Consider the following 57,544-nt stretch of genomic DNA (forward strand, 5'->3'; position numbering starts at 1 on the left):
CACCGCGGGCCAGAACAGCGCGTGGAAGTAGACGATGTCCTTGCCGATGAAGTGGACGATGCGCGCGCCGCTGTCCTTCTCCCAGTAGTCCAGCGCGCTCTTCGCCTTGCCCGTCTCCTTCGCCCACTTCTCCGTCGTGGCGATGTAGCCGATGGGCGCGTCCAGCCAGACGTAGAAGTACTTGTCCGTCTCACCGGGAATGGCGAACCCGAAGTAGGGCCCGTCACGGCTGATGTCCCAGTCCGCGAGCCCCTTCTCGAAGAAGCCCTGCAGCTGCGTCGCGAGCCCCGGGTGGAGGAAGCCCGGCTTGCGCAGCAGCGCCTGGAGGAAGTCCGCGTGCTTCGAGAGCTTGAAGAACAGGTGCGCCGACGACTTGCGCACCGGAGGCGTCCCACAGAGCGCACAGCGCGGCTCGATGAGGTCCGTGGGGCTGTACGCCTTGCCACACTTCTCACAGACGTCACCGTACTGGTCGGGCGACTTGCAGTTGGGACAGGTGCCCTTGATGAAGCGGTCCGGCAGGAAGCGGCGGTCCTTCTCGCAGTACGCCTGTTCGACGTCCTTGCGCTCGATGTCGCCCTTCTCCTTCAGCCGCCCGTAGATGAGCTCCGCGTAGTGGCGGTTCTCCGGCGAGTTGGTGGAGTGGAAGGAGTCGAAGCGCACGTCCAGGTCGTGGAAGTCCTTCTGGTGCTCGTCCTGGAAGCGGGCGATGAACTCCTCGGGCTTGAGCCCGTGCTTCGCCGCGTTGAGCTCGATGGGCGTGCCGTGCGTGTCGTCCGCGCAGAAGTAGACGACGTCCTTGCCGCATGAGCGGAGGAAGCGCACGTAGATATCGGTCTGGATGTACTCGACGGCGTGCCCGAGATGGATGGGGCCGTTCGCGTACGGAAGCGCACTGGTGACGAGGATTCTCTCCGCCATGGACTCTCCTGGGGGCGGCGGACATTAGCCGCTCGGGGGGCCGAGGTCATCGACGGCGTGGGGCCGCGCGCACGAATGCACGACGGAGCCGGGGATGTTATCGACCGGATACGAATGTGCACCATCGTCATCCTTCGTCAGGTCCACCCCGAGTGGCCGCTGGTGCTCGCGGCCAACCGGGACGAGTTCTACGCACGTCCCACAACGGGCCCCCAGGTCCTGCTCGAGTCCCCTCGCGCCGTCGGCGGACGGGACGTGGAGCGCGGCGGGACGTGGATGGGAGTGACTAACGAGGGCCTCTTCGTGGGCCTGACGAACCAGCGCGGAGGACAGGGGAAGGGCCCGGCCCCCCGCTCGAGGGGAGAGGTGGTCCTCCAGGCCCTGCGGGCCGCCAGCGTGGAGGGCATCGAGCGCTACCTGGACACGCTGTCCGGCGAGGACTTCCTCCCCTTCAACCTCCTCTACGGCGATGCCCGGACGCTGCGGGTCGCCTACGCCAGGACGGGCCAGGCCGAGCTGCGGCGCGAGGACGTCCCCCCAGGCATCCACGTGCTCCCCAATGACGTGCTCGACAGTCCGGAGCTCCCCAAGGTGGCGCGAGCCCGGATGCTCGCCGCCGAGCTGCCGCACGAGCCCTGGCCCCGGTTCGAATCCGGGCTCAAGGCCCTGCTCGGGGACGACCTGCTGCCCCCGGAGAGCGGGACGCCGCGCCCCGCGCCCGGGGAGTCGCTGCCCCCCGACTTCCTGCGTCGCCTGCAGGCGCTCTGCATCCATACGCCCGCCTATGGCACGCGCTGGTCCTCCATCGTCGCCCTGGCTCCGGGACGCGTGGGGCATTACCTGGTGTCGCAGTCCGCGCCGTGCGAGGGCTCCTGGGAGGACATCACGGGGATGCTCGATGTCCCCCCTCCCACGACGCGCTGAGCCCGCGGCGCCCCTCGCCCAGGCGCGCCAGCAACCGTGAGAGCAGGGGCCACGGGTGCGCGCCCTGCTCGGCGCCGAGCCCGCGCAGCGCGCGATGCAGCGCCACGAAGTCCCGCGCCACGTCCGGGTCGTCGAGCACGGCGCCCCCTCCGGGAAAGAGGTCGTCGACGAGCGCCACGTCCTCGTCTTCCCATCCACGGCGCGACGGCGGCCTGAGCAGGGCCACCGGCACGAGCATCCCGCACAGCACCCCGGGGCGACCGCTCTCGGCGTGCAGCGCGTGGACTTCACCTGGAGGAATCACGACGAGGCTTCCGGGCGGCGCCATCAGCCGGACACCTCCGCAGCACACCTGCTGGACATGCCCCGCGTCCAGCGTGAGTTGGAGCTCGTCATGGACATGCAGGGCCTGCGTGGTGGCGCGGCCACTCACCCGATACAGCACCAGTCCCGGGTATGTGCCGGGTCGCCAGACCTGCGCCGTCGCATGCCCGTCCCACTCCGTCACCATCTCCCGCTCCCCGCGTCGATGTACGGGAAGCTAGACGCCGATGTGGGTTCGGCGCAGCCAGCCCCCGGGACACAGGCCGTGTCGTCGGGCCGGCACTCGCCTCAGGCCGGACCGGCGGGCGCGGGCTCGCCCACGAGGACGCGTGCCCGGCCGTCCATGGAGAGCTTCACCTCCTCGACAGTGCCGAAGCCGGACTCACGCGCCAGCTCCGCCAGGTGACGCATCCACGGGTTGTAGGGCATCCCGTTGTCCGAGCAGCACGGCACCACGGCGAACGGCAGCCGATGTCTCGCCGCGTATTCGATGATGACGCGCGTGGCGCCGTCCGGGTGCATTCCCACCACCAGCTCCGCCTCGCACGGCTCGTCCAGCGTGAAGATGCGCTGGGCATACGTCACCGGCAGGTGCTTGTGCCGCAGGTCGAAGGTGGTGACGGCGCGGCCCCGCCGCGTCAAGGCCTCGTTGAGGCGCCCCTGCCCTCCCGCCACGTCGAAGACGCGAGGGGCCATGAAGCGCGACACGATGAAGTCCGCGAAGAGGTCGAAGCGACGCTTGTCCGCCATACGCGGCCTCCTCTACCCGAGCCGGACTCCGAGTGCACGTCCCAGTGTGCCCGCCCGCTCCCTCAGGCGCCGAGGCACACCGTGGCCAGGAGCCGCTCGATGACCAGCCGCCCGTTGCCCGAGGACTTCAAGGACAGGTCCGCCTCCGCGCACGCCACCAGCGCGCCCAGCAGCTCCTTGCGCTCGTAGCCCGCGGCCGCCTTCATGCTGAAGGTGAGCGCCCACGCGTTGGGCATCTTGCGCCGGGTGCCCTTCAGCTCCGCCTCCAGCTTGGGGAACACCCGGGCCTCCACGTCCTTCGCGGTGCGCGGCGGCGTGCCTCCCGCGTAGCGCGTCAGCCACTCGTGGCTCTCCAGCAGCGTACGGACGATGGAGGCCACCGCGCCCAACAGCTGCAGCGCGTGCGTGCCCTGCCCCATCGCGTCCTCCGCGTAGGACAGCGCGCCGCGGAAGTCGCGCTTCTGGAGCGCCTCCGACAGCTCGAAGAACTCCTCCTCGCGCGCGTGGTGCACCAGCATCACCACGTCGGAGCGTTCGATTGCGGGGCCCTCCGAGTACGTGGCCAGCTTCTCCAGCTCCGACTGCAACAGGCGGATGTTGCCGCCCACGCGCTCCTTGAGCTCCTCCAGCGCGCCGGGCCCCAGCTTCTTCTTGAAGGGCGCCAGGAACTCCTTGGCGATGTCGGAGAGGTCCAGGTCCTTGTGGCGCGCGGCCACCTTGCGCTCGACGACGTGGCCCTTGTCCTGCGCCAGCTTCACCAGCGGGTTCTTCGCGTCCACCTCCGTGGCCGCCATCACCAGCGCGTGTCCCGCAGGCGCGCCCTTCTGGATGAGCTCGATGAGCGCGGTGGCGTCACCCTCCGGGGCGCTGATGCGCTCCTCCTTGCAGAAGGCCGCGGCCTCCTTCAGGAACGCCACGTCCGCCTCGGCGAGGTCGACGTTCAGCTCCTCCTTCCACTGCTCCACCGACGGCGCCCTGGACGCGGATGGGTCCAGCTGGTCCACGCCCCAGCCCGCGCGCGCCGCCAGCGCCAGCAGCCGCCGCGCGCCCTCCTTGCGCTTGCCCGCCTTCCACGCCTCGCGCGCCTTGGCGAGCGGGTCTCCCCGCCCCTTCTTCGGCGCGAGGAACTCCGGGTCCCTCACCACCACGACCTTGCGGCCGGGGAACAGCGGCATCGTGGCCAGCTCCTGCGCCACCTCGCGCGGGCTGCCCGCGTCCAGCGTGACCAGGTTGAGCCCCACCGCCGCGTCGGGCACCAGCACCTTGACCAGCTCGTCGGCGCCCTTTCGGACCAGGAACTCCTCGCCCCACAGCAGGTACAGGGGCGAAAGCTTCCCGGCCTTCACGCCCGCCAGCACGTCATCCAGCTCCGAGCTCATCGGGACGTCTCCGTGAACAGGTCGATGAGCATCCGCTCCAGCTGCAGCCGGGGCGCGCCGTTGCGGGCCACCGCCGCGCGCGCGCCGTCGAGCAGCGCGTGGCGACGGTGCAGCCACGCATCGGACAGGCGCGCGCCCACCTCCACCGCCAGCTGGCGCAGGTCGCGGTTCGCCAGCGCGTCCTCGCGTCCCACCTTGGCAAGGGCCACGTCGCGCGTCCAGAGCGTCAACAGCTCCAGCGTCGCCTCCGCGTCCTCGCGCGAGCCGCCGTGCTCGTCCGCGAAGCGCAACAGCCCCACCGCGTTGTCGCCGCGCAGGTTCTCGAAGGCCGTCACCACGTCCTTGCGGCGGGCCAGCGCCTCCACGTCCAGAGACAGCGCGCGGCCCAGGCTGCCTCCGGCCATGATGGCCGCCAGCTGCGCGGTGTCCGCGTCCAGCTTGCGCTCGGTGCGCACGCGCTCGGCGACCAGCTCCACCGGCAGCGGGCCGAAGTGCACCTTGCTGCACCGGCTGCGGATGGTGGGCAAGAGCTTGTCCATGGCGCTGGCCACCAGCACCAGCGTGGTGTCCGCGGGCGGCTCCTCCAGCGTCTTGAGGAACGCGTTCTGCGCCTGCACGTTCATCGCCTGCGCGGAGACGAGGATGGCCACCTTGCGGCGCGACTCCAGGCCGCGCAGGGCCAGCCGCTCCTGCAGCTGGCGGATCTGCTCCACGCGCAGGTCCCGGCTCGGCGTGCCCGTGAAGTCCGAGCGCCCCGCGAGGCCCCGCGACACGCGCTCGTCGTCCGGCATCACCCAGGTGACGTCCGGGTGGAGGCCGCGCGAGACGCGCGTGCAGCTGGCGCAGGTGCCGCAGCCCACGTCCGGCTGCTCGGGGCAGGTGAGCGCCTGGGCCAGGCCCACGGCCGCTCGCTCCTTGCCCACGCCCTCCGGCCCCGCGAAGAGATACGCGTGGTGCACCGCGCCGGAGCGAAGTGCCGCCTGAAGTGAATCAATCGCGCGGGGCTGTCCCAGCACCGATGCGAGGGTCATGGCGCGTGTATCCCCGCTTGCGCGCCACGCGTCAACCGCTGCCTTGACCCCCCATGTACGCGCGGGAGAGAGTCAGGGGGCCTTGCTGCCTTTCCTCCAGAGCAATCTGTCCCTGGCCGTCGGCGCGATACTGGCGCTGGTGCTGCTGGGAACCCGGGCCTCCAGCCAGGACGCGGACCTGAAGCGGGACCTCACCGGGGCCCTGCGGCTGATGGTGATGTTCCTCATCCTGCGCGTGGGCGCCTGGGCGCTGCCCGCCACCACGCCGCCCGGGCCGATGAAGGCGCTGCAGGTCGCCTGGATGCTGACGTTCGCCTTCGGCGTCATCCGCGCGGGCGTGGGCTTCGGCCTGAAGCTGGCCCGGCTGCGCTCGACGTCGGTGGGGACGCCGAAGATCCTCCGCAACGTCATCGACTTCCTGCTCTACACGCTCGCCGCGGTGCCCATCGTCCAGACGCAGCTGGACCTGGACCTGACGGGCCTGGTCGCCACGTCCGCGGTGCTGTCGGTGGTCATCGGTCTGGCGCTCCAGGAGACGCTGGGCAACCTCTTCGCGGGCCTGTCCCTGCAGTTGGACAAACCCTTCGAGGTCGGCGACTTCGTGCGCATCGGCGAGCACGTGGGGCGCGTGGCGCAGGTCAACTGGCGCTCCATCCGCATCATGACGTTCCGCCGTGAGCTGGTGACGCTGCCCAACTCCATGGTGGCCAAGGAGCAGCTCAAGACGTTCAACCAGGACCGCGAGCCGGTGGGCGTGGACATGCAGGTGCGCGCCACGTACGAAACGCCGCCCAACGTGATGAAGGCGGCCCTGCTGGACGTGGCGCGGGAGATTCCGCAGGTGCTGGTGGACCCGCCGCCCATCGCCCGCACGCTCGCGTTCGACGAGCAGTCGGTGCGCTACATGCTGCGCTTCTTCGTGAACGACTTCTCGCTCGCGGACGCGACCATCGCGGAGGTGCACACGCGCCTGTGGTACCGGATGCGGCGCGACGGAATCGAGCCGCCCGTGCCCCACCGCGTGGTGCGCATGCGCGAGGACGCGGCCCGGCCGGAGCTGCCCGCGCACACCGTGCTGCGCCTGTTGCGCGCGGTGGACCTGTTCGAGCCGCTGAAGGACGCGGACCTGGAGCGGCTGGGCCAGGAGGTCCACGTGCGCCGCTTCGGCCGCGACGAGCACATCATCCAGGAGGGCGATGACGGCCGGACGTTCTACGTGCTCGCCTCCGGCGAGGTCAGCGTGCGCGCCGGCAAGTCCCAGTCCGAGGTGACGCGGCTGGGCCAGGGCGGCTACTTCGGCGAGATGTCGCTGCTCACCGGCGAGAAGCGCGCCGCCACCGTGGTGGCCCTGGAGGACTCGCTGCTGCTCGAGGTGGACCGGCCCACCTTCGCGCGGCTGTTCGGCGAGCACCCCAACCTGGCCCGGCAGCTGTCCTCCATCCTCGCGCAGCGGCGCACCCAGCTGCGCGCCGTGGCCCAGGCCAGCGGCGCCACCGGGGACCCCATCCCCGCCGAGGTGGGCCGCATCCTCGGCCGCCTGCGCCAGATCTTCGGCCTGCACGGCTCCCACCACGAGTAGCCCGCACCGGGCCTCCCGAAGCCCCTTCCCCGCCCTGGTCGTGCCCGCCCACCCTACCTGCCAGGGGGTGCGTTTCTGGGGGCCTCCAGGCCGCCCCGTCTCCGAGGGAATGTCAGACCCTTCCGGTAGTCTCTCTTCATTCCCGCTACCGGAAAGGAAGTCGTCGACATGACCACCCCTCGTGAGAACCCGTGTGTCTCGGTCAACCAGCTCGGCCAGTACCTCACCGGAACGCCGTCGCTGCGAAAGCGCATCATCCAGGGACAGAAGAACCCGGTGGATCCGCAGTACCTGCGCTACCCCGCGGCGGCCCAGGCCATCACCGAGTTCCTCTGCGAAGGCCGGGACGAGGTCATCCTGCGCTACCACCAGCGGCGGCTGCTCAACGCCCAGGCGGACTCCGACTTCGACGCGCACCGGCTCGCCCTGTGCGCGGAGGCGCTCCAGCGCTGCCTCGTCGCCACGGAGGACCTGGCCACCCGCGCCGTGGCCAGCCCCGCGGACCCGGAGCTCGCGCCCCTGGAGCTCGCCGGCGTCGCCGTGAAGGTGCGCCCCGAGGTCCTCCTCCGAGGCGTGGACGCGCGCGGGCAGATGCGCTCGGGCGTGCTGAAGCTCTACTTCTCCAAGCACACGCCGCTCGACGAGCGCGCCGGCCAGTACATCGCCACCGTGCTCCAGCTCTTCGCCGAGGAGCGGCTGGAGCAGCAGGGGCCCGTGGACCCGCGCCTGGTGGGCGTCTTCGACGTGTTCGCCGGCCGCCTGTTCGTCGCGCCGAAGGCCCGCCAGCGCCGGCTCCAGGACGTCGTGCTCGCCTGCGAGGAGATCGCCGGCCGCTGGAACTTCCACTGACGGCCCGCGGGGTCCGTGTCCGCTTCCGGGACACGGGCTTCCCGCATCCGCGAACGGCGCGGGGCCCGGGGCGGGCCTCCCTCCAGGGAACCTGGGGGGTTGCCTCGCTCCAGGCGGGCTGGCATGGCCTTCGCTTCGGGGCCCGCCATGGACTCGCTTCGTCAGGACTTCCGCTACGCGCTGCGCACGTTGAGGCACACGCCGGGCTTCACCCTGGCCGCCGTGGTGACGCTCGCGCTGGCCATCGGCGCGAACACCGTCCTCTTCAGCGCCATCCACGCGATGCTGCTCAAGCCCCTGCCCTTCCAGGCGCCGGAGGCGCTCGTGCGGCTGTGGTGCCAGCAGCTGGACTTCCCTCAGGCGTCCGTGTCCCCGCCGGAGCTGCTCGGCTGGCGGGAGCATGGCCAGTCGTTCGCGCAGCTGGCCGGCTTCGCCCGTCGGGACATGAGCCGCACGGGCGCGGACTCCGCCGAGCGCGTCCGCGCGGCCCGCGTCACCCCCAACTTCTTCCAGACGCTCGGCGTGACACCCACGCAGGGGCGCGACTTCCGGGACGAGGACGCGCAGCCGGGCAATCCCCCGGGCAGCGTGGTGGTGAGCCATGCCTTCTGGAAGAAGGCGCTGGGCGGAGCCTCGGACGCGGTGGGCGGGACGGTGCGGTTGGACGGGCGCACGTACACCGTCGCGGGCGTGCTGCCGGAGGGCTTCACCTTCCCGGAGTTCTCCGAGGACGTCGACGTGTGGCTGCCCAACTGGCTGGACCCGGAGTCGCACGGCAACCACTACATGAGCGTCATCGGGCGGATGGCCCCGGGCGTCACGCTGGAGGCGGCGACGGCGGACCTGGCGCGGGTGGCCCAGCTCATCGCCCGGCCGGGCGCGCCGGGCGAGAAGGCCCACGGCGTGACGACGGACCTGTGGCAGCGCTACCTCACGTCCACCTCGCGGCCGGTGCTGTGGGCGCTCTGGGCCGCGGTGGGCTTCGTGCTGCTCATCGCCTGCGCCAACGTGGCCAACCTCCTGTTGGTGCGAGCGCTGGCGCGGCAGCGGGACGGCGCCATCCGCGCGGCGCTCGGGGCCAGCCGGGGTCGGCGCATCCAGCAGGCGCTGGCGGAGAGCGTGCTCCTGGGCCTCGTCGGCGGGCTGGTGGGCCTCCTGCTCGTCATGTGGGGCATGGAGCTGGTGCGCGCGCTCCTGCCAGCCTCGATGCTGCGCATGACGCCGGTGGAGCTGAGCGTGCCCGCGCTGCTGTTCAGCGTGGCGCTGTCGCTCGGCGCCGGGTTGCTCTTCGGCCTGGCGCCCGCGCTGCACACCTCCGGTGCGGACGTCCTGCCGCTGCTCAAGCAGTCCGGGAGCGCGGCGGGCGCGCGCGCCAATCACCCGCTGCGCAACGGGCTGGTGGCCGTGCAGCTGGCGCTGGCGCTGGTGCTGCTGGTGGGCACGGTGCTGATGGTGCGGACGCTGCGCAACCTGCAGGCGGTGGACCCCGGCTTCGACGCGGAGCGGGTGCTGCATGCGCGGCTGGCGCTGCCGGACCTCAAGTATGGCGGCCCCGACCAGCAGCGCGGCTTCTTCGCCGACTACCTCGAGCGCCTGCGCGCGCTGCCGGACGTGGAGAGCGTGGGCATGGTCAACGACGCGCCGCTGGGGGGCACCAACTCCAACGGTGACTTCACGCTGGAGGGGGCGCCGCGGGACTCGGGGCTGCGCTACGTCACCGAGTACCGGGTGGCCTCGCCGGGCTACTTCCGGGCCCTGCGCGTCGCGCTGCGCGAGGGACGCGACTTCGACGGCCGCGACTCGGAGAAGGGCGCCCCCAGCGTCATCGTCAACGAGGCCTTCGTGCGCAAGTTCCTCGGCGGCGGCGAGGCGCTGGGCCGCAGGGTTCGCCTGGGCTGGAGCGACAACGAGCCCTTCCGCGACATCGTCGGCGTGGTGGCGGACGTGCGTCACAACCGCCTGACGGAGCCCGCCCAGCCGGAGACCTACCTGCCGTACGAGCAGTACCCGGTGCACACCATGTCCATCCTGCTGCGCACCTCGCGCGAGCCCTCCGCCCTGGTGGCCGCCGTGCGCCAGGAGCTCAAGGCCGTGGACGCGGAGCAGCCCGCGTACGACGTGGCCCCCTTCGTCGACCGGATGGACCGGCAGGTATCCCGGCCCCTGGCGACGGCGCGGCTGCTCGCGGCCTTCGCGGCGCTCGCCGTGGTGCTCGCGGGCGTGGGCGTCTATGGCGTCATGGCCTACGCGGTGGGCCAGCGCACCCGGGAGCTGGGAATCCGCCTGGCATTGGGCGCCCACCCCAGACAGGTGCTCGGGCTGGTGATGCGTCAGGGCCTCATGCTCACGCTCCTGGGCGTGGGGGTGGGCCTGCTGGCGGCCTTCGGCTGCATGCGCCTGCTCGCGGCGCTCCTCTATGGTGTGAAGGCCCACGAGCCGGGCGTGTTCCTGGGAGTCGCGGCGGCGCTGGGGTTGGTGTCGCTCCTGGCCACGTGGATTCCCGCGCTGCGCGCCAGTCGGGTGTCACCGTCCGTGTCACTGCGCGCGGAGTAGCTTCCGCCGCTGGCGGAACGCCGCGCCCAGGCAGCTTCAAGGCCCCGCCACGGGCCCGCGCCAGCTCGGCGGGCAGGCATGGGGTGACTTCGCCCCAGCCCCTGCGTTCCACGCGTTTACGGGCACCAGCGGACGTCCTGCTCGGCTGCCCTTTGACGCTTGCCGACGGAAGGGTTTAAGAGTCCGCATGCACTTCGACTGGACGTTTCTGGTTCGCGTGAGCGTGCTGGCTTTGCCCGCCATGCTGCTGATGGCGTTGCACGGCACGGTGGCGCAGGCCTCCGCGCCGAGCGCTCCGCTGGAGAAGCTGTCGGGTCGTCGCATCTTCTTCGGCCACCAATCGGTGGGCGGCAACATCCTGGACGGCGTCAAGGCGCTGCCCAACTCGGCCCAGGGCGTGGTGCCGCGCGTGGTGGAGGTGCAGAGCCCCACGGAGTCGCTGGCCCCCGGCACCCTGGCGCACGCCATGGTGGGACAGAACGAGAAGCCCGAGTCGAAGATCGCCGACTTCGAGCGGCTGATGGACGCGGGGCTCGCGAAGTCGACGGACGTGGCCTTCTTCAAGTTCTGCTACATCGACATCAACGGGGCCACGGACACGCGCGCGCTGTTCGAGAAGTACCGCGTGGCCATGGAGGGCCTGAAGGCGCGCCACCCCGGCACCACCTTCGTGCACGTGACGGCGCCGCTCACCACGGTGCAGCGCGGCGCGAAGGCGTGGCTGAAGGAGCTGCTCGGCCGGCCCGTCTGGGGCGTGGCGGAGAACGTGCAGCGCGAGACGTTCAACGAGCTGATGCGCAAGACGTACGCGGACAAGGAGCCCCTGTTCGACCTGGCGCGCCTGGAGTCCACCGCGCCCGACGGCTCGCGGGAGACGTACGAGCTCAATGGCCAGACGTGGCCGGCCATGGTGCCGGGCTACTCGGATGACGGCGGCCACCTGAACGCGGCGGCCCAGAAGCGCCTGGCCACCGAGCTGCTCAACTTCCTGGCCGGCCTGCCCGCGCCCGTGGTGCAGCCTCCCATCCCCGCGGTCCAGGCCACGCCGTGACATGAGGCCGTTACATCAATCACTGTCGCGCGAGTGGGGGAAGCTCATGGCGCGCCTGAAGTTGAGGCGCTGTCAGGAGATAGGGGACTCGCCCACGGTGCTGGGCCGCGTGTGGATCCACGGCGCGGGCCGGGTGCTCGTGGGACACCGCGTGGTGCTGGATGGCCGGCTGGCGCCCATCGAGCTGCATGCCATGTCGCCCCAGAGCGTCATCATCCTGGGGGACGAGGCCCACATCGAGGGAGGCGCGTCGCTGGAGGCGCTCAGCTCGATTTCGGTGGGCCGGGGCGCCCGGCTGGGGCCGTTCAGCAAGGTGATGGACAACCAACACCACCCGCTGAGGGGAAACCGCCATGAGCGGCCTCCGTCGGTGCCCCTGGTCATCGAAGAGGGCGTGACGGTGGGCAGTCGTGCCATCCTGTTGCCGGGCGCGCAGCTGCAGAAGGGCTGCACCGTGGCGCCCGGCACCGTCATCTCGCGTCGGATTCCGGCGGGGGTGACGGTGGGGGGAGCGCCCGCGAGGGTGCTGCGCAGGGAGGTGATGGGATGACGTCGCGTAGCCCATTCGTCCGGATTCCCGAAGTGGTCGCCCAGCTGGAGGAGATGGGCCGGGCGGCCCGGCCTCGCGCGGAGCGCGCGGTGGCGATGGTGCGCGCGCGCTGGCAGTTCCGCGCCGTCCAGTCGCTGGGGCGCAACGTGGCGGCCTATGGGCCGGTGAGCGTGCACAACGAAGGGGAGATGGTCCTCGGGGATCGGCTGACGTTCTCCGGCGGGATGCTGCCCAGCTCGCTCGTGTGCCACCCGGGTGGCCAGCTCACCATCGGGAACGAGACGCAGTTCAACTACGGGGTGTGCCTGGAGGCCTGGCGCTCGGTGAGCGTGGGGGCCCGGTGCATGTTCGCGTCGTTCGTGCGCGTGGGAGACCGGGATGGGCTCCACACCGCGCCCATCATCATCGAGGACGATGTCTGGGTGGCGCACGGCGCCATCATCATGCCCGGCGTGCGCGTGGGAGCGCGCTCGGTGGTCGCCGCCGGGAGCATCGTCACCCAGGACGTGCCGCCCGACACGCTGGCCATGGGCAACCCCGCGCGCAACATGAGCCTGGAGCTGGTTTCCCGCGACACGGGCAGCTGAGCACCTCAAGTCTTCGTCCCGGGCGCGTCTTGCTTCGCGCCCGGCTTGTTCCATCACTTCACCACCGCACTTCCAGACAGGACGTCCTACCGTGAGCATTCGTGAACGCATCCGTACCTTCATCGTCGACACGTTCTTCGTGGACGACTTCGGCGATGACGACTCCTTCCTGCGCAAGGGGCTCATCGACTCCACGGGGATGATGGAGCTGGTGGCGTTCCTGGAGTCGGACTTCGGCATCAAGCTGGAGGACAAGGAGCTGGTTCCGGAGAACCTGGACTCGCTGACGCGCGTGGTGGCGTTCGTCGAGCGCAAGCAGAACCAGCGCCTGCCGCAAGCGGGCTGAAAAGAGCGCGCCATGTGTGGCATCGCGGGATTCACCTACCCGGCGGGAGGGGGCGCCGGGGCCGAGGCGGGCGAGCGGCTGGTCCGGATGACGGCGAGCATCCGTCACCGGGGCCCGGACGCGCAGCGGGCGTTGGTGTTGAACGGGGTGGCCCTGGGCCACACGCGGCTGTCCATCGTGGACCTGGAGGGGGGCCACCAGCCGATGCGTGACGCGGCGACGGGGCTCACCGTCGTCTTCAACGGGGAGATCTTCAACCACGTGGAGCTGCGCGAGCAGCTCGCCGGGCGGTATGCGTTCCGCACGCGCTCGGACACGGAGGTCATCCTCGCGGCGTTCCTCACGTGGGGCATCGACTGTGTGCGCCGGTTCGAGGGGCAGTGGGCCTTCGCGCTGTGGGACCCGCGGGATGCCACGCTGTGGATGTCTCGCGACAGGGTGGGCATCTGCCCGCTGTATTACGCGGAGCTGCCGGGTGGACAGCTCGCGTTCGGCTCGGAGGCCAAGGCGCTGTTCGCCAGCGGGCTGGTGACGCCGGCGCTGGACGCGCGGGGGCTGAAGCAGACGTTCCAGCTGTGGTCGCCGGTGGCGCCGCGCACGTCGTTCGAGGGGGTGCGGCTGCTGCCGCCCGCGCACTCGGCCCGGTTCCGCGCGGGGGTGCTGGAGACGTTCAGGTACTGGGACCTGGATTTCGGCGTGGAGCCGAGCACGGCCAGCGACGCGCGCATCCAGGAGGAGCTGGGCGAGGCGTTGGAGCGCGCGGTGCGGCTGCGGCTGCGCGCGGACGTGCCGGTGGCGGCGTACCTGTCGGGCGGGTTGGACTCGAGCCTGTTGTGCGCGCTGGCGCAGGGGCAGCTGGGCGGGACGCTGCGGACGTTCTCGGTGGGCTTCGCGCACGCGCGGTTCGACGAGCGCGAGCACCAGGCCGCGGTGGCCGGGGAGCTTCGCACGGAGCACCGCGTGGTGGAGATGCGCGACGGGGACATCGGCACGCTGGTGCCTGGCGTCATCTTCCACGCGGAGCAGGCGATGATGCGCTCGGCGCCCGCGCCGTTCCTGCGGCTGAGCGAGTGGGTGCGGCAGAACGGCATCCGGGTGGTGCTCACGGGGGAGGGCTCGGACGAGATGTTCCTGGGCTACGACCTGTTCAAGGAGACGAAGGTCCGGCAGTTCTGGGCACGGCATCCGGCGTCGAAGTGGCGGCCGCTGCTGCTTCGTCGGCTCTACCCCTCCCTGTCGGTGAGCCAGCAGAACGTGGAGCTGCTGCGCGAGTTCTTCGGCATGGGGTTGGAGGACCCGGGCAGCCTGGGCTTCTCGCACCTGGTGCGGTGGGCGAACAGCGGGCGGATCTCGCGCTTCCTGGCGCCGGACTTCGCGGCGAGCGTGGCGGACGAGGAGCCGACGGCGTCGGTGCTCGCGACGGTGCCCGCACACGTGGCCCGCTGGCGGCCGCTGGCGCGCGCGCAGTACCTGGAGGCGAAGACGCTGCTGTCGGGATACCTGCTGTCGGCGCAGGGAGACCGGATGCTGCTGGGCAACGCGGTGGAGGGACGCTTCCCGTTCCTGGACACGTCGGTGATGGAGCTGGCGGCGCGCATCCCCGAGCGCATGCGGCTCAAGGGGCTGGACGAGAAGCACGTGCTCAAGCGCTACGCGAAGGGCCGTGTTCCGGCGTCCATCCTGGAGCGCAGCAAGTTCCCGTACCGTGCGCCCATTGCCGGAGCGCTGGTGGGACCGGAGGCGCCCGCGTGGGCGAGGGAGCTGCTCGCGCCCGAGGCCGTGGCGAAGGTGGGGGTGTTCGATGCACGCAAGGCGGAGCGGCTCGTGGCCAAGCTGCGCGCGCCCAACGCGGCGGAGAGCGAGGCGGACACCATGGCGCTGTTCGCCATCGCGTCGACGCAGCTGCTCGCGCACCACTTCCTCACGCCGCGCGCGCCGCCGCGGGCGGACCTCGACGCCGTGGTGCTGGAGGCGGCATGAACGATAGGAAAGCTCACGCGCTGGCCGAGGCCTTCCCGAGCCGGGCACCCCCCCTGCGCGTTCGTGATTCTCGCGCGCGGGCCGCCAGAACGTCCGAAACAGTCATGCGCCAGCAACGGCGCATGCGCGCCAGCGGTTTTCACACGCGAACAGCCTGCGCGTCCGAGACCGCTCCGCATCAGGAACGCCGCATGCGCGCGAGCGATCTTCACACGCGAACAGCCTGCGCGTCCGAAACCGCCCTGCATGAAGAACGCCGAATGCGCGCCAGCGCTCTTCTCACGCGAACAGCCTGCGCGTCCGAAGCGGCCCTGCATCGGGAGGTCGCGTGAACCCTCGCGACGGTCTCGCGCCTCGCCGCAACCACAGATGTCCCGCCTGGGAAGGTCGCGTGATTACTCGCGACCTCCCCGCGCACAGCTTCGCCGCGTTCAAACCTGTCCTGCTTCAGGAGGTCGCGTGAGCGCGACGGACTCCGCGCCGGCGTGGGTCATGGCCCACGCGCAGCGCACCCCCACGGCCTCGGCGGTGGACTCGCCGTGGACACGGCTCACGTACTCGCAGCTCGCGGAGCGGATGACGGCGCTCGCGGGGCACCTGCGTTCCTCGGGCGTCTCAGCCGGAGACAAGGTTCTCATCGCCCTGCCCCTCGGCTCGGCGGGCGCGGTGGCCGGGCTCGCGGTGCAGGCCCTGGGCGCATGCGCGGTGGAGCTCGACCGTGAGGCGGGCGCGACATCCGTGGACGCCATCCTCGCGCAGACGGGCGCGCGACAGGCCTTCGTCTTCGGACAGGACGCGCGCAAGTGGACCGGCAAGCCGGGCCTGACGCACGTGTATGTGATTCACGCCACGCGCCCACCGGAGCGGATGCTCCAGGCGCTCGCGCCCGCGACCTGCACGTGGGTGCAAGAGGACGGCGCGGTGGACCCCGAGGCAAAGGCTCCCCCGCTGGCCGCCCTGCCCTCCACGCCCTCCGACGCCCACGCGTCCATCGTCTACACCTCCGGCAGCACTGGCACGCCCCGGGGCGTCATCCAGACCTTCGGCAACATCGCCGCCAACACGCGCTCCATCGTCGAGTACCTGGGCCTGTCCTCACGAGACAGGGCACACCTGGTCCTCCCGCTGCACTACTGCTACGGCAAGAGCGTCCTCCAGACCCACCTGCTCGTGGGCGGCTCCGTCTTCCTGGACCCGCGCTTCATGTACCCACAGGTGGTGCTGGAGGCGATGGCCCAGGAGCGCAGCACCGGCTTCGCGGGCGTGCCGCTCACCTTCGAGTTGCTCAAGCGGCAAGCTGGCGCGGAGGCCCTCTCGAAGCTCCGTCTGCGCTACGCCACCCAGGCCGGCGGCGGCATGTCTCCGGACACCATCCAGTGGACGCGCGAAGCCCTCTACCCCGCCGAGCTGTACGTCATGTACGGCCAGACCGAGGCCACGGCGCGACTGAGCTACCTGCCCCCGACGCGGGCCGCGGAGAAGGCGGGCTCCATCGGCGTGGCGATTCCCGGTGTCGAGCTGCGCGTGGTCGGAGAGGACGGCAAGGCGCTCCCCACGGGCGAGACAGGCCACCTGGTGGCGCGCGGCGCCAACGTGACGCCGGGCTACCTGGGCGCCCCCGAGGAGACCGCGGCCATCCTGCGCGACGGCTGGCTGTGGACCGGAGACCTGGCCTGGCGCGACGCGGAGGGCTTCATCTTCCTGGTGGGACGCGCGAAGGAGATCCTCAAGGTCGGCGGCCACCGCGTGAGCCCGGCGGAGCTGGAGCATCAGCTCGCGAGGCACCCATCGGTGCGCGAGGTGGCCGTCGTGGGGGTCCCGGACGCGCTGGGCGGAGAGGCGGCCTGCGCCGTGGTCGTGCTCCAGGAAGGAGCCACGGTCGAGGAGGACACGCTGCGGCGCTTCTGCAGGGAATCGCTGCCGGCACACAAGGTGCCCCGGCACGTGGTGTTCACGGACGCGCTGCCGCGAGGGCCCAGTGGGAAGGTGCTCAAGGCGGAGCTGCGCACCCAATATTCATCCATCGGTTCGTCGTGAAGGGTTCGAGAGGGGTCACACAATGAAGTTTTCCAAGCAGGTGTTGGAGCTGGACTGGGAGGCGAAGGCGGCCGAGCTGTCCGAGGGGCTGCGCGAGACGGTGCTCAAGAAGCTGCGCAAGCGCGGCCTCGTCGTGGCCATCTCCGGCGGCATCGACTCCGCGTGTGTCGCGGCCCTGGCCGTGCGGGCCCTCGGCCCCGAGCGCGTCTTCGGCATCCTCCTGCCCGAGCGCGACTCCAGCGGCTGGAGCTCGCAGCTGGGCCGCAAGCTCTGCGAGAAGCTGGGAATCAAATACCAGCTCCACGACATCGCCCCCATCCTCGAGGCCGCCGGCTGCTATCGCCAGCGCGACGAGGCCGTGCGCTCCGTCTTCCCGGAGTTCACCCCGGACATGAAGTGGAAGATTGTCATGCACGGCGACCGGCTCAACACGGACGCGGTGAACTTCTTCTACGTCGTGGTGCAAGTGAATGGCGAGGAGCGCCGCTTCCGGCTGCCTCCCCAGGCCTATACCCAGATTGTCGCCGCGACGAACTTCAAGCAGCGCACGCGGAAGATGATGGATTACTTCCACGCGGACCGTCTGAACTTCGCGGTGGCGGGCACGCCCAACCGTCTGGAGTATGACCAGGGCTTCTTCGTGAAGCTGGGCGACGGCGCCGCGGACGTGAAGCCCATCGCCGGCCTCTACAAAACCCAGACATATCAACTGGCCAGACACCTGGGCGTCATCGACGAAATCACCAGCGGCGAGCCGACCACGGACACGTTCAGCCTCCCCCAGTCGCAGGAGGACTTCTATTTCTCCGTGCACTACTCGCAGCTGGACCTGCTCATGTGGGCCAAGAACCACGACGTGCCCACGGACGAGGCCGCGCAGGTGATGGGCCTGACGCCCACCCAGGTGCAGCGCGTCTACGACGACATCGACCAGAAGCGCCGCAGCACGGCCTACCTGCACTCGCCGCCGCTCTTGCTGGAGAAGGTGCCGGAGCTGGAGCCGTTCAAGCTCGGCTGAAGCACGACGCCGTGCCAAAGAGACGGGAGGCGCCCTCGCCTCCCGTCCCTCGCGAACAGGGGCGACTACTCCTCCTCTTCGCAGACCTCCGCCTTCACCGGGATGTCCTTGCGCGCGTCGTCGCGCACGTAGAGATACCCCTCGCGGAAGTAGTCCTTCCCGCCCTGCACGCGCATCACGTTGCGCTTCGCGTCGGTGACGGTCCACTTCAGCGTCTCGCTGGAACCGCTCGGATAGGCCACCTGCAGCGTCGAGCCGCCGCGGGCCTCGGACTTCACGGACTTCACCTGTCCCTTCAGGTCATCCTGGCCGAAGTCGATGAGGATGGACCCGGCCGCGTCCACCGTCACCGAGGGCGTGTTCGCCCCGCACCACTCCTCGATGAGGTAGCCCTTGCCCTTGCGGCGCACCTGGAGCCACTTGCCGGCCAGGGCCTTGAGCGCCCCGGACGACGCGGCCTCGACGCCGGCCGCCTGCGTCCCACACTCCAGCTCGCCACCCGGCAACAGGCCCGTGACGACCTGTGTCCCCTTCACCACGCGCACGGGCACCACGTCCGGCAACGGTGACGCGGCGTGCGCCTCCACCTTGTCCCCGCTCACCACCGTGGGCCCCTGCCGACTCCCATCCAGCGGCTGCAGGCGCGCCTCCTTCGCCTTCACCGTGCACGTCGACAGCGCTCGGCTGAATGGCCGCGAGAAGCTGTCCTGTCCCGACCACCCCGCACCGCAGCAGTCCGTCCCAGGCCCCTTCAGCACCAGCTTGTTGGGCTCCAGATCCAGCGTCCATTTCCCCTGGGACTGGAAGGTCGTCAGGGCCCACGACTTCGGAGAGGTCTTCTTCTGGACAGCGAAGGTGCATTCACAGGCCCCCATGCTCTGGCCCTGCGGAAAAGTTGACTCGTATTGAACGAGCGTCTGCCCATCCCCCTCGAGCACCACGAGGGTGCCGCCCTGCTTGGCATAGACACCCGTGAGCGGCTGTTGCTGCGCGGCCGCGAGGCCCGCCCACAGACACAATGCCGCGCCAGTCACGAGTCCGTAACGCAGTGCATTCATTCGCGACTCCTTGTGTGGATTCACCCAGACAGGGCGACTCCTATCGCTCTCTGAACCTGGAAGTCAGGCCAAACCGACCTGGGTCGCCGCAACTCTTTTTCTCAGCCGCCGACAATCGGTCATCAGTCGTTTCCACACCCCTGTGTCTCCACTCGTGGAGTGACCCCATGTCTCCTCGCATCGAGCGCCGTCAGCAGACGAACTCGCCCACCTCCGTCCAGGCCGAGGGCCTGCCGCAGGGCCGCGACGCTCAGCTCAACCTCCAGCAGCTGTGGCCGTACATCGAGAAGTACGCGCAGAAGTACGGCGCGGACCCGAAGGTGCTCGCGGGCATCGTCGCGCAGGAGTCCTCGTTCAAGAACCACGGCGTGCACGCGGACGGCACGGGCCACGGGCTCATCGGCCTGGACGACAACGGCCTGCTGCCCTCGTTCGAGAAGTGGTCCGGCATGCAGGTGGGCCGCGGGGCGAACGCCAAGACGATTCCGCCCGAGAAGCAGATGGAGTTCCTGGCGAAGACGATTGGTGAGCTCACCAAGAAGCACGGCAGCGGCCTGGCCGCCGCGCGCGAGTGGCACCGGGGCGCGGGCAACATGAACGACGCGCGGGGCTACGACTACCAGAACAAGATCCAGAACCACATGAACAGCCTGTTCCCCGGCGGCAAGACGCCGAGCGGGACGACGGCCAACGTGCCCGACACCACGGTGGGTGGCACGGACACGTCCAAGCCGGGCAACAAGCCGGGGCTGACGCCTGGCAAGACGGACGACTCGCGCACGCCCGTGACGGGCTCGGACCGGGAGATCAAGAAGGGCGACACGCTGTGGGGCATCGCCTCCGAGCTCAAGGCCAAGGGCATGGAGGGCTCGCACTGGGATGTCATCAACCAGATCCGCCAGCTCAACCCGAAGATCACCGACCCCAATCTCATCCTCGCCGGTGACACGCTGAAGCTGCCGGGGATCGCGGGCAAGGACCAGAGCACCTTCACGCCGGGCACGAACAAGCCGGGTCCGGTGGACTTGAACCCCAAGCCCACGGGCCCGCAGGCCACGGACGGCGCCGCGCCGGTGACGGGTGACGGCCGCGTGGACCCGAGCAAGGTCCCGCAGATCAGCCAGTACAACCCGGCGGGCAAGAACGGCTCGTATACGAATGGCCCGGCCAACTGCGGCCCCACGTCCATGGCGCAGATCGCGCGTGCCTTTGGTTATGGCAAGGACATGACGGATGCCCAGCTCATCAACCACCTGGGTGGGATTGGCGGCACGTCGGGCAACGGCACGGACGTCAACGGCATCGCGAAGATGGCCAAGGCGATGGGCAAGGACGCCGTGACGAAGGGCCCGGGCGCCAACGTGGAGTGGATCGCCGACCAGCTCAAGCAGGGCAAGCTGGTGGTGGCCAACGGCGACTACCACGCGATGCCGCCGCACCAGAACGAGGGCCGCACGTCCGGCCACTACGTCACGGTGGCGGGCATGGATGCCAAGGGCAACTTCATCGTGCGCGACCCCGCGGACGCGAACGTGAAGACGATTACGCCCGAGCAGATGCGGCACTTCCTGAACTCCAACCCCAACGGCGGCTACCAGATGTCCATCGGGTGAGATGACCCGCGCCTGGATGGAGTGAAGTAGACTTCGAGCGGACCGGCACTCGGGCAAGGGTGTCGGTCCGTCCGCGTTTCCACACCCCGAGGACTCCCAAGATGACGCAGAGCAAGCAGACGCATACCTGCATTTCCTGCAAGAAGACCGAGGGCGGCGAGGTGGTCGGCTCCACCTACGTCTCCACGGGTGACAACGGGATGATCGTCCGCTTCTGGATGTGCGACGAGTGCGCCCTGCCGCTGGGTCCGGGCCAGGGGCCCATCGACATGGACGACCCGGCGAAGCCCCAGCAGCCCCGGAGCTGAAGCCGAGGGCCCTCGGGCGAGGAGCCGCGCGAGGGCCTGGCGCCCGGGGGGCCACGACGGGGTGGAGCGAGGTGGGCGCGACGGGGTATGGAATACGTGGTTGCCGTCCCCGTCGGAGAAGCCATGAACAAGCTACTGGGTCCCGCCTCCTTCGTCCTCGCCTCGGCCGCGCTCGCGGTGGCCCTCTGGGCCCCCGGGCATGTCGAGGCGCCCTCCCCGTCCCAGACGCCCGAGCCCGTCGCCGAGCGGCCCGCCAACCAGGAGGCCCTGGAGCGGCGCATCCAGGCGCTCGAGGACACCACGCTGAGCCTGTCCCGGCGACTGATGGAGCTGGAGAAGCAGCCCGGCACGGGGGCTGTGCCCACGGGTGGAGGCACCGCGGTGGCGGCGGGCGAGCTGGAGCAGCTGCGCAACGAGGTGCGCGGGCTGATGGCGGGTGAGACGTTGACGACGGAGGGTGGGCGTGAGGCGCTGAAGGACGCGATGCGCTCGGTGCAGCAGGAGATGCGCACCGAGCAGCTCAACCGGCGCCAGGAGGAGTGGATGCAGGCGCAGGCGCGCGGGCAGGAGCAGCGCCAGGAACGGGTGAAGCGGCTCGTGTCCGAGGCGAAGCTGAACTACTCGCAGGAGCAGGAGCTGACGCGCCGGCTGGAGCAGGAGGAGACGTCCCGCAACACCCTGTTCGACGAGGTCCGCGCTGGGACGAAGTCCGCGCGTGACATCCGCCAGGCCCTGCGCACCCAGCGCGAGGAGACCGACCAGGTCATGAAGGGGATGCTCGACGCGGACCAGCTGTCCAAGTACCAGGTCATGCGGCGCGAGGAGCAGATGAACTCCCGCCCCCGTGGACCTCGCGAGGGGCGCTTCGGCGACCAGTGACGCAATGACTCACACGGAGGTCTGTGCTGACAAAGGCAGACCTCCGCGAAACGTGTGCGCGAGCGCCATTCAATGTCACGGACCAGGACCGCCATTGCCATCCTCGGCAGCTTTCTCCTGGGGATTCTCTCGAGCTTCATTGCTCGGGATTTCATTCTGGACTGGTGGTACGGCCCCGCCCAGTTCGTCGTCCTCGACGAAGACATCGAGCTGAGCGATGGACATCGCCAGGGAATGACCTGCCCGGGCCCTCCCGGTGGAGGTGTCCTCGCGGGCACACCACTCGTGGTCCGCGCACATGGCGCGAAGAAGCTCGTTGAGCTGCGATTCACCTACTACGGGAAGGATCTCCCCAGCACGATTGACGCAGCCGACGCGCCCGCGAACAGGCGGAGAACCCGGTGTGTCAATCCCAGTCAGCAGAGCACTCCCGAGTAGAATCGCCGTCGCCCGTCCCTCCGCGCCATGCAGGTCGTCGGGCGCGCACGAGCCTCCGCACCGGGGCCGCTACTTCGTCATGGTCGGCGGCATCCGGCGCGGGTCGCAGGCAATGCCAGGACAACCCTTGCTGTCGCCGCAGCTCCCGTCGCAGCACGGGTACTGACCTTCCGGACAGACCGTAGGCCCCGCGTCCACCTCGGGCTCCGCCACCCGGGGGCGCTCCTCCGACTTCGGCACCTCCGCCGACGCGGGGGCCTCTGTAGCGGGCGCCGAGGCGGCGTCACGTCGCTGCTCCTCCCCGCCCCCTTTGCACCCGAACGCCCACACCATCGCAGCACAGCAAGTCCACCGCAGGGCCTGATTCCACGTCCTGGTCATCCGCATCCTCACTTCCTACCCGAGCACCTCGCGCGCGGGCCCGTTGAAAAACAAAGGGCGGCCCCGGAACACCTCCCGGGACCGCCCCTCACACTTCGCTCGCCGACCTCACACGCGGGCCGGCGGGCTCATTTCGTTACTTGCGACGACGGCGCAGCGCGAGGCCCAACATGGCCAGGGCCGGCAGCAGCGCGCTGGTGGCGCTACCACCCGCCGCCGTGCAGCCGCCGCTGTCCGTCAGGTTGCGCACCGTCACCGCCACGTCCACCGTGTCGCTGTTGGCCACGCCGTCGTTCGCCCGGACGCGGAACAGGAAGATGGTCGTCTCGGAGACCTGGGGCGCCACGAAGTAGGCCTGGGCCTTGTCCGCGTCGTCCAGCTTCACCGTGGGACCGGCGACCTGCACCCAGCGGTACGTCAGCTCGTCACCATCGGCGTCCGTGCCCGTGGCCGTGAGCTTCACGCCCGAGCCCTCGTGCACCGTGTAGCTGGACGTCGCGCTCACCACCGGCTTGGTGTTGGTGCGCGTCACGGTGACCGTCACCGTGCTCGCAGCGCTGGCCTGCCCCGCGGCCGTGGCCACCAGGCTGAACGTCAGGTCGACGGAGTTGCCCGTCACGCTCGGCGCCGTGAAGGTCGCGGTGGCCGCGTCGGCCCCCGTGAGCGTCACGGACGGACCCGCCGTCTGGGTCCACGCGTAGGTGATGGTGTCGCCATCCTCGTCGGTGGCGCTGCCGTTCAGCGTCACCTGGCTGCCCTGGTTGACCGTCTGGTTCTCACCCGCGTTCGCCACGGGAGCACGGTCCACGTTGCGCACGGTGATGGTGAGGGTCGCCGGAGCGCTCGAGGCGATGCCGTCGCTGGCAACCAGGCGGAAGGTGAAGGCCGTGTCCGCCGTCACCTCGGGAGGCGTGAAGGTCGGCGTGGCGCTGGTGTCGTCATCCAGCTCCACCGCCGGGCCCGCCGTCTGCGTCCAGGCGAAGTCGAGCGGCTCGCCGTCGGCGTCCGTCGAACCCGTCGCGTCGAGCGTGACGCTGCCCGAGCGCTCGTCCACCGTCGTGGGGCCGTTGTCCTTCACGCGGGCCACCGCGATGGGCGCCGCGTTCACGTTGTTGACCAGGACCTGCACCACGCGCGGGTGGCTGGAGTCCGTGCCATCGCTCACCACGAGCTGGAACGTGAAGATGGTGGCCGCGGGAACCTCCGCCGTGAAGCTCGGGGTCGCCGTGTCAGCGCCCGTGAGCGTCACAGTGGGGCCGCCAATCTGGGTCCACGCGTACGTCAGCGTGTCGCCCGCTTCCGCATCCGGATCGAAGCTCGCGGAGCCGTTGAGCGTGATGACGCGCAGCGTGCGCGTCCCATTCGGGTTGACGACGTACTCCGTCACCGTCTGGGAGATGCCCGGCTCGGCGATGGGCGCCACGTTGCACGTCCCGGAGCCCGCCTCCGCGACGCGCGAGTAGAACGGCGTCGAGTTGGTGATGCCCGTGACACGGATGTTCGCCACGTCCCAGCCATACGCGCCCACGAAGCCATCCGTGCCCAGGCGGAAGCGCAGACGCACCTGGTGCCCGCCGAAGATGCGACCGAAGTTGGTCTGCGCCGGGATGAAGCTGGGGTAGTCCGAGCTCATGCGCACGTAACCCGGCCAGTCACCGATGTACGGGTTGCCCGCGTCGATGATGCCCTGGTTCGTGAGCCGCGCCCGCTCGGCCGCCGTCAGGTAGAGGTACCAGTTCTCCCACGGCCCCTCATCGACGGAGACCTCGATGACGCCCGCGTCGAAGTGCACCCACTGGCCCTGAATGACGGCGGACTCGAACGAGTGGCGGTGGAAGAAGGACAGCACGAAGTTCTGGCCCTGGGCGACGTCGAACAGCGGCGACGTCAGGCGGATGTCACGCGACTCCGACTCGTTCGCCGCGTGCCAGTAGCCCGTGGTCGCATGACCGTTCTGCCACAGCGGACGGGAGTTGAACGTGGAGTTCGTCCAGCTCGTGTTCTGCGTCTCGACGTAGTCCGTGTCCGAGGAGTTGGCGACCTCGTCGTAGTTCACGTTGGGGCGGAACTCGTGGACCGTCGCCCCGTTCAACAGGGTGATAGGGAACGTCACGTCCACGCCCAGGACCGCGAGCAAGCCGTTCGCCTGCGTCGGCGCCGCCGTCAGGGAGACGGGAATGGAGGCCACCGCGGTGCTGCCACGCGCGATGTTGCCGAACGTCAGCGTGTTGCCGCCACCGAACGTCGCCGCGACACCCTCGCTCGACTCGTTGAAGGCCGCCGTGGCCGTCACGCCCGAGACGCTCTCAGCGCCCACGTTGCGCAGCGTGACGCGCAGGAGGCCCGTCTCGCCGGCATCCAGCACGCCGTCCTTGTCGCAGCCCACGGAGGAGTCATCCAGCGTGACGCTCACGACCTCGAGCACGTTGCCGGTCTGGTAGCTCTCCACCACGCCGATGTGGTCCGCGCTGTCGCGGTCCGCCACCCGGGCGCCGAAGCCGGCGCCGCGCTTGGCGAACGCCGCCACGAAGCGCTGGTAGTCGGCGGGGTCGGCCGCGGCGACGACGGACAGCAGCGCGTCACGACCCTCGAGGAAGGTCGGCGACGACGGGGTGGCCTTGTACGACGCCACCAGGTAGCGCTTCATGCGGTCCTGCGCCTCGCCGAACGGGTGCGCGTTGAGCAGGCTGGCGTAGCACTCCCACAGCATCGTGGCCCAGACCTCGCCGGCGTTGTGCACCTCGGCGTTGTTGGAGCCCGCGTAGTCGGGGTTCGACTTGACGTCGGCCGGAATCGCCGTGCCGTCCGCCATGTGGCGCAGCGTCAGGCCGTTCTTCGCCAGGTTCGTGCTGTACGGGACGCGGCGGATGCCCCAGTAATAGCCGTCGTTACGGCCACCGGCCTGGGTGTAGCCCGCCATGCCGTACGTGCCCTGCCAGTTGTTGTTGCCATTGCGGTCACGGTCCTCCTCGCGGACGGACAGCATCATCGCGTGGAAGTCGCCCCAGCCCTCGCCCATGGACCCGCCCTGGTTGTTCGTCAAGCCAGAGCCGTTCCCCACGAGGCGGTTGGAGATGTAGTGCCCCCACTCGTGCGCGATGATCTCGTTGTCGAGCGTACCGTCGCGATCCAGGTCCGCGTTGCGGCGCAGGCGGGCCTTGATGGTCGCCGACTCCAGCGTCGTACGCCAGATATCGCCGTCCGGCTTGGACACCAGCAGCGAGGGGATGGTGATGGCATTGTCGACCGCCGGGACGCCGCTGGCGCCCATCGTGCCCAGCGCGGCCGTGGCGCTGTTGGTGATGATGACGGCCACGGCGCCCGCGTTCTGGGCGTTGAGGACCTTGAACGCGAAGCTGCAGTCACCGCGCTCGATGAGGGCGACCTTGCCCGTGAAGAGCTTCTGACCGCCGTACGGGTCCGCGCCGGTCCCGTCCGCGCAGCCCCGGCGGTAGCCCAAGGCAATCGCCGGATCCTCGTGAGACGGAGGCACGACGAAGTCCGCGGAGACGTCGTACACCCGCGTGCCGAACGACGCGTTGTACGTCAGGTAGCCCCGGGCGATGGGCGACGGCTCGGAGACGACGAGCTCCGCGACGCCATCGAAGATGTACTGCTGCATGCGGGGACGTGCGCCGTCGGCCGGGGTGGCCATGTTGGCGTTGTTGCGGCCGCCGAAGTCCTGCGCCTCGACGCGGAGGCTGTCGCCCTCCAGACCGCCGCGCCCGTAGTTGCTCATCTGGGCGTTGCCAGAGGCCTCGTCGAAGCCCGCGTCGTAGAACCAGTCGTGCAGGAAGTTGGTGATGTAGAACAGGTTCACCACCGCCGCCTGCCGCTGCTCGACGCTGGACGCCGGGGACTTCGTCACGTCGAACGTGTAGTCGAACGTCCGCGAGCCCGCGTTGCTCAGGGACGCACGCAGGTCGATGCCCTCCTGGTAGCCGTCAGTACCGCCCAGGTCCGCGTACGCGTCGACGTTGTTGCCCGTCGTCACCTGCGCGTTGGCCGGCAGCCACGGGTCGTTCCTGCTGAACGGGAAGTTCTGCAGGGTGACCAGGTTGGCCGGGTTGTCCAGCGGCTCCTGGTATCCGTCGGGATTGCCCGTGGGGTGCGGCGTGGCGCCGCTGCCCTGGGGACCGTCGTAGGGCACCTTCGTCGCCGGGTCCGCCCAGACACGGTAGGTGAAGGCCTCCGACTTCGTCAGGTCGTGCTTGAAGAGGACCGAGCCATCCTGCGCGTTGACCACGAAGGCGACGTAGTTCGCGTCCGGGTTGCTCGCCAGGCCCGCGTTGACCTCCACGTAGTACGCGGGGACCAGGCCGTCGGGCAGCGGGAAGAGGACCTTCTTCGCGCGCGGCGCGTCGCCAAAGCCGTGCGTGGACAGGAGATTCCGGTCCACCTGGTAGTGGCTGTAGTCACCCTGCGAGCCCGCGGGCGCCAGCGCCCGGGCGTCCAGCGACGCACCCGTCACGTCCTGGAACGCGCGAGCAATCGCCTGCGGCGCGGAGACGCGGAAGGCCGAGGCCTGGGCGTTCTTCTCGTCATCCTTGTTGCGCGGCTGGAGGTAGCCGGAGATGGCCACGAGCTGCTGGCTCGGGTCCATCACCACCTTGACCTCGTTGCGGAACACCTCGATGCCGTTGACCCGACGACCGTAGGTCGCGATGACCGCGCCGTCGTTGTCCTTGGGCAGGTGCACCTGGCGCAGCTCCGCGCCATCCACATCCGCGGAGCCCAGGCGGTACAGGTCCGCCACGCCACGCAGGTGCTCGCGCGCCGAGGCGTTCACGCTCGCCTTGGTCAGGGGACGCGCGGCCTTCGGGGCCGACGTCGCGTTCAGGGCGCGCTCGCTGAAGACGAACGTCGGGACGCCCAGGCGACCTTCCACGCTGTTGATGCGCAGCCCACGCTGGGATGCGTTCGCCGCGGACGAAGGCAGGGAGCGATCCGCCGGGGAGCGGAGGAAGGCATCGACCGAGGCCCCTCGCGCGGAGACCGACGGGGACCACATCAGCACGGCGAGCACGGCGCTCACTGTGCCCATCCAGAGACGCTTCATGAACGACAACCTCTTTCGGGGGTTTGAGGAGGAGGGCCCCTCGCCGTCGGACGCCTGCTCGGCTGGGGCGTCCAGAGGTTATTTACTATTTTGTTATGAACACAATAGGCCCCCCTGAACTCACTCCCTCAGGGTGCCAGCAAACCCAGGATAGGCGCTATTCCTGACGGCCAATGCCAGGAATTCACGTCTAGGATTATTCCCAGACGCGAATTCGAGCACGCGGTGTCACCCGAAGGGGGGCCGGGCGTTGTGGCCGATGACGAGCATCTCCTCCGGGTGCGTCTCCGCGCGAGCATACGTCAAAAGCGCGGCGAGGCTGTCGGAGTGCTTGGGGGCGGCGGTCTCCAGCACCACCTCCTCGCGGTGGGGATGGAACAGGTCCTCCTTGCCCAGGTTCTGATCCTGCCACCGGCGCCAGCCCGGCAGCGAGGAGCCCTTCGCGGGTTGCAGGCCCACCACCTCGTAGCCCTCGGGCGTGAAGGCGCGGTGCAGCCCCACCAGCGTGGCGCCGGTGCCGAAGCCGCACACCACCCGCCGCACGGAGGGGAAGGCGTCCCGGACGAAGTCGCGCAGCTCGCCCGCCCAGCCCTCCACGCACCCCACGAGGGCGCCATTGGAGAGCTGCCGGGGCCAGCACCACCCCTGACGCTCGTAGCCCAGGGCCACCTCCCAGGCCTCGGACAGCCGGCGCACGGTGCGCACCTCGCCGCCGAAGCCCTGGTCCCTCAGGTACGCGGCGCCGGCCGTGTCGGTGAGCGCGAGCACGGGCAGCCCCCGCTCGCGGCCCAGCGCGTCGAGCGCGAGCGAGGACGAGGAGCCGGACAGCTCCACGAGTCCACACGCACCCTCCGGCACCGTCTCCAGGTAGCGGGAGAAGGTGAGGTACTTCAGACCACCGGAGGGAAGCTCTCCCCCCCACAGCACCACCGGCCCTTCGGGGGACAGCCGTGACAGGGGAAAGTGCATGGGCGGACCTCCCTCCATTGAGTGAGGGCCCCGCGTGGACTCCTCGGGCCCACGACGCAAGCTCGGCACCCTCTTGCATTGTCGGCCAGTCCCCTCCCCTCGCGGCTGTCATCCCGTGGACCGCGAGCCCGGCCGTCCGCCCGCCAGGGACACTGGCCCTGTCCCCGGGGGTGATGTGAAAGCGCTCCGGAAGCCAGGGGCTGTGCGATAGTGGCCCGCAGCGAAAACACATGCTGCGCCGGCTCCTCCCCACCCTCGTGGCCCTGGGCTGTGGGCTCCTCGCCCTCGGTTGGGGGCTGGTGAGCCTCCAGCGCATCTTCACGCGCGAGCGTGAGGACGCGCACGCGCAGGTGCGCTCGCGCCGGGACGCGCTGGCGCACGCCGCCACGGAGTCGCTGCGCCAGGTGCTCGCGCGGCAGTTGGAGGAGCAGGTCTCCGCCATCCACGCCGCCGTGGACAACCCGCTCGCGCCGGGCGAGGGCTTCTACCTCCAGTTCCGCGGCCACCAGTTCCTCCCCCGCCTCACCCGTCCCCTGCCCGGCCACGACATGCCCGCGCGCGCGCTGTACGAGACGCTCGCGGACCAGCTGCGGGACGGCGCCACGCCCGGCCCGTGGGAGGCGCGCCTGGCCCGGCTGCGCGCGGCCGAGTCCGCGCTCCGGGAGGGCAGCCCCGCGCGAGCCACGGCGATGGTGGAGGAGCTCTTGCGCTACCACGCCAACCACGCGCTGCCCGCGGACCAGGAGCTGCCGTTCCTGCTGCTGGCGGTGGAGCACCTGCAGCAGGGGGCCCGCTCCACGCCGCTGGTGCGCTCGCTGCTTCGCGAGGGGCTGCCGGAGGAGTTCGGCGGCATCGGCCGAGGCGCGGGGCTGCAGCGGGACCTGCTGCGCGAGCGCTCGCGCTTCACGCAGGCGGACTTCGACTTCCTGCAGGCGCGCATCCTCCTGTTGAGCAGCGCCCTGGGCGAGCCCATGGGGGACTTCCTGGAGCGCTCGAGAGAGACGGGCGCGGGCGCGCTGGTGATGCCCGAGCAGTTGGTGGAGCCCACGCTGCTGGGCCAGCAGTGGTACGTGGAGCCCCGGGGCGAGGTCGTCTACGGCATCGCGGTGGACATCGCCGCGCAGTTGGTCCCCATCGCCGAGGACATGCGGGCGCGCGGCCTGTTCGGCAACGGCGGTCAGGTGCGGCTGGTGGGCGACCGCCCGGCGATTCCGGTCCGCGAGCTGCCCGTGCGCGTGGACCTGCCCGAGTGGTCCCGCGCGGAGGTGGACATCGAGGCCCGCTACGGCCTGAAGACGCTGCTGGTGGCGGTGTGCGGCGTGCTGGCCGCGGCCATCGTCGCGCTCGCCGTCGTGTCTCAGCAGCGCAAGTACCGCTTCCTCGAGCTCAAGAGCGACTTCGTCGCCACCGTGTCGCACGAGCTGCGCACGCCCCTGGCCTCCATCCGGCTGATGGGTGAGACGCTGGAGCGCAGGCTGGCGCACGCGCCCGAGGTGCGCGACTACCCGACGCGCATCGTCCAGGCCGCGGACGGGTTGCACTTCCTGGTGGAGAACATCCTGTCGTTCAACCGCATCGACAAGGGGCGCTGGACGCTGCGCCCCTCACGGGTGCGGCTGGAGGAGCTGGTCAACCCGCTGCGCGATGACCTGGCCGCGGCCACCTCCACGCCGGTGGAGCTGACCACGGACCTGAACGACGCGGAGCTGGAGGCGGACCCCACGCTCCTGCGACTGCTCTTCTCCAACCTGGGCCGCAACGCGTGTGCGTACAACCAACGCACGCCGGTGCGCCTGTCGGTGAGCGCCCGGGTGATTGAAGGCCACGGCTGCACGGTGCTCTTCCGCGACAACGGCGTGGGCATCCCGGATTATGAATGGGAGAACGTCTTCCAGGACTTCTATCGGTTGACGCCTCCCGGACAGGATGTCCACGGTAGCGGCCTGGGACTGGCGCTCTGCCGCAAAATCATGAAGCTGCACCACGGCGACATCCAGGTGGCCTCGTCCACGCCCGAGGGCACCACGTTCGCGCTGACCTTTCACGAGCCGCGTCGATGACCACCACCTCCACACCCTCCACCACCCGTCCCACCATCCTCATCGTCGAGGACGACGCGCACCTGCGCGTGGGCCTGCGGGACAACCTGCTGGACGAGGGCTACGTCGTCTCCGAGGCGCCGAGCGCGCGAGACGCGGAGCCGCTCCTGCGCGAGCGCGAGTTCGACCTGCTCATCCTGGACGTCATGCTCCCGGGCGAGGACGGCTACAGCTTCTGCCGGCGCCTGCGGGCGCAAGGGGTGAAGAGCCTGGTGATGATGCTCACCGCGCGCTCGCTCGAGGACGACATCGTCCGCGGGTTCGAGGCGGGGGCACAGGACTACCTCACCAAGCCCTACCGGTTGAGGGAGCTGCTCGCGCGGGTGGGCGCGCTGGTGCGCCGTGCGGGCACGGCCCCGGCGCAGGTGACGACGTTCGGCGGGTACTCGCTGGACCTGGGACGCCGCACGGTGACGAAGCCGGATGGCACGGGCGTGGAGCTGACGCGCACGGAGTTCGACCTGCTCGCCTACCTCCTGCGCCACCGCGAGCGCGCGTTGCCCCGGGGAGAAATCCTGGACGCGGTGTGGGGCCGTGACGTGGTGGTGGACCCGCGCACGGTGGACAACTTCGTCTCCAGTCTGAAGAAGAAGCTCGGGTGGACGAGCGCCTCCGGTTTCAGCATCCACACGCTGCGCGGTGTGGGGTACCGGATGGAGGTCTCGTCACCATGACGCAACCATGACCAACAGATGGACGGCCCTTCGCCATCGCCCACCCGGGACTTCGTAGTTTGAATCCTGCGTGGACGGGGCGCTCCGAAGCCAAGACGCCCACGCCGGAGAGACGCCGCATGGCGTGGTGGACCTCCGGGAGCGCCCATCGGGGAGGAGGCCTTCCATGTTCAAGTCGGTCATCGAGCGGCAGCGAGCTGGACGTCTGGGTGCTGGGATGGGGTGGTCCGTCGCCGTGCACGCGGCGCTCTTCGGCGCGGTCCTGGTCATCTCCGCGCGGCCCGCCGAAGTGCCGCCCGAGCCGGAGCCGGATATCGTCATCAAGCTCGCGGCGCGTCCGCAGGTGGCCAAGGGCTACGCGGCGCCGGCGCAGCCCAAGACGCAGGCGGCTCCTCCCAAGCCGCGCAAGCCCAAGCGCGACACCTTCCCCACGCAGATCAACCCGATGCCGGTGGACCCCAAGCCCGTCGACGTGGAGCCGGAGCCGGTGGCGAACGCGCCGGACACGGGTGACACCGAGCCCACGGGCGTCCCGGGCGGTCATCCGGAGGGAGACCCGAACAGCACGGTCATCGGGTTGCCCTTCGTCCCCGGCTTGCCTCCGGGCGGAGTCGGCGAGGGCACCGGTGAGGACGTCATCCCGTTCGGCGGAGGCATGACGCCGCCGGTGCTCATGGGTGGCCAGCCGCTCGACTACACAGAGCAGGCCCGCATGGCGCGCGTGGAAGGCACGGTCATCGCCAAGTGCGTCATCACCCGCGAGGGCGACGTGCGCGACTGCCGCATCATCAAGGGCATGGCGCACATGGATGAGCACGTCACGGAGGCGCTGCACACCCGGCGCTACAGCCCCGTGAAGTTCCAGGGCAAGGCCGTGAGCGTCTCCTACGTGTTCACGCTCCGCTTCAAGCTGCCGCGCTAAGTAGGTCGCCACAAGTTCCGAGACAAATGCAGGGACCTTGCCCGTTCCCGCTCCGCCTCGGATTCGCTCAGGAACATTTGGCGACCTACTTAGTCACGCGACGGGGCCTCACAGGTCGTAGTTGCCCACCGATGACGCCGGCACCAGCACGTGCTTGAGCACGTAGGTCTTGAGGCGCTGGCGCATGTCGTCATCGAGGGTGAGCACGACCTGGGGGTGCACCCGGGCCCCCACCTCGAAGAGCACGGCCTGCATCAACAGGCCCTCCTCGGTGATGCGAGACAGCCGCTCCAGCGTGGGGTCCGAGCGGTCCGTCTCCCCCTTCTTCTTCTGGTTCTCGTGGACGAGCAGCGCCGAGCCCAGGCACTCCATCTCCTCGAGCGACGTGAAGTGCTCCTTCGTGGTGCCCGTCATCTCCTGGCGGTGTGACGGCTCTCCCAGCCACAGCGCCTTGCAGTTGGCGAAGGCGAACCACGCCGGGTCGTGGTCGGGGTCGAACTGGATGGAGATCTCCTCGCCGTCCCGCTCCGCGTAGCCACGAGGGACGATGACGTCCTCGCGCACCACCAGCCCCAGGCCCGCGTTGGCGCGGAAGAACTGGCGGATGACAGGGTAGCGAGGGTTGAGCACCAGGCACCACGCCCACGACTCCAGGGCCTCCTCGAAGCGTCCGAGCCGCGCGAGCGCGTTGCCCAGGAAGAACCACGAGCGGTGGTCATTCGGGTTGAGGCGCGTGGCCTGCTGGTAGTGCCCCAGCGCCGTGGCCGAGTCGCCCGCGAAGTACGCCGCGTCACCGCGGAAGTTCCACGCGAAATAGCACTGCGGGCACACGCTCGTGGCCTTCTCGTACAGCTTCCCCGCCTCCTCATAGCGCTTGGCCTGGAAGTGCGGCTCCGCCTCGTCGAGCAGCGCTCGCGCCTCGGGGCTCTCGGGCCACTCGACGATGACGCGCTCGCCCTGCTGTTCCACCACCCGGGGCGCCTCGAGCGCCTGCACGCGCTGCGGCCAGAGCTGGTCCGCCCAGCCACCCGGCGGTGAGTCCTTCCCGTCGATGCGATACGTCACCGGCGAGTCCTCGATGCGCTTGATGATTTCGGCGGGATTGAGGAACGGAGGCCGCTTCGAGGGCTCCGGTGCGGCGGCGGCCTGGGGCTCCGGGTTGCTCCTGGGGGCGGAGGCGCAACCGGCCACGAGCACGAGGCAGAGGACGGCGAGGAGGCGGTGCACGGGAGCCCTTTCAGTGAGCAGTCGACAACAGTCTACGCCCTCCCCGCGCCAGCCTCCTGGCTCCGGCCTCGAATCGAAACGATTTCTCCGCACGGATTCCACGGCGCGGCCCGGGCGAGTCGAGGCGCACACCCGTGTCAGGAGCCCCACCCTTGTGACGAAAGAGTCGCCCCCCTGGCGTGGACCCGTTAAGAGGTCCGCCCCTGGACTCGATCTGGAGATGTCGGACTTGGATTACGACGTGGTGGTGGTGGGGGCGGGGTTCGGAGGGCTCGCCACGGCGCTGGAGCTGACCCGGCGAGGTGCGCGCGTGGCGCTGTGCGAGTCGCTCAGCTATCCCGGGGGCTGCGCCAGCACGTTTCGTCGCGGCGGCTTCGCGTTCGAGTCGGGCGCGACGTTGTTCTCCGGCTTCGAGCCACATCAGCTCTTCGGTCGCTGGATTCGCGAGCACGCGCTGGACGTGACGGTGGACTGGCTGGACCCCGTGGTGGAGCTGCGCACACCCGGGCTGCGGTTGCCAGTGACACGAGACCGGGCCCGCTTCATCGAGTCCCTGTGCGCCCTGCCGGAAGCGCCCGCACCCGCGATTCGTCGCCTGTTCGACCTCCAGTCCCAGGTGGCCGGCGCGCTCTGGGCCCTGTTCGATGACCCGGACCTGCTGCCACCCTTCGACCTTCGCGCGCTCTTCCGTCACGCCGCGCGGCTGCATCGCTATGCGCCCCTCGCGCGGTGGCTCGGGCGTCCGCTCGGAGCGGTGCTGGAGCACCTCGGCCTCTCGCGCTTCACTCCGCTGCGGACCTACCTGGATGCCCTCTGTCAGATCACCGTGCAGTGCTCGGCCGCGGAAGCGGAGACACCGTTCGCGCTCGCGGCGATGGACTACTACTGGCGAGGCACGGGCCACGTCCGGGGCGGCATCGGACAGCTCGCGTGGGCCCTGGCCCGAGCGATGGAGGCCCGCGGTGGAACGCTGATGCTGGCGAACCGCGTGAAAGGCCTGTCCCGTCAGCCAGGACACTGGCAGGTCGATACCCGTCGAGGCGTGCTCCGGGCCCGACACGTGGTGGCCAATCTGCTGCCGGGAGGACTGATGCGCCTCGCGGGCCTGTCACCCGAGCGCGTCGGCTCGATGCGTGTGTTGTCGGAGCGTGTCGCCGAGGGCTGGGGCGCGGCGATGCTCTATCTCGTCATCAAGGCGCCCGACGCGGTGTCACGCGAGGCGAGCCACCTGGAGCTCGTGCGTGACGAGCAGGCTCCGTTCATCGAGGGCAACCACGTCTTCATGTCCATCAGCGGCGAGGAGGACACGGGCCGTGCACCCGAGGGACATCGCACGGTGACGACGTCCACGCATGTGCCCCTGCGCAAGCTGGGGGCGATGTCCACCGAGGAGCAGGGGCGCTACATCGCGGACATCCAGGCACGCATGCGCGAGTCGCTGGAGCAGCTCACGCCCGAGTGGATGCCCCACGTCACCAAGGTCCTCCCGGCCTCCCCGCGCACCTTCCAACGCTTCACCCAGCGGGAGTCCGGTGCGGTGGGCGGCGTCCCCCGTCGCGCGGGCCTGAGCCACTACCGACAGCTGGGCCCGCTGCGTGTCATGAAGGGCCTCTGGCTGGTGGGCGACTCGGCGTTCCCCGGACAGAGCACCCTGGCCACGGCGGTGGGCGGCGTGCGCACGGCGGCGAGCGTCGCGAGCGCGAGCTGAGCCGCCCCCCTCACTCGTCCAGCAGGCTCGCCCAGAAGCCGACCATCCGCACCATGTCCGCCGCGCCGGCCTTCTTGTCCACCTCCGCGTGGCTGATGAGCGGCGTGGAGAGCTGATGGACCTCCGTGTACGGCCGCAGCGCCTGGGCCAGCAGCACCGACTCCATGGACGGAATCACCGTGTCGCCCGCGCCATGCAGCAGATAGACGGGCGAGGCCGGCGCGGGTGAGCGTGCCGGAGACATCGACGGGTCCGCGGCGAACTCACGCACCAGCGGCAACAACAACGGCCCCAGCGCCGCCACGTTCCGAAGATTCACATAGCCCATCAACTTCGACGCGGGCTCGGGCATCCGTGTCTCCAGCACCCGTGCGTGCGCGAACGTCTCCTCCGCCAGCTTGCGGTCCGTCTGAGTCTGGTGCGAGGCCCGCAGGAACGTGCGGATGCCCTCGCGCAGCGGCTCCACCTGCTCGGGAGGCACCAGCCGGTCCGCCACGTTGAGGAGGATGATGACCACGCCATAGTCATGCGGCGTCAGGTGCGAGCCATCGGGGAGCTGACCGCTGCACAGGAAGGTCAGCACCCGGGGCAGGTCACCATGGCCTCCGAACGAGAGCGTGGAGGCCACCTTGTCCCGGAGCACGGGCCGTCCCGCTGCGACCACGGAGAGCCCGCCCGAGAAGCTGATGCCGAACAGGTCCACCTTCCCGCCCGGCGCCAGGTCCTCGCGGCCGCTCACCCACAGGGCCGCGTCCTCGATGATGTCCGGGAGGCGCGGGGTGATTTCGTAGCGCAGCAGGTCCGGCGGCTCGGGCGAGAGCACCATCTGCCCGCCCCGGGCCAGGTCCTCCGCCAGCTTCACCAGGCGCGGCTCGTCGATGCCATCCGCGTGCACGCCCGAGGTCAGCACCACCGTGCGCCCTCGCACCTCGCGCGGGCGATACAGCCGCGCGCGGACCTCGCCATGCCGGGTGGGGACCCGCAGCTCGCTCTTCTCGAACGGAGCGTTGCGAAACCCCGCCACCGCCTCCGGCACCGGACCCTGCATCCCGGCGGCGCGCACCACGAAGGACAACCCACGAAGCCAGTCGGCGCCCACGAACACCAGGGCCCCGAGCATCGCCACCAGGCCGATGCCCACCCACCGCCAGGTCTTGCGCTTCATGGGAACAGGTGCTCCACGAAGGTGCACAGGCGCTCGCGCTCGAAGGGCTTCTCCAAGAGCCCTCGCGAGTGGCGCCCCACGAACTCCCGCGCCTGCGCGGTGAAGGCCCCACCCGTCATCAGCCCGGTGCGCAGCACCAGCTCCGGCGCCAGCCGCTCCAGCTCCACCACGAAGTCCATTCCGCTCATGCCCGGCATCATCAGGTCACACAGGATGGCATCGAATCGCTCGCCGGTGGACAACCGTCTCAGCGCCTCGCGCGCGTCCTGCACCGCGTGCACCTCGTACACATCCCGCACCAGCCGGCTCACCGAGTTGCCCACGGACGGCTCGTCGTCGATGAGCAGCAGCCTCTTGCGCATGGCCAGCGGCACCACGTTGCCCAGCACCGGGGACTCCGGCGCGGCGACGGTGCCCACCGCGAGCGCGGGCAGCACCACGCGGAAGGTGCTCCCCCACCCCTGCGCGCTGCTCACCTCGATGCGCCCGCCCATCGCCTGCACCAGCGTGAGGCAGATGGACAACCCCAGCCCCGTGCCCTCCCCCACCGGCCGCGTGGTGAAGAACGGGTCGAAGATGCGGCGTTGCACCTCCGGCGCCATGCCATGCCCGTTGTCGCTGACCTCCAGCTCCACCTGGCCCGCGCGCCCGGTGCGCAGGCTGACGCGCACGCGGTTCTCCTCGGCCGGCCGCTCGGGCAACGACTGGAGCGCGTTGACCAGCAGGTTGAGCACCACCTGCCCCAACCGCACCTCGTTGCCGTGCACGGGCGGCACGCGCTCCAGGGTGCACACCATGCGCGCGCGGTGCGTCAGCTCGTTGCGCACCAGCCGCAGCGCGCCCTCCACCGCCCGCACCACGTCCACCGGTCCGTGTCGCTCCTCGTCGCCTCGGGCGAAGGTGCGCAGGTCCCGGACGATGGCGCAGACGCGGCCAGCGCCGTCGAGCGCCTCCGCCACCACCTCTCGCAGCTCCGGCAGTTGCTCGGCGGACAGCTCCGGCAGCGCGAGCAGATCCCTCACGTACGCGAGGTTGGAGCTGACATAGGCCAGCGGGTTGTTGATTTCGTGCGCCACGCCTGCGGCCAGCGTGCCCACCGACGCCATCCGCTCGGCGAGCAGCAGCTGCGACTCCAGGCGCTTCTGGTCGGTGATGTCCCGGATGATGCAGACGAGGAAGGCCTCCCCGGCGCCGTCGAACCCGGCCTTCTTCGTCACCAGGACGCGGGCCAGCCCCGTCCTGTCGGTGAGCGTCTCCTCGCTCTCGTCGGGGCCCCCCGTGAGGAAGACCCGCTCGTCGTTGCGCCAGAAGCTGTCCGCCTCGTGCGCGGCGACGAACTCGTGGTCGGAGCGCCCCAGCAGCGCCTCCGCCGGATGTCCCATGACGCGGCAGAAGGCCTGGTTGACCGCCACCCAGCGGTGCTGCCGGTCCTTGACGAAGAGCGGCTCCGGCACCGCGTCCAGCGCGCTGCGCAGGAACGTGTTGGCGCGGCGCAGGGCCCGGACATCATGCGCCTCCGTGTCCGAGGCCAGCCGTCGACGCAGCGCCACCACCCGCGCGCCCCAGCCCGGGCCCACCGAGGCCACGCACTCGTCGGCGCCCGCCTCCGCCAGCGCCTCGGTCTGCGCATCGTCCCGCGAGGTGAGCACCACCAGGTGCGTGCGGGCCACCACGCGCAGCGCATGCAGGCGGCGCACGTCCTCGAGCAGGGCGTCCAGCGGCCCTCCCGCATCCCACGCCACCAGCAGCCCCTCCTCCACCGGAGCGGCGATGACATCGGCCCCCGTCACGCTCAACACATGGCAGGACGGGCTCGCCCCCGACGCGCGCAGGCCGCGCTCCACCGCTTCCACCACCGCCGCAGGCACCGACACCAGTGTCGCGAGCACCGCATCACGCTCCTCGGCCCGGGCAGGCCCTGATGTCCCCGTGGAATTCACACGCAGACACCCGGCCGGATTGCAGCGTTCCCTCATGCAGGAATCAACGACGTTCCCTTCCGGACATTGCGCGGCCCTTGAGCCGCGAGGCACTGGGGACCCGTCGGGTCGCCCCCGCCACCACGTCCGGCCCGACATGGCAGGCAGGCAGCAGCGGGCACCGCTCGCAGTTCTCCGGGAGCGGCCGGGCCGGACACGCGCCGCTCATTCCATAGTGGCAGAGCGCGAAGTCGTAGCGGACGGGGTCGGCCGCATCCAACGCCCGCAGCGACGCCGTCACCTCCTCCGCCGTCCGCCACGTCAGGTCCGTGCGACGCGTCAGGCCCAGGTGTCCGGCGATGCGGCCGATGTGCGTGTCCAACGGAATCAGCAGCGCCGACGCGGGCACACGCTTCCAGATGCCGAAGTCCACCGTGTCCGGTCCGCGCACCATCCACCGCAGGAACAGGTTCAACCGCTTGGCCGCGCCCGGCCCCAGCGGCGAGGGCAACAGGTGGTGAAGCCCCCGCTCGGGTCCCATCGCCTCGCGCAGGGGCTCCATGGGGAGGCGGCGCAGCGCGGTGGTGAAGGCGCTCAAGCCGCCGTGCAGCGAGCCCTCGGCCGCAAGTCCCCTCACGAACAGCGACTCCAGGCTGCCGTGCTCCCGCAGCGCCTGGCCCATGCCGAGCAGCAGCACCGCCAAATCAGTGCCCACGTTGAAGCGGTACACGAAGCCCGTCAGCAGGGCCTTGGCGCCCGCGACGTCCAGCTTCCGCACGAAGTCCGCGGGCGACGGGCCCATCCGCTTCAGGAGCGAGTCCACCTTGGGACGGAACAGGTCCGCGCGCCCGTAGGCCAGACAGGCGGCGAGCAGCGCGGAGACCTCGATGTCGCGGGCGTCCTGGTAGCGGTGGGGGAACTCCACCGGGTCGAACCCGATGCGGGCGCGGGCATCCGTGGAGGCCAGCACGGCGTCGAGCCGGGGGCGCAGGTGCTGCACTGCCCGAGGGCTCAGGCCAGGGTGCGTCTTCGAGCGGCGTGTCACGTCGGGGCTCCCAAATGTTCCTGGAACGGCGGCCCGCCGCCCACGCTTCCCGAGCCCACATGGGGCCCGGGAGTCCCGCGCCTCCTCCAGCGAATCAGGAGGAGGCACGGGAGGGCATCCTACGACACGGCTACGGGCTGACGGCGAACACGATGTCGTCGTGGTCGTCGTAGGCGCCCGCGTAGCACGGCGTGGCGCTGCCCTGCTTGCGGAAGCGCGCGCGCACGACCTGGTTGGCGCCGGCCGGCAGCGTGAAGGTGGCCGACAGCGTGTGCTGACCGCCCGCCGGAGGCGCCAGCGTGGTGATCTTCGTCCACACCGGGTTGCTGGCGTCGGGCGCGTGGTACAGGTCCAGCTTGTCCGGGCGCGCGGCCAGGGCCCACACGGTGGCCTCGATGAGCACCGTCTCACCGGCGGCGAAGGGGTTGCCGCTCACGGTGGACACCTTGATGCGGTCGTTCGACTCATCGAAGTGGAAGGTGCCGTTGATGCCGTCGGCGCACGAGTTGTTGACGGTGTTGGGGCCGTTCGCCTCGGGCCCCAGGCTCGCGCGGCCGACGAGCAGCGTCGTGGAGTCACACACGTTGGACACGTTGGCGCAGCGCGGGACGCGCAGCACCGGGTCGTAGATGGCGTTGCCGGAGGAGTTGCTGGTGGTCACCGTGACGGGGGCGCTGTCGGTGGTGTTGCCGATGAGGTCATAGGCCCGGGCGACGACGGCGTGGCTGCCATTGGCGATGACGGCGGTGTTCCACGCGATGGAGTACGGGGACGTGGTCGCGGTGCCGACGACGGCGCCGTCCACCAGGAACTCCACGCGGCTGATGCCCTGGTTGTCCTGCGCGTTGGCGCTGGCGGTGACGGTGCCGGACACGGTGGTGCCCGCCGACGGAGCGGTGAGCGACACGGTGGGCGCCACGGGGTCGGACAGCGTGGCGGTGCCCTTGGCGAGCTCGACCATGTACGCGCCCGCGACCTTGGCGAACTTGAGCGCGTGGTTCGCGTTGTTGCCGCTCACCGCGAGGGTGTCGTTCGCGGTGTGGATGGTGCTGTTGTGCTGCCCCATCATCGCCTCGAACGGGATGGAGGCCGCGAAGCCCGCCGCGTTCCAGGACGCGTGGTCCGAGCAGCCGTAGCCACACGCCGAGGTGGCCTGCTGCACGCCGGCGACATAGGTGGAGATCAGGCTGCCGATGAACGCGTTCTGCGCCGCGTTGGTGAAGTCCGTCATCAGCACGACATCGGCCACGGAGCCTTTGTAGTTCGTCATGTCGAGCTGGAGGACGCCGACGACCTTGTCGCCCTCGTTCTTGGCCTTGTCGGCGATCTCCTTGGAGCCGCGCAGGCCCACCTCCTCGGCGGCGTAGGCCATGAACTTCACCGTGCGCAGCGGCTGGTAGTTGGAGGCCATGGCCACGCGGATGACCTCGGACAACGTCGAGATGCCGGACGCGTTGTCATCCGCGCCGGGGGCCGCGGAGCCCGACAGGTTGGTGGAGTCCAGGTGGCCACCCAGGACGACGATCTCCTCGTCTCCCGCCGGCACCTGCTGCGTGCCCTGGATGGTCAGGATGACGGACGGCTGCGCCCACAACGCGTGGGTGAAGAGCTCCACGGTGACGTCGCCGCCGGTCTGCGCTCGCGCGCCGGCATAACCCGCCCACAGGTCCCGCACCCACGTGGCGGCGGCCACGCCATGGGTGGACGTGTAGTAACGCGTGGGGAACTGCGTCGAGAGGTACTGGATGTTGGCGTGGATGTTCGTCGCGGCCATGCCGCCGATGAGCGTGTTGACCACCGGGGCCTTGTCCAGCGAGTACGTCACCGCCAGCGAGGGGGCCAGCGCGGGCGCACCTTCGATGGCCAGCTCCGCGAGCGCGTCCGCTTCCGTCTCGTGATAGAGGAAGCCGCCACAGCGCTTGAGCTTCTCGTGCATCACCTCGGAGACGAGGTCGATGCGCGACTCGGGCAGCTTCATCGCGACGACGTCGCCCTGGCGCCCCGCGAGCGCCGGAACCCGCTCTCCGGCCACGATGAACGCGGCGTTCACCTCCGTGACGGCATCCGCGCCGAGGGTGATCCACACCTCGCGCTCCGGCGCCTTCGCGTACGCCGAGACACAGCCAAGCATCAACGCCAACGAACCCAGTCGTTTCATATGCATGGGGCTCCTCCTCTCCGGGAGGGTCAACTTTGAAGGGACGACCAACGGGACCTATTCGCGACAGAGCAGCGAATTCCGTATACTCTGCGTAAACATTTCCCGTGGGTCAATCCTCAAGCCCCTGGCAATAAGGGAAAGCCGCAATAACTCTCGCGCGATGAAAAAACCGCGCGTTCGTTACCGGGTCAGCTCCCGAACGGCGTGGCCCAGCTCGGGGAGGATGAGCGCCTCCAGCGCGAGCCGTACGGCCTGCGGCGAGCCCGGCAGGGCGAAGATCATCATTCCCTGATACGTGCCGGCGGTCGCGCGCGACATCATGGCCGGGCTGCCAATCTGCTTGTACGAGAGCATGCGGAACAGCTCACCGAAGCCGGGGAGCTCCTTCTCGAACAGACCTCGCAGCGTCTCCACCGTGGTGTCGCGCCGACCGATGCCGGTGCCCCCGGTGAAGAGGATGGCCCGGGCGCCCACCGACTGGGCCTCCGCCACCGCCTGCCGGATGGCCTCCGGGTCGTCCTTCACGACGACGTAGCCGGCGACGCCGTGGCCCGCGGACTCGAGGCCCTCGCGCAGCACCCTGCCGCTCGCGTCACGTGAGGCATCGCGGCTGTCGGAGCACGTCACCACGAAGGTGCTGACGTGCACCGGCGCACGCGACTTGTGCTCGTGCGAGACGCTTGCCGCACCGTGCTCGTGTCCGTGGCCGTGGGCATGAGCGTGCCCATCCTCGTGGCCGTGGCCGTGGGCGTGCCCATGCTCGTGGCCGTGGCCGTGGCCGTGCCCATGCTCGTGTCCGTGGCCGTGGGCATGAGCGTGCCCATGCTCGTGGCCGTGGTCATGAGCGTGCCCATGCTCGTGGCCGTGGCCGTGGCCGTGGTCATGAGCGTGCGCATGCTCGTGGCCGTGGCGGTGTTCGTGGTCATGACCGTGGCCGTGCTCATGCGAGTGCCCGTGGTCATGCGCGTGCGCGGCGTCATGACCGTGTCGGTGGTCATGCGCGTGCTCGTGCTCATGCGCGTGTTCGTGGGAATGCACCACGCCATCCTCATGGGTGTGGGGATGTTCGTGGTGGTGCTCGTGCCGATGCGAGGGCGGCGCGCCGCCGTGATCATGGTCGTCGTGTGCCATGAGGAGGAGACTCCGGTGCCGGAGGCACGTCAGGTGTTGTCGGGAAGCTCGACGACGAGGGCGCCGTCCTGGACCTCGACGCTCACTGTCGGCTGGTCGTCACAGACCCCGGGCGAGGTCTCGTTCCTCCCCGTGTCCATGTCGAAGCCGACCTCATGGCACGGGCAGACGACCATGTTGTCCTCGATGCGTCCGCCCGACAGCAGACAGCCCGCGTGGTTGCACCAGTCATCAAGGCCCTTGTAACGGCCGTGAATCTTCGCGATGCAGACATTGCGCTTGCCGACTTCGTAGCCGCGCATTTCCCTCTCGGCGAAGTCCGCCGGTCCGAGCTTGATCTTCGTCATCGCCGCCCTTTTCCCACAACGAGAAGCAAGCTGCACCCCCGTTCCCCGGGCATTACCTTCTTCCAGGTGACCTCTGACGTGACCCCGCCCATCGTCGACAAAGCCACCGTTGCCCAGGTCCTCCGGGACATCTCCCTGCTGCTCCAGCTCCAGGGCGAGAACGGCTTCCGCTCCCGTGCCTACGACATGGGGGCCGACCGCATCCTCGGCCTCACCCAGGAGCTGGGCCCCCTCGTCGCCGAGGGCCGCCTGGAGAGCCTGCCGGGCATCGGCCCCGCGCTCGCCGAGAAGATCACCGAGCTGGTGACCACCGGACGGATGACCTACTTCGAGGAGCTGCGGGCGAAGTTCCCTCCGGGACTCCTGGAGCTGATGAAGCTGCCGGACATCGGCCCGCGCAAGGTCGCCACCCTCTGGAAGGAGCTGGGCATCGGCGGCGTCGAGGCGCTGGAGCAGGCCTGCCGCGAGGGGCGCGTGAAGCAGCTCAAGGGCTTCGGCGAGAAGAGCCAGGCGAAGATCCTCGAGGGCATCACCCTGTATCGCCGCGCCCGCGGCGAGCGGAAGCTGCTGGGCGACGTGCTCCCCATCGCCGAGGGCCTGCTGGAGCGCGTACGCGCCTCCCCCGGGGTCATCCGCGCCAGCCTGGGCGGCAGCGTGCGCCGCCGCGCCGAGACGGTGGCGGACGTGGACATCATCGCCTCCGCCGCGGACCCCGGCCCCGTGCTGGACGCGCTCGCCACCTCCCCCGGCGTGGCCACCGTGATTGGCAAGGGCGACAGCAAGTGCTCCGTGCGCATGGAGGCCGGCGACATCCAGGTGGACCTGCGCGTGCTCCCCGACGAGGACTTCGCCACCGCCCTGCACCACTTCACCGGCTCCAAGGCCCACCACATCCGCCTGCGCAACCTGGGCCACGAGCGCGGCATGAAGATCTCCGAGTGGGGCGTGCACCGCGACGACGGCACCAAGCTGCCCGTCGCGGACGAGGCCGCGCTCTACGCGCTGCTCGACATGCAGTTCGTCCCGCCGGAGCTGCGCGAGGACAACGGCGAGGTGGAGGCCGCGCGCGCGGGCAAGCTGCCCACCGACCTGGTGACGATGGAGGACCTGCAGGGCGCCGTGCACGCCCACTCCACCTGGTCCGACGGCCGCAACACGCTCGAGGAGATGGCGCTCGCCGCCAGGGCCCTGGGGCTGAAGTACCTCACGATCACCGAGCACAGCGAGGCGGCCATCTACGCGGGCGGCCTCAAGGTGGAGGCGCTCGAGCGCCAGTGGGAGGAGATCGACCGCGTCAACGCCGCCGTCCCCGGCATGCGCCTGCTCAAGGGCATCGAGGTGGACATCCTCGAGTCCGGCGCGCTCGACTACGACGACAAGGTACTCGAGAAGCTGGAGGTGGTCATCGCCTCCATCCACGTGCGCCACTCCATGGACGAGGACCAGATGACGAAGCGGGTCCTCACCGCGCTGGACAACCCGCACCTGCACATCCTCGGGCACCCCACCGGCCGGCTGCTCCAGAGCCGCGAGCCCTATCCCCTGCGCATGGACGAGGTGCTCGAGCACGCCGCCCGGCGCGGCGTCGCGGTGGAGATCAACGGCAAGCCCGCGCGGCTGGACATCAAGGCCGAGTATGTCCGCAAGGCGGTGCAGTTGGGCGTGAAGCTGGTGGTGAGCTGCGACGCACACCGCCGCGAGGACCTGGCCAACCTGGCCTTCGGGGTCGCCACCGCCCGGCGGGGCTGGGCCCGCAAGCAGGACGTGCTCAACACCCAGAGCGCCGAGCGCTTCCTCACCGCGCTGCGCGCCGGGCGGTGATAGGCTGCCTGGCGCGCCGATGTCCCGCCTGTCCCCGCTCGTCCTCTCACTGTGTCTCCTCGCCCTGCCCGCCGTCGCGGCGGACAAGGCGCGCCCCTCGCGCGCGGACCTCCAGCGCGTGCTGGAGCAGCACACCCGCTCCGTGGTGAAGGTCACCGGCCCCCAGCGCACCGGCCACGGCGTCATCGTGGGTGCCGCCGGACAGGTGCTCACCTCCGTGGAGCCCGTGGGCGAGGAGTATGTCGGCCTCCAGGTCGCCACCGTGGAGCACGCGGGCCAGGCCCTGCCGGCGCGCGTCCTGCTCGCCAACGGCGCGCTGAAGGTCGCCGTCGTCGCGGCGCCGGATGGCGCGTACCCCGCGGTGGCGGTGCGGCTTCTCAAGGACGGCGACAGCCTGGAGGGACGCTGGGTGGTGGGCGTGGTGCCCGGCACCCGGGGCCGTCCCGCGAAGCCGACGGCGGCCCAGGTCTCCCGCGCGACGGCGCCCTTCTATGACGTGCCCCTCGCCCTTCCTCCCGGCAGCCCCGTGTTCGACGGGGACGGCAGGCTGGTGGCGGTGGTGGTGCAGCGCACCCGGCGCGGCTGCAGGGTGCTGCCCATGGGCGAGGTGAAGGTGACGCTCGCCTCCGCGGACGGACCATGACCCAGCAGTCGGTGGCGACTCCCTGGCGCCCCAGCGCCGTGCAGGAAGCCGTGGGCCTGTGGGCCCTGGGCTTCGCGGGCATCATCGCCTCGTTCCTCGCCTTCGGCGGCACCAGCATCCCCAAGCTGGTGGCCACGGTGGGCTTCCTCTACCTGCCCCTCATCCCCATGCGCTGGCGGGACGAGGACTACCGCGACTACGGCCTGTCCGCCCGCGCGTGGCGCGAAGACCTGGTGTTGTTCCTCAAGGTCTCCGCGCTGGTGGGCCCGCTGTTCTTCCTCGCGTTCGCCGGCTTCGTGGAGCTGCTGCCCCACCTGCCCGAGTCCCTCGCGCGACACCTCACGCCCCTGGGCGGCGAGGTCCACTTCCGCCTCCGGCTGCCGCCGCGCTTCGGCGAGTGGGTGGTGGATCAGCTCTTCGTCGTGGCCCTGCCCGAGGAGTTCTTCTACCGGGGGTATCTGCAGGCGCGCCTGCGCGACGCCTGGCCCCAGGGCCGCAAGTTCCTCGGCGCCCGGCTGGGGCCCGCCTTCTGGGTGACCGCCCTGCTCTTCGCCCTGGGCCACCTGGCCATCTTCCAGACCTGGCGGCTGTCGGTCTTCTTCCCCGCCCTGCTGTTCGGCTGGATGCGCGAGCGCACCGGCACCGTCGTCGGCGCCGCCCTCTTCCACGCCGCCTGCAACCTCTTCGTGCGCGTGCTCGAGGCGTCCTTCTTCGGCGGGCCCTGATCCACCCCGAAGCCCCGGAAGAGCGCCTTTCCATGCCGGTGAGGCTGGAAAAATCCTGGGATAATTCACGGTTAATTCGGCTTCGCGGTCCGGAAACCCGCCCGGGTGGGCTCATACCCCCAGAGTGACGGCCAGCACTCCGTGTCCTCAAAACCGCTTGAAAACACTGAAACACGGGCTGAAACAAGCCGACAAACCCGAAATGGCGCGTCGCAGCAGGGGGGGCGGCAACTCCATGTGACGTGGGTGCGACAATTCTCGCATCCCCCGCTGTGAATGAGCTTTGAAATGACCATCCGCCGAGTCGACACCAAGCCCGTCAGCGTTCGCCCCGCGACCACCGAGACCCAGCCCAAGAACACCGCGAAGGCGGCCAGCACCCCGCTGCAGACCAAGGACGGCTTCGGCCCCGCGGCGCGCACGACGGACCTGGCGCGCGCGGAGAAGACGCTGACGCAGGTCCCCGCCGGCCCGGGCCGTCTGGCGCTGCAGAGCCCCGAGGCGCAGAAGGCCGTGCAGACCTCGCTCAGCCACCTCAACCCGCTCAAGGGCGCGCAGACGCTGATGGCGCAGCAGCCCGCGTTCGCGGCCGCCAACGTGGAGAAGGACGCGCTGGGCATGACGCACGTGCGTCTGGACCGCGTTCACGAGGGCGTGAAGGTCTTCGGCGAGCAGGTCATCACGCACCTGGACAAGGACGGCAAGGTGACGAGCGTCACCGGCGAGCAGTCCGTGGTCCCCGAGGGCCTGGGCAAGGAGCTGCCCAAGCTGAACACCCAGTCCGCCATCGACATCGCGCGCAAGGAGTTCGGCGGCAAGCCGGACAAGCAGCCGCACGCCGAGCGCGTCATCTACCAGGACAAGGCCGGTGAGTATCACTCCGCCTACCGCGTGCAGATGTCGCAGATCGAGGGCCAGGACCGCCCCCGCAAGATGAACTACCTGGTGGATGCGAACACCGGGAAGATCTTCGAGTCGTACAACGAGATCGGCGGCTTCTACGGCTCCAACAAGGGCCTGCCGAAGGCGGGCGTGTCGGCCGGGCAGATCTCCGCGACGAACACCACCAAGGCGGAGATCGCCGACAACAGCACCGTGACGTCCAAGGTCAAGGTGGACCAGGACGGCACCATCGAGAGCCTGAAGCTGGACCTGGACATCGCCCATACGTTCAAGGGCGACCTGAAGGTCACGCTGACCAGCCCCTCGGGCAAGAGCGCGGTGGTGCACAACCGCGCCGGTGGCAGCGCGGACGACGTGAAGGGCACGTTCGACCTGAGCGACTTCGCCGGTGAGTCGGCCAAGGGCGAGTGGACGCTGACGGTCGAGGACAAGGCCAAGCGCGACACGGGCACGCTCAACGGCTGGGGCATCAGCATCACCCCGAAGGAAGTGCCCCCCGAGCCCGGCAGCAAGGCGGACGACACGTCGCTGTACAGCGGCAAGGTGGCGCTGGACACCAAGCAGCAGCCGGACGGCACGTACACGCTCGAGGACAGCACGCGCGGCAAGGGCGTGAACACCTACGACGCGATGAACAAGTCGACGGCGTCGGGCAAGACGCAGCTGACGGACGACAACGACGTCTGGGGCGAGGCCACCGACGGCCAGCGCACCAAGGCGGGCGTGGACGCGCACTACGGCGCGGCGATGACGTACGACTTCCTCAAGGAGGTCCTCGGCCGTGACTCCATCGACGGCGCGGGCGAGGCGCTCAACTCCTTCGTCCACGTGCGCACCAACTACGTGAACGCGTTCTGGGACGGCACGAAGATGAGCTACGGCGACGGCGACGGCAAGACGTCCGGCCCGCTCACCGCGCTGGACATCGCCGGCCACGAGATCGCCCACGGCCTGACGGAGCGCACCGCCGGCCTCATCTACCGCAACGAGTCCGGTGGTCTGAACGAGGCGTTCAGCGACATCATGGGCGCGGGCGTGGAGTGGTACGCGTCCACGAAGAACCCGGCCGTGAAGTTCAACTGGACGGTGGGCGAGACGGCCTGGACGCCGACGAACGGCGACTCCGAGGACGGCCTGCGCTACATGGACGACCCGAAGCGGGACAACTACTCCATCGACAACTACAAGGACTACCCGAAGCAGACGGAGGTCCACGGCTCCAGCGGCATCGCGAACAACGCGTTCTACCTGCTGGCCAACGGCGGCACGAACCGCACGTCGCAGATCGAGGTCAAGGACGGCATCGGCATGGACAAGGGCCTGAAGATCTACTACCGCGCCCTGGCCCACTACATGACGCCGAACACCACGTTCGCCCAGGCCCGCGCCGCCACCGTCCAGGCGGCCACGGACCTGTACGGCGCGGACTCGACCGAGGTGGCGAAGGTCAAGGAGAGCTGGACCGCCGTCGGCGTGAACTAGCGCTGACGCGAGCCGGGAGGACGGGGACCGAACTCCTCGCCCTCCGGCTCCAGTCGCCAGGATTGTGATTGCAGTCCCGAGGCCCGGGACTCCGCGCCAGCCCACTGGCGAAGGAGTGCCTGGGCCTCGTTGCGTTCGGCGACGGGCAGCTGGGAGATGCGCGCGCCGTGGTTGCCCGCGGGCACGGTGTACAGCGCGGACTCACGCGCGCCTCCCAGCTCCACGGCCGCCGCCGTCCACGGGTCCTGCCCGCCGTAGACGAACATCAAGCGCTCGCCCTCGCGCGAGACCCAGTCCTGGATGTCCGGCATGGCGTTCTCCACGAAGGTGGCCGTCACGCCCTGGGGCAGGTACGTCGCCGGCACGTCGGTGCCCGGGAAGCGCAGCAGGTCCGCCAGGTGGGACTCGAACGGCCGGGGGAAGCCCAGCTCCGCGGCGGCCTGGTAGTAGTAGGGCCCGTAGGCGTCCACGTCCGCGTCCGCGAAGAAGGCGAGCCCCACGCGCCCGTCCAGCTCGTCCATGAGCGCGGCGTCGCTGCCGGTCGCCGGGGGCACGGTGTCGCAGCGCGAGAGGCTGTCGTACTGCCAGAAGTAGAAATAGTGCTCGATGAGGGCGTGCTCGAAGGCGCGCTCCAGGCCCAGGTGCGTGAAGGCGAGCTGCCGCTCCCGGGCGCGCGTCTCCATCAGCGCCAGCATCGCCTCGCGCCGGCCGAGGGCCGCGCGCTGGAAGGCCTTCAATCGTTCGCGACACCCGGCGGTGCCGACGGACTCCTGGAAGGCGACGAAGCGCGCGTCGTCGTAGCGGGCGAGCGGCGCCACGTACGCCACCGTCCCGTCCACGTCGTCCGGGTAGAAGCGCCGGAAGAACACCATCGTCTCGCCGCCCTTGCTGGCGCCGGTGGAGATCCACTTCCGGGGATACAGCGGCTTGAAGGCCTGGACGACGCGGTGGAAGTCATCCGCGGACTGCTTGATGGTGAGCAGGCTCCAGTCCGCGGGCGACGGGCGGCTGGGGCCGAAGAAGCGGTGCTCCAGCGAGAGCTGGTTGGCGTCGAGCAGCTGCGTGGGCTCGCGCCGCGAGGCCTGGAGCGAGACGAAGTAGCCGCCGGCGTAGAGCACCATGGGGCGGTCGCTGGAGACATGCAGCAGCGTCATGCGCTGGCGGAAGCGCGGGCCGTCCGGGCGGGTGTGGTCCGCGGGCTGCTCGAACTCCATGACGAAGAAGCGGGCCGACGCGGGGAACTGCGCGTCCAGGGCCTCCTCGCGCACCGTCAGGCCGGGGATGGCGGACAGGCGCGCGAGGATGTCCTCCTCGACGACGGGGTCTCCGTCATCACAAGCCCAAGACAGACAGGCGGCGAGAGCGAGGGCAAGAAGCCCACGACGCAGGACAGGCTCGGCGGACATGACGCTCCAGTTCGCACCGCTCCGCTCGCGCCGGGACGACGCGCGGGACGGGCTCGGGCGTGGAGGCTACTCCGATTCGGCGCAAGGGCCCGCTCAGGGCGCCAGCGTGGAGACGCCGGCGACCACCGGGAGGCCCTCGTCGCGCGGCAGGCCGTCCATCAACAACATCATCGTGTGGGCGCTCGCGTGGCGCAGCGCCTTCGCGGCGGCGTACTCGGGAGAGGACCACCAGGAGCGGGCCTGCTCGACGTTGGGGAACTCGAGGATGACGAAGCGCGGCGGCTGCCACGTCCCCTCGAGCGCCTCCGTCGCCCCACCCCGGACCAGGTAGCGCCCGCCGTACCGCGCGATGGAGGGCGGCGCCAGCTGCCGGTAGCGCTCATACGTCTGCACGTCATGCACCGCGATTTCGACGACGACGTAGGCAGGCATGGGCGCTCTCCTGTCGGTGGGCTTTCAGAACACGAACGGGAACCGCACGGGCCCCCCCTGCTCCTGGTGCTTGGGGAAGTCCCACGCACGGACCTTGGCCTCGATGCAGCGAGCGAACGACGTGCCCCGCAGTGACGCCGTCTCGGTGACGACCTCCGACACCTCGCCACTGGGGAGGATGGACCAGCGCACGACGACGCGCGTGCCCTCGTCCACCGGGCGCGGCTTCACGTTCGCGCACGCGGTGACCTCGCCCTTCTTGGCGAGCACGACCTCGAAGACGTCCGACTGGGTGAGCGACAGGCGCGGGTTCTGGATGGGCGCCACCGGCGGGATGTAGACGGACGGAGGCGGCTCACGCTTGCGCGGCCCCGACGCCGGGCCCGACAGCTCGCGCGCATAGGCCGCGTCCGGGCCCAGGTCGCTCTCCAGGTCCCCGAAGTCATCCTCCGCCGCCGCGGGCGCCTCGGCGGGCGTGGGCGCGGGCGCGGTGGACCGGGAGGACAGCTTCACGTCGGCGGCGCGGGAGCTCGGCGACACGGGCGGCGCGGCCTCCACGTCCCGCTCCTGGCGCGACGTGCGAGAGATGCCGCTCACCTCGGCCGCGAGCCCGCCACCCGACGCGGGCACCACCGGCACCGAGCCACCCCGCTCCACGGTGACGACCCCCGTGAGCGAGGGACGCGAGGGCGCGCTCGCCGTCGCGACGACGCCTCCGGCTGGAATCACGGCGCCACCGCCGGGCGCCCCCACGGCCGAGCGCGCGAGCGCGTCCGCCACGGCGGGCGCGGGAGGCTTCGCCGCGACTTCGCGAGGCGTCTCGACGAGCACGGGCGCCACGGACAGCTCGGCCGGCACCTGTGCCATCGGAGCCGGCGCCACGGCGGGCACGGCCGGAGCCACCGGGGCCGGAGCGGGCGCCGCGGGCGGCTCGGACTTCATGAACGCGGGCAGGTTGAAGCGGGACAACAGCTGCGAGGCCCCGGCACCCGAGCCGAACAGGCCCATGACGATGGCCACGGTGACGCCTCCGGCGACGCCGCCGGCCAGCGTGAACCACCAGCCACCCAGCCTCCACTTCGCCTCGACCTGCTCGGTGGCGGCCGTCACCTCGGCCAGCACCGCGTGGGCGCCCACCGGGTCCACCGGCACCGAGGCGGCGGGCGCGGGAGCACCCGGCGCGGCGGGTGACGCCACCACGGCCCACGCGGGAATGCCCGAGACATCCGCCTCGCTCACGGCCGCGAGCCCCGGCGCGCCCGGCAGCTCCGTCAGGGCGGCGTCCAGGGCCGCGCTGAGCTCCTGCGCCGCCGGCATCAGCGCCTCGACCAGCTCCGGCACCTGGCTCACCGGCACCCAGGCCTGGAAGCCCGCGCGCCAGCACAGCGTCTCCGGCCGCAGCTCGCCGCGCGCCCAGGGCTCCTTGAGGGCCTCCGCGTCGAAGGGGCCCGAGGGCTGGGCGCCCAGGGCGAGGAACCAGGCGTGGTTCGCCGCGATGGGCGGCGTGGGCGTGGGGTCCTCCTCCACCAGCACGGAGGACACGAGCGAGCGACGCACACCCTTGTGCAGCCGCTCCTCGTTCACGTCGTTGCGGGCGCGCGCGTTGGCCGCCGCCACGCGGGGGTTCTTGTCCGTGCGCAGCTTGCTGACGAAGACGTCGAGCTCCGCCTCGGACACCCCGCCGAACACAGGGGTGCCTCCGCCGTCTGGCTCGTTGGGGCCCGCGGTTGCTTCATCCGGCTGGGACTTACCGTCCCGTGAATCGCCGATCATTCGCCAGCTCCTTGCTTCCACCACGCCCCGACGCCATCAGAACCCCAACAATGGAATGCCGACGCGCGATTTCGTCAACGGGGAGTCTCTGCGCGAAGGTGGCCAGGGTCCACACTCAAGAAGGAGAGGGGGCGGAAATCTCCATTCTCACGCCGAATCACGAGACACACCACCGCACATCTCCCCACGCATGAGGCAGAAGACCTCCAGTCTCACTCGACACAGAGGTGCTTCTCCAGGACGAGGAAGGTAGGCGCGGGGAAGCCCGGGTGGGTGCCCTGCGAGTGGAGCTGGTAGCCGAGCCGGCCATACCAGACGTGGTGGTTTTTCAACGTGAGCCGGACGGAGAGGCGCACCCTGTCCCGTCCCGCCGCGCGGGCACGCGCCTCCACGGCGTCGACGAGCAGACGGGCCAGTCCCCGCCCCGATGGGCGGGCAGCACCGCGAGGCGGTCAGGTACACGTGGTCCGGCTTCACGTGGAAGAAGACACAGCCCACCGGGTCACCGGTGTCCGTCTCGGCCACCAGCGCGCCGCCGTCCTCCAGCTCTCGGCGGACCGCGGCCTCCGTCTTGCCGTGGGCACTGGAGGGAGGCTCCAGCCGCCCACGGTACTCCTCGAACGACTCGCGCGGCAGGCGGGCGAGGAGCGCGGCGTCGTCCGGGGTCGCTTCGCGCGGAAGGGGCATGCCTCTTTCTAGCTACTCCTTGAGCGCGGAGGTGAACTGCATCAGCGTCTTCTTCGCATCCCCCAACACCATCATCGTGTTGGAGCGGACGAAGAGCTCGTTCTCGATGCCGGCGAAGCCCGCGTTGAGCGAGCGCTTGAGCACGACACACGTCTTGGCCAGGTCCGCGGAGAGGATGGGCATGCCGTAGATGGGGCTGCTCTGGTTGCTGCGCGCGGCGGGGTTGACGACGTCGTTGGCGCCCACCACCAGCGCGACATCCGTGGCGGTGAAGTCGTCGTTGATGACGTCCAGGTCGAACAGGTGGTCGTACGGCACGTTGGCTTCCGCCAGCAGCACGTTCATGTGGCCCGGCATGCGGCCCGCCACCGGGTGGATGGCGTAGCGCACGTCACAGCCGTTGGCCTGGAGGACGTTGGCCAGGTCCCGCACCGCGTGCTGCGCCTGCGACACGGCCATGCCGTAGCCCGGCACGACGATGACGGAGCGCGCGGCGCGCAGCACCTCGGCGGCCTCCTCCACGCTGCCCACGTTGGGCGCGGGGCCCGAGGGCTGCGCCCCTTCCGTGACGGCCTTCGCCTCCGGCACCGCGCCGAACGCGCCGAAGAGCACGTTGGAGAACGAGCGGTTCATCGCCTTGGACATCATCATGCCCAGGAGGAAGCCGGAGAAGCCGTCCAGCGCGCCGCAGATGATGAGCACGTTGTTGCCCAGCGCGAAGCCCGTGGCCGCCGCCGCGAGGCCCGCGTACGAGTTGAGCAAGCAGATGACCACCGGCATGTCCGCGCCGCCAATGGGCAGCACCAGCAGCACGCCCAGCAGCACCCCCAGGGCGGCCACCAGGTAGAAGGCCCACGCCGAGCCCGGCGAATACACGAGCAGGCCAATCAGCCCCAGCGTGCCGACAATCATGAGCAGGTTCGAGAGGTTCTGCCCCGGATAGGTGACGGGCCGCCCGGTGATGAAGCCCTGCAGCTTGCCGAACGCCATCAAGCTCCCGGTGAAGGTCAGTGCGCCGAGCGCCACCTCCAGGCCCGTGGCCGAGATCTGGAGCGTGGTCATCTGGGGGCCGCCGTGCTGGAGGTACTCGACGACGCCCACCAGTCCCACCGCGAGTCCACCGAAGGCATGCGAGAGCGCGATGCGCTCCGGCATCTTCGTCATGGGAATCCACAGGCCCATGCCCGTGCCCACCGCCGAGCCGATGAGCAGCGCCGCGACAATCCACTCCCAGCGCACGATGACGTGCGTCACGCCCACGCCGTACAGCAGCGTGCCGGCCACCGCGGCCACCATGCCCACTTCCGCCAGGAACACGCCCCGCCGGGCCGTCTGAGCGTCGCCCAGATCCTTCAGGCCCATCACGAAGAGGATGGAGGCGAGCAGGTACAGCAACTGGACGAACGTCTCGGTGAGCGAGAGGGTCATCGCGCGCCGCCCTTCTTCTTGAACATGCGCAGCATGCGGTCGGTGATGAGGAAGCCGCCCACCACGTTGATGGTCGCCGCCAGCACCGCCACCGCGCCGAGCACCGTGGACACCGTGCCGTAGTGCCCGCCGGCCGCCAGCAACGAGCCCACCAGGGAGATGCCGGAGATGGCGTTGGTGAAGGCCATCAGCGGCGTGTGCAGCAGGTGCGGGACCTTGGAGATGACCTGGTAGCCGGTGAAGGCCGCCAGGAAGAAGACATACAGGCCGAAGATCAGCGTCAATGACATGTCAGCCCTCCCTCATCGCCACATCCGCCACGGCGGGGTGGACCACCTCGCCGCCGCGAGTGATGAGCATGCCTTTCACGATTTCATCCGAGACCTCCAGCTTCAGCACGTTGTCCTTGTCGGTGACGTGCGCGAGCAGCTTCTCCATGTTGCGCGAGTACATGGCGCTGGCGTGCACGGAGAGCTGGCTGGGCAGGTTGCGCTCACCGACGATGGTGACGCCGAAGTCCGTGCGATAGCGCTCCCCCACCCGCGTCAGCTCGCAGTTGCCGCCCTGCTCCGCGGCGATGTCCACCACCACCGAGCCGCTCTTCATCCGCCGCACCATGTCCGCGGGCAGCAGCACCGGCGCGCGCCGTCCGGGAATCTGCGCCGTGGTGATGACCGCGTCCGACTTCGCCACGTGCTGGGCGAGCACCTCCGCCTGCTTGCGCCTGGCCTCCTCGCCCAGCTCCTTCGCGTAGCCTCCCGCGCCCGCCGCGTCCTCGATGTCGATGTGCACGAAGCGCGCGCCCAGGCTCTCCACCTGCTCCTTCACCACCTTGCGCACGTCGTACGCCTCCACCACCGCGCCCAGCCGGCGCGCCGTGGCGATGGCCTGCAAGCCGGCGACGCCCGCCCCCAGCACCAGCACCTTCGCGGGAGGAATGGTGCCCGCGGCGGTCATCAACATGGGGAACAGCCGGGGCAGCGCCTCCGCCGCGAGCACCACCGCGCGGTACCCCGCGATGGTCGCCTGCGAGCTGAGCACATCCATCATCTGCGCCAGCGTCGTGCGCGGCACCATGTCCGCCGCCAGCAGCGTCACCCGCCGCTTCGCCAGCGCCCTGGCCAAGGCCGGGTTCGCCAGCGGATAGGCCAGGCTCACCAGCACCGAGTCCGGCCGCAGCCGCTCCACCTCCGCGTCATCCGGCGGCTGGATCTTGAGCAGCACCTCCGCTTTCGCATACAGCGCGTCGGTGCTCGGCTCGATGCGAGCGCCCGCCGCGTGGAGCTCCTCGTCGGAGCACTCCGCGCCCAGGCCCGCACCGCTCTCGACCACCACTTCGTGCTTCCTGCCGACGAGGCGTTTCACGCTCTCCGCCACGAGCGCGACCCGCCTTTCGCCCGGCGCCGTTTCACGGGGGATGGCGATGATCATGCGGGGCAGCAAAGCCCATCCCCTCCACCCGATTCAATCCCAGCCACGCAGGCTTGTTGGCAATCCCAGTCAAGCTCGGCCGCGTCACGACTGTTGGCAATGCATGCCATTGCTCACGGTCTAGTGGATACCCCCGAGCCCCACCCCACCCCGCGACCACCCGCTCCGTCGGAACGGCCGCGCGCATCACCGACGGCCCGAGTCTTGCCTGCGGGTGGCCCCACGCGTCCGCCGCGTCGCGTAGACTCCCCCCGAGAACGCCACCATGCCCTTCGACCTCCGGGAAATCCTCCGTCAGACGGAAGCCACGACCAGCGACGGAGCCCTTCCGGCCTGGCTGCGCGACAGCTGGAGCGACGCGCCCGGCTTCATCGCCACGCTCGCCGCCCACCACGCCAGCCGGGGTGGGCCCGCGCCCAAGAGCCGCCCGGGCCAGCACCACGACTTCTTCCACGACCTGGTCGTCCGTCACGCGGACTCCACCGCGCCCGCGCTGCGCACATGGGACGGCGCCCGGTGGCAGCTGCTCGGCTACCGCGAGCTGGCGGACCGGGCCTCGCGCCGCGCCGCCGAGTGGGCCGCCCAGGGCGTCAAGGCGGGCGCCAGGGTCGCGCTGGTGCATCCACTGGGGCCGGAGCTGCTCGTGTCCCTGCTGGCCTCACTGAAGCTGGGCGCGTGCGTCAGCGTGCTGCCCCCCACCGGCACCCACTTCCTGGCCCGCAGGCTCGCGCGCCTGGAGCCCGCCCACATCTCCGCGGAGGCCCACCAGGCCCCGCTCATCAAGGGCCATGAGGCGCTCCTCCTGCGCTCCAAGGGCGACGTCGCGCCCGGCTTCACGTCCCACACGTACAAGCCCGGCGACACCGTGGCCCTGCTGTTCTCCCCGCTCGTCGACCCGCCGGACACGCCCGTCCCCCTCACGGCCGAGCGGGCGTGGAACGGCGCCCTGGTCGACGGGCTGCTCACCTTCGGCCTGGGCGCCGGGGACGCCTTCGCCGCGCCCGGCTTCCACTTCCTCCAGCACCAGCCCGCGCTCCTCTTCGCCACGCTCCTGCGCGGCGCCACCTACGTCCACCTGGAGCCCGCGGAGGTGGAGCGCGCGCCCGCGCGGCTCACGGAGCTGCCCCTGCGCTCGCTCGGCGTCTCCCCCGCGCTGCGCGAGGCGCTGGTCCGCGCCAACAAGGGCGCGTTGCGCGGCGTGGCCCACTGGTTCCGCTCCGCCGATGACGCGCTCGACTGGGAGTCGTGGCGCGACTGGATGCGCCAGTGCGACGTGGCCAACGTGCCCCACACCCACGTGCTCATCGACGCGGCCGAGGGCGGCACGATGCTCGCGTCCCGCCGGCACACCGGGGAGCTGCACACGGCCCTGGCCCCCTCGCCGGGCCGCGCCTGGGCCTTCAAGGACCTCAACCTGAGCGGCCAGGAGGCCGCCGGGGACGTGGGCCTCTTCACGCCGCTGCCCGACAAGGGCCGCCCCCCGCCCTTCGTCCTGCTCACCCGCCAGCGCGAGCAGTACCTGTTCTCCGGCACCCGCGACACGCGCCGCGAGGGCCGCGTCTACCCCGCCGCCGAGGTCATCGAGGCGCTCGCCGACCTGCCCTTCTGCCACGGCGCGTCCGTCACCCCCGCCGCCTCCGCGGGCACCTCGCGCCACGCACCCCACGTCTTGATCCTCTTCACCGGGGCGGAGGACGCGGAAGCCTTCGCGAAGGAGCAGGACGCGCGCCGCGTCGAAGTGAGACGCAGGCTGGAGCTGCGCCTGGGCGCCGAGCACCTGCCGGACCGCGTCGAGCTCTTCCCCCTGCTCCCCCACCGGACGAAGGAGGGG

Annotated in this window: 46 protein-coding genes (2 of these 46 only partly in view); 23 read left to right on the forward strand and 23 right to left on the reverse strand. The window is 70.3% G+C overall.

The window, feature by feature from the left end:
* Nucleotides 1-921, reverse strand: the 5' end (the start) of a protein-coding gene (gene metG / locus VZQ01_RS02120; RefSeq protein WP_426746808.1) for a methionine--tRNA ligase. 1,194 nt of this gene lie to the left of the window's left edge; only the first 921 of its 2,115 coding nucleotides appear in the window; it begins with the start codon at nucleotides 919-921; its stop codon lies off the left edge, out of view.
* 114 nt (nucleotides 922-1,035) lie between these two features.
* Here metG and VZQ01_RS02125 point away from each other — a divergent pair, with 114 nt between their 5' ends.
* Nucleotides 1,036-1,845 (forward strand): NRDE family protein, encoded by an 810-nt coding sequence (locus tag VZQ01_RS02125; RefSeq protein ID WP_223746892.1) that lies wholly within the window; start codon nucleotides 1,036-1,038, stop codon nucleotides 1,843-1,845.
* Here VZQ01_RS02125 and VZQ01_RS02130 read toward each other — a convergent pair.
* The 4 genes from VZQ01_RS02130 to holB form a co-directional block, all read right to left on the reverse strand.
* Nucleotides 1,805-2,356: an AraC family ligand binding domain-containing protein gene (locus VZQ01_RS02130; RefSeq protein ID WP_223782926.1), complete on the reverse strand. Its 552-nt coding sequence runs from the start codon at nucleotides 2,354-2,356 to the stop codon at nucleotides 1,805-1,807. The genes VZQ01_RS02125 and VZQ01_RS02130 overlap by 41 nt on opposite strands.
* Nucleotides 2,357-2,457: 101 nt before the next feature.
* A complete protein-coding gene (locus VZQ01_RS02135; protein WP_141323158.1) occupies nucleotides 2,458-2,919 on the reverse strand; it encodes a hypothetical protein in 462 nt (153 codons plus the stop codon).
* A gap of 62 nt (nucleotides 2,920-2,981) precedes the next feature.
* Nucleotides 2,982-4,298 (reverse strand): DNA polymerase III subunit delta, encoded by a 1,317-nt coding sequence (holA, locus tag VZQ01_RS02140; RefSeq protein WP_141323157.1) that lies wholly within the window; start codon nucleotides 4,296-4,298, stop codon nucleotides 2,982-2,984.
* Nucleotides 4,295-5,329 (reverse strand): DNA polymerase III subunit delta', encoded by a 1,035-nt coding sequence (gene holB / locus VZQ01_RS02145; protein ID WP_223746890.1) that lies wholly within the window; start codon nucleotides 5,327-5,329, stop codon nucleotides 4,295-4,297. The genes holA and holB overlap by 4 nt, the downstream gene beginning before the upstream one ends.
* 82 nt (nucleotides 5,330-5,411) lie before the next feature.
* On the opposite strand from holB, the gene VZQ01_RS02150 reads away from it, so the two are divergent.
* The 10 genes from VZQ01_RS02150 to nadE all read left to right on the forward strand — a co-directional run bounded on the left by VZQ01_RS02150 (nucleotide 5,412) and on the right by nadE (nucleotide 17,879).
* The gene (locus VZQ01_RS02150; RefSeq protein ID WP_223746889.1) at nucleotides 5,412-6,908 is read left to right on the forward strand and encodes a mechanosensitive ion channel family protein; all 1,497 of its coding nucleotides are present in this window, start codon (nucleotides 5,412-5,414) and stop codon (nucleotides 6,906-6,908) included.
* A 168-nt stretch (nucleotides 6,909-7,076) separates the two neighbouring features.
* Complete coding sequence (locus VZQ01_RS02155; RefSeq protein WP_141323154.1) at nucleotides 7,077-7,757, forward strand: hypothetical protein; 681 nt, start codon at nucleotides 7,077-7,079, stop codon at nucleotides 7,755-7,757.
* A gap of 123 nt (nucleotides 7,758-7,880) precedes the next feature.
* Complete coding sequence (locus VZQ01_RS02160) at nucleotides 7,881-10,310, forward strand: ABC transporter permease (protein ID WP_426746809.1); 2,430 nt, start codon at nucleotides 7,881-7,883, stop codon at nucleotides 10,308-10,310.
* Between the two features lie 187 nt (nucleotides 10,311-10,497).
* Nucleotides 10,498-11,361: a hypothetical protein gene (locus VZQ01_RS02165; protein WP_223782928.1), complete on the forward strand. Its 864-nt coding sequence runs from the start codon at nucleotides 10,498-10,500 to the stop codon at nucleotides 11,359-11,361.
* A 46-nt stretch (nucleotides 11,362-11,407) separates the two neighbouring features.
* Entirely contained in the window at nucleotides 11,408-11,911 is a 504-nt protein-coding gene (locus tag VZQ01_RS02170) for an acyltransferase (RefSeq protein WP_223746885.1), read from the forward strand.
* Complete coding sequence (locus VZQ01_RS02175; RefSeq protein WP_141323150.1) at nucleotides 11,908-12,498, forward strand: acyltransferase; 591 nt, start codon at nucleotides 11,908-11,910, stop codon at nucleotides 12,496-12,498. Before VZQ01_RS02170 ends, VZQ01_RS02175 begins: the two co-directional genes overlap by 4 nt.
* Nucleotides 12,499-12,589: 91 nt before the next feature.
* Entirely contained in the window at nucleotides 12,590-12,844 is a 255-nt protein-coding gene (locus VZQ01_RS02180) for an acyl carrier protein (RefSeq protein WP_141323149.1), read from the forward strand.
* A 12-nt stretch (nucleotides 12,845-12,856) separates the two neighbouring features.
* Nucleotides 12,857-14,824, forward strand: a complete 1,968-nt coding sequence (asnB, locus tag VZQ01_RS02185; RefSeq protein ID WP_426746810.1) for an asparagine synthase (glutamine-hydrolyzing) — start codon at nucleotides 12,857-12,859, stop codon at nucleotides 14,822-14,824.
* A 459-nt stretch (nucleotides 14,825-15,283) separates the two neighbouring features.
* On the forward strand, nucleotides 15,284-16,861 hold the full coding sequence (locus VZQ01_RS02190; protein WP_426746811.1) for a class I adenylate-forming enzyme family protein: 1,578 nt from the start codon (nucleotides 15,284-15,286) through the stop codon (nucleotides 16,859-16,861).
* Nucleotides 16,862-16,883: 22 nt separating this feature from the next.
* The gene (gene nadE, locus VZQ01_RS02195; RefSeq protein ID WP_223746882.1) at nucleotides 16,884-17,879 is read left to right on the forward strand and encodes an NAD(+) synthase; all 996 of its coding nucleotides are present in this window, start codon (nucleotides 16,884-16,886) and stop codon (nucleotides 17,877-17,879) included.
* 65 nt (nucleotides 17,880-17,944) lie between these two features.
* Here nadE and VZQ01_RS02200 read toward each other — a convergent pair whose 3' ends face one another.
* A complete protein-coding gene (locus tag VZQ01_RS02200) occupies nucleotides 17,945-18,937 on the reverse strand; it encodes a hypothetical protein (RefSeq protein WP_426746812.1) in 993 nt (330 codons plus the stop codon).
* A gap of 167 nt (nucleotides 18,938-19,104) precedes the next feature.
* Between VZQ01_RS02200 and VZQ01_RS02205 the strand changes: the two genes are divergently transcribed.
* The 3 genes from VZQ01_RS02205 to VZQ01_RS02215 all read left to right on the forward strand — a co-directional run bounded on the left by VZQ01_RS02205 (nucleotide 19,105) and on the right by VZQ01_RS02215 (nucleotide 21,737).
* A complete protein-coding gene (locus tag VZQ01_RS02205; protein ID WP_426746813.1) occupies nucleotides 19,105-20,550 on the forward strand; it encodes a C39 family peptidase in 1,446 nt (481 codons plus the stop codon).
* A gap of 101 nt (nucleotides 20,551-20,651) precedes the next feature.
* A complete protein-coding gene (locus VZQ01_RS02210; protein WP_426746814.1) occupies nucleotides 20,652-20,858 on the forward strand; it encodes a hypothetical protein in 207 nt (68 codons plus the stop codon).
* A gap of 123 nt (nucleotides 20,859-20,981) precedes the next feature.
* On the forward strand, nucleotides 20,982-21,737 hold the full coding sequence (locus tag VZQ01_RS02215) for a hypothetical protein (protein WP_426746815.1): 756 nt from the start codon (nucleotides 20,982-20,984) through the stop codon (nucleotides 21,735-21,737).
* A 955-nt stretch (nucleotides 21,738-22,692) separates the two neighbouring features.
* Here the strand turns inward: VZQ01_RS02215 and VZQ01_RS02220 are convergent.
* Nucleotides 22,693-27,615 carry a myxosortase-dependent M36 family metallopeptidase gene (locus VZQ01_RS02220; RefSeq protein WP_426746816.1) on the reverse strand — a complete coding sequence of 1,641 codons (4,923 nt, stop codon included), beginning with the start codon at nucleotides 27,613-27,615 and terminating at the stop codon, nucleotides 22,693-22,695.
* A 228-nt stretch (nucleotides 27,616-27,843) separates the two neighbouring features.
* Nucleotides 27,844-28,584, reverse strand: coding sequence for a pyridoxal-phosphate dependent enzyme (locus tag VZQ01_RS02225; protein ID WP_426746817.1), 741 nt, complete (start codon nucleotides 28,582-28,584; stop codon nucleotides 27,844-27,846).
* Nucleotides 28,585-28,814: 230 nt separating this feature from the next.
* On the opposite strand from VZQ01_RS02225, the gene VZQ01_RS02230 reads away from it, so the two are divergent.
* From VZQ01_RS02230 to VZQ01_RS02240, 3 genes are all read left to right on the forward strand, one after another.
* On the forward strand, nucleotides 28,815-30,644 hold the full coding sequence (locus VZQ01_RS02230) for a sensor histidine kinase (RefSeq protein ID WP_223782935.1): 1,830 nt from the start codon (nucleotides 28,815-28,817) through the stop codon (nucleotides 30,642-30,644).
* Nucleotides 30,641-31,357, forward strand: coding sequence for a response regulator transcription factor (locus VZQ01_RS02235; RefSeq protein WP_223746875.1), 717 nt, complete (start codon nucleotides 30,641-30,643; stop codon nucleotides 31,355-31,357). Before VZQ01_RS02230 ends, VZQ01_RS02235 begins: the two co-directional genes overlap by 4 nt.
* Nucleotides 31,358-31,523: 166 nt before the next feature.
* The gene (locus VZQ01_RS02240) at nucleotides 31,524-32,279 is read left to right on the forward strand and encodes an energy transducer TonB (protein ID WP_426746818.1); all 756 of its coding nucleotides are present in this window, start codon (nucleotides 31,524-31,526) and stop codon (nucleotides 32,277-32,279) included.
* A 108-nt stretch (nucleotides 32,280-32,387) separates the two neighbouring features.
* On the opposite strand, the gene VZQ01_RS02245 is transcribed toward VZQ01_RS02240, so the two are convergent.
* The gene (locus VZQ01_RS02245) at nucleotides 32,388-33,506 is read right to left on the reverse strand and encodes a tetratricopeptide repeat protein (RefSeq protein ID WP_426746819.1); all 1,119 of its coding nucleotides are present in this window, start codon (nucleotides 33,504-33,506) and stop codon (nucleotides 32,388-32,390) included.
* A gap of 220 nt (nucleotides 33,507-33,726) precedes the next feature.
* Here VZQ01_RS02245 and VZQ01_RS02250 point away from each other — a divergent pair, with 220 nt between their 5' ends.
* A complete protein-coding gene (locus VZQ01_RS02250; protein ID WP_426746820.1) occupies nucleotides 33,727-35,214 on the forward strand; it encodes a phytoene desaturase family protein in 1,488 nt (495 codons plus the stop codon).
* Between the two features lie 10 nt (nucleotides 35,215-35,224).
* Here the strand turns inward: VZQ01_RS02250 and VZQ01_RS02255 are convergent, their stop codons facing one another.
* The 7 genes from VZQ01_RS02255 to VZQ01_RS02285 all read right to left on the reverse strand — a co-directional run bounded on the left by VZQ01_RS02255 (nucleotide 35,225) and on the right by VZQ01_RS02285 (nucleotide 42,982).
* Entirely contained in the window at nucleotides 35,225-36,379 is a 1,155-nt protein-coding gene (locus tag VZQ01_RS02255) for a hypothetical protein (protein ID WP_426746821.1), read from the reverse strand.
* The gene (locus VZQ01_RS02260; protein ID WP_426746822.1) at nucleotides 36,376-38,268 is read right to left on the reverse strand and encodes a hybrid sensor histidine kinase/response regulator; all 1,893 of its coding nucleotides are present in this window, start codon (nucleotides 38,266-38,268) and stop codon (nucleotides 36,376-36,378) included. The genes VZQ01_RS02255 and VZQ01_RS02260 overlap by 4 nt, the downstream gene beginning before the upstream one ends.
* 94 nt (nucleotides 38,269-38,362) lie before the next feature.
* Entirely contained in the window at nucleotides 38,363-39,343 is a 981-nt protein-coding gene (locus VZQ01_RS02265) for a TIGR02757 family protein (protein WP_223746869.1), read from the reverse strand.
* Nucleotides 39,344-39,473: 130 nt separating this feature from the next.
* On the reverse strand, nucleotides 39,474-41,507 hold the full coding sequence (locus VZQ01_RS02270; RefSeq protein ID WP_267696669.1) for a M20/M25/M40 family metallo-hydrolase: 2,034 nt from the start codon (nucleotides 41,505-41,507) through the stop codon (nucleotides 39,474-39,476).
* Between the two features lie 177 nt (nucleotides 41,508-41,684).
* Nucleotides 41,685-42,152 (reverse strand): MogA/MoaB family molybdenum cofactor biosynthesis protein, encoded by a 468-nt coding sequence (locus tag VZQ01_RS02275; RefSeq protein ID WP_223746923.1) that lies wholly within the window; start codon nucleotides 42,150-42,152, stop codon nucleotides 41,685-41,687.
* The gene (locus VZQ01_RS02280) at nucleotides 42,128-42,520 is read right to left on the reverse strand and encodes a hypothetical protein (RefSeq protein ID WP_426746823.1); all 393 of its coding nucleotides are present in this window, start codon (nucleotides 42,518-42,520) and stop codon (nucleotides 42,128-42,130) included. The genes VZQ01_RS02275 and VZQ01_RS02280 overlap by 25 nt, the downstream gene beginning before the upstream one ends.
* 144 nt (nucleotides 42,521-42,664) lie before the next feature.
* Complete coding sequence (locus VZQ01_RS02285; RefSeq protein WP_141329915.1) at nucleotides 42,665-42,982, reverse strand: Rieske (2Fe-2S) protein; 318 nt, start codon at nucleotides 42,980-42,982, stop codon at nucleotides 42,665-42,667.
* 78 nt (nucleotides 42,983-43,060) lie between these two features.
* On the opposite strand from VZQ01_RS02285, the gene polX reads away from it, so the two are divergent.
* The 4 genes from polX to VZQ01_RS02305 all read left to right on the forward strand — a co-directional run bounded on the left by polX (nucleotide 43,061) and on the right by VZQ01_RS02305 (nucleotide 48,556).
* Nucleotides 43,061-44,803 (forward strand): DNA polymerase/3'-5' exonuclease PolX, encoded by a 1,743-nt coding sequence (gene polX / locus VZQ01_RS02290; RefSeq protein ID WP_426746824.1) that lies wholly within the window; start codon nucleotides 43,061-43,063, stop codon nucleotides 44,801-44,803.
* A 19-nt stretch (nucleotides 44,804-44,822) separates the two neighbouring features.
* Nucleotides 44,823-45,446, forward strand: coding sequence for an MXAN_2756 family trypsin-like serine endoprotease (locus VZQ01_RS02295; RefSeq protein WP_223746866.1), 624 nt, complete (start codon nucleotides 44,823-44,825; stop codon nucleotides 45,444-45,446).
* The gene (gene mrtX / locus VZQ01_RS02300) at nucleotides 45,443-46,171 is read left to right on the forward strand and encodes a myxosortase MrtX (RefSeq protein ID WP_223746865.1); all 729 of its coding nucleotides are present in this window, start codon (nucleotides 45,443-45,445) and stop codon (nucleotides 46,169-46,171) included. Before VZQ01_RS02295 ends, mrtX begins: the two co-directional genes overlap by 4 nt.
* Before the next feature lie 288 nt (nucleotides 46,172-46,459).
* The gene (locus tag VZQ01_RS02305) at nucleotides 46,460-48,556 is read left to right on the forward strand and encodes a M4 family metallopeptidase (protein ID WP_223746864.1); all 2,097 of its coding nucleotides are present in this window, start codon (nucleotides 46,460-46,462) and stop codon (nucleotides 48,554-48,556) included.
* On the opposite strand, the gene VZQ01_RS02310 is transcribed toward VZQ01_RS02305, so the two are convergent.
* The 7 genes from VZQ01_RS02310 to VZQ01_RS02340 form a co-directional block, all read right to left on the reverse strand.
* The gene (locus VZQ01_RS02310) at nucleotides 48,553-49,962 is read right to left on the reverse strand and encodes a S28 family serine protease (protein ID WP_426746825.1); all 1,410 of its coding nucleotides are present in this window, start codon (nucleotides 49,960-49,962) and stop codon (nucleotides 48,553-48,555) included. The two genes, VZQ01_RS02305 and VZQ01_RS02310, sit on opposite strands and share 4 nt — an antisense overlap.
* Nucleotides 49,963-50,055: 93 nt before the next feature.
* Entirely contained in the window at nucleotides 50,056-50,394 is a 339-nt protein-coding gene (locus VZQ01_RS02315) for a DUF1330 domain-containing protein (RefSeq protein WP_141329927.1), read from the reverse strand.
* Between the two features lie 24 nt (nucleotides 50,395-50,418).
* Nucleotides 50,419-52,167, reverse strand: coding sequence for a GYF domain-containing protein (locus VZQ01_RS02320; RefSeq protein ID WP_426746826.1), 1,749 nt, complete (start codon nucleotides 52,165-52,167; stop codon nucleotides 50,419-50,421).
* A gap of 212 nt (nucleotides 52,168-52,379) precedes the next feature.
* Complete coding sequence (locus tag VZQ01_RS02325) at nucleotides 52,380-52,523, reverse strand: hypothetical protein (protein ID WP_426746827.1); 144 nt, start codon at nucleotides 52,521-52,523, stop codon at nucleotides 52,380-52,382.
* 343 nt (nucleotides 52,524-52,866) lie between these two features.
* Complete coding sequence (locus VZQ01_RS02330; protein ID WP_426731826.1) at nucleotides 52,867-54,282, reverse strand: NAD(P)(+) transhydrogenase (Re/Si-specific) subunit beta; 1,416 nt, start codon at nucleotides 54,280-54,282, stop codon at nucleotides 52,867-52,869.
* Nucleotides 54,279-54,572, reverse strand: a complete 294-nt coding sequence (locus tag VZQ01_RS02335) for an NAD(P) transhydrogenase subunit alpha part 2 (protein WP_046713014.1) — start codon at nucleotides 54,570-54,572, stop codon at nucleotides 54,279-54,281. The genes VZQ01_RS02330 and VZQ01_RS02335 overlap by 4 nt, the downstream gene beginning before the upstream one ends.
* 1 nt (nucleotide 54,573) lies before the next feature.
* Nucleotides 54,574-55,713, reverse strand: coding sequence for a Re/Si-specific NAD(P)(+) transhydrogenase subunit alpha (locus VZQ01_RS02340; RefSeq protein WP_426748919.1), 1,140 nt, complete (start codon nucleotides 55,711-55,713; stop codon nucleotides 54,574-54,576).
* Between the two features lie 265 nt (nucleotides 55,714-55,978).
* On the opposite strand from VZQ01_RS02340, the gene VZQ01_RS02345 reads away from it, so the two are divergent.
* On the forward strand, nucleotides 55,979-57,544 hold the 5' portion of the coding sequence (locus tag VZQ01_RS02345; RefSeq protein ID WP_426746828.1) for an AMP-binding protein. Its footprint extends 156 nt past the window's final position; the window shows 1,566 of its 1,722 coding nt (coding positions 1-1,566); its start codon is at nucleotides 55,979-55,981; its stop codon lies off the right edge, out of view.

Source organism: Myxococcus faecalis (assembly GCF_050039385.1).
Lineage (GTDB): Bacteria > Myxococcota > Myxococcia > Myxococcales > Myxococcaceae > Myxococcus > Myxococcus fulvus.

Excerpts from the sequence above, each read along its gene's own strand:
- VZQ01_RS02125 (WP_223746892.1), top strand. The coding sequence starts at position 1,036 with ATGTGCACCATCGTCATCCTTCGTCAGGTCCACCCCGAGTGGCCGCTG.
- VZQ01_RS02130 (WP_223782926.1), bottom strand. The coding sequence starts at position 2,356 with ATGGTGACGGAGTGGGACGGGCATGCGACGGCGCAGGTCTGGCGACCC.
- VZQ01_RS02135 (WP_141323158.1), bottom strand. The coding sequence starts at position 2,919 with ATGGCGGACAAGCGTCGCTTCGACCTCTTCGCGGACTTCATCGTGTCG.
- holA (WP_141323157.1), bottom strand. The coding sequence starts at position 4,298 with ATGAGCTCGGAGCTGGATGACGTGCTGGCGGGCGTGAAGGCCGGGAAG.
- holB (WP_223746890.1), bottom strand. The coding sequence starts at position 5,329 with ATGACCCTCGCATCGGTGCTGGGACAGCCCCGCGCGATTGATTCACTT.
- VZQ01_RS02155 (WP_141323154.1), top strand. The coding sequence starts at position 7,077 with ATGACCACCCCTCGTGAGAACCCGTGTGTCTCGGTCAACCAGCTCGGC.
- VZQ01_RS02160 (WP_426746809.1), top strand. The coding sequence starts at position 7,881 with ATGGCCTTCGCTTCGGGGCCCGCCATGGACTCGCTTCGTCAGGACTTC.
- VZQ01_RS02165 (WP_223782928.1), top strand. The coding sequence starts at position 10,498 with ATGCACTTCGACTGGACGTTTCTGGTTCGCGTGAGCGTGCTGGCTTTG.
- VZQ01_RS02170 (WP_223746885.1), top strand. The coding sequence starts at position 11,408 with ATGGCGCGCCTGAAGTTGAGGCGCTGTCAGGAGATAGGGGACTCGCCC.
- VZQ01_RS02175 (WP_141323150.1), top strand. The coding sequence starts at position 11,908 with ATGACGTCGCGTAGCCCATTCGTCCGGATTCCCGAAGTGGTCGCCCAG.
- asnB (WP_426746810.1), top strand. The coding sequence starts at position 12,857 with ATGTGTGGCATCGCGGGATTCACCTACCCGGCGGGAGGGGGCGCCGGG.
- nadE (WP_223746882.1), top strand. The coding sequence starts at position 16,884 with ATGAAGTTTTCCAAGCAGGTGTTGGAGCTGGACTGGGAGGCGAAGGCG.
- VZQ01_RS02200 (WP_426746812.1), bottom strand. The coding sequence starts at position 18,937 with ATGAATGCACTGCGTTACGGACTCGTGACTGGCGCGGCATTGTGTCTG.
- VZQ01_RS02205 (WP_426746813.1), top strand. The coding sequence starts at position 19,105 with ATGTCTCCTCGCATCGAGCGCCGTCAGCAGACGAACTCGCCCACCTCC.
- VZQ01_RS02210 (WP_426746814.1), top strand. The coding sequence starts at position 20,652 with ATGACGCAGAGCAAGCAGACGCATACCTGCATTTCCTGCAAGAAGACC.
- VZQ01_RS02215 (WP_426746815.1), top strand. The coding sequence starts at position 20,982 with ATGAACAAGCTACTGGGTCCCGCCTCCTTCGTCCTCGCCTCGGCCGCG.
- VZQ01_RS02220 (WP_426746816.1), bottom strand. The coding sequence starts at position 27,615 with ATGAAGCGTCTCTGGATGGGCACAGTGAGCGCCGTGCTCGCCGTGCTG.
- VZQ01_RS02225 (WP_426746817.1), bottom strand. The coding sequence starts at position 28,584 with ATGCACTTTCCCCTGTCACGGCTGTCCCCCGAAGGGCCGGTGGTGCTG.
- VZQ01_RS02230 (WP_223782935.1), top strand. The coding sequence starts at position 28,815 with ATGCTGCGCCGGCTCCTCCCCACCCTCGTGGCCCTGGGCTGTGGGCTC.
- VZQ01_RS02235 (WP_223746875.1), top strand. The coding sequence starts at position 30,641 with ATGACCACCACCTCCACACCCTCCACCACCCGTCCCACCATCCTCATC.
- VZQ01_RS02240 (WP_426746818.1), top strand. The coding sequence starts at position 31,524 with ATGTTCAAGTCGGTCATCGAGCGGCAGCGAGCTGGACGTCTGGGTGCT.
- VZQ01_RS02250 (WP_426746820.1), top strand. The coding sequence starts at position 33,727 with ATGTCGGACTTGGATTACGACGTGGTGGTGGTGGGGGCGGGGTTCGGA.
- VZQ01_RS02255 (WP_426746821.1), bottom strand. The coding sequence starts at position 36,379 with ATGAAGCGCAAGACCTGGCGGTGGGTGGGCATCGGCCTGGTGGCGATG.
- VZQ01_RS02270 (WP_267696669.1), bottom strand. The coding sequence starts at position 41,507 with ATGCATATGAAACGACTGGGTTCGTTGGCGTTGATGCTTGGCTGTGTC.
- VZQ01_RS02280 (WP_426746823.1), bottom strand. The coding sequence starts at position 42,520 with ATGAGCACGAGCACGCGCATGACCACCGACACGGTCATGACGCCGCGC.
- VZQ01_RS02285 (WP_141329915.1), bottom strand. The coding sequence starts at position 42,982 with ATGACGAAGATCAAGCTCGGACCGGCGGACTTCGCCGAGAGGGAAATG.
- VZQ01_RS02295 (WP_223746866.1), top strand. The coding sequence starts at position 44,823 with ATGTCCCGCCTGTCCCCGCTCGTCCTCTCACTGTGTCTCCTCGCCCTG.
- mrtX (WP_223746865.1), top strand. The coding sequence starts at position 45,443 with ATGACCCAGCAGTCGGTGGCGACTCCCTGGCGCCCCAGCGCCGTGCAG.
- VZQ01_RS02305 (WP_223746864.1), top strand. The coding sequence starts at position 46,460 with ATGACCATCCGCCGAGTCGACACCAAGCCCGTCAGCGTTCGCCCCGCG.
- VZQ01_RS02310 (WP_426746825.1), bottom strand. The coding sequence starts at position 49,962 with ATGTCCGCCGAGCCTGTCCTGCGTCGTGGGCTTCTTGCCCTCGCTCTC.
- VZQ01_RS02315 (WP_141329927.1), bottom strand. The coding sequence starts at position 50,394 with ATGCCTGCCTACGTCGTCGTCGAAATCGCGGTGCATGACGTGCAGACG.
- VZQ01_RS02320 (WP_426746826.1), bottom strand. The coding sequence starts at position 52,167 with ATGATCGGCGATTCACGGGACGGTAAGTCCCAGCCGGATGAAGCAACC.
- VZQ01_RS02330 (WP_426731826.1), bottom strand. The coding sequence starts at position 54,282 with ATGACCCTCTCGCTCACCGAGACGTTCGTCCAGTTGCTGTACCTGCTC.
- VZQ01_RS02335 (WP_046713014.1), bottom strand. The coding sequence starts at position 54,572 with ATGTCATTGACGCTGATCTTCGGCCTGTATGTCTTCTTCCTGGCGGCC.
- VZQ01_RS02340 (WP_426748919.1), bottom strand. The coding sequence starts at position 55,713 with ATGATCATCGCCATCCCCCGTGAAACGGCGCCGGGCGAAAGGCGGGTC.